At 48.8% G+C, this 57,671-nt stretch carries 51 protein-coding genes, 4 tRNA genes and 1 riboswitch (2 of these 56 only partly in view); of the genes, 25 read left to right on the forward strand and 30 right to left on the reverse strand.

The window, feature by feature from the left end; genetic code table 11:
- The 5 genes from trpB to ACESOH_RS05370 form a co-directional block, all read left to right on the forward strand.
- Positions 1-299: the 3' end of a tryptophan synthase subunit beta gene (gene trpB, locus ACESOH_RS05350; protein ID WP_373100195.1), read on the forward strand. It extends 898 nt beyond the left edge of the window; 299 of the gene's 1,197 nt are visible here — the last part of the coding sequence; the start codon falls outside the window, past its left edge; the stop codon is at positions 297-299.
- Complete coding sequence (trpA, locus tag ACESOH_RS05355; RefSeq protein ID WP_373100197.1) at positions 299-1,105, forward strand: tryptophan synthase subunit alpha; 807 nt, start codon at positions 299-301, stop codon at positions 1,103-1,105. The genes trpB and trpA overlap by 1 nt, the downstream gene beginning before the upstream one ends.
- Positions 1,106-1,209: 104 nt before the next feature.
- Positions 1,210-1,917, forward strand: a complete 708-nt coding sequence (can, locus tag ACESOH_RS05360; RefSeq protein WP_032092824.1) for a carbonate dehydratase — start codon at positions 1,210-1,212, stop codon at positions 1,915-1,917.
- A gap of 33 nt (positions 1,918-1,950) precedes the next feature.
- Positions 1,951-3,039, forward strand: coding sequence for a 5-(carboxyamino)imidazole ribonucleotide synthase (gene purK, locus ACESOH_RS05365; RefSeq protein ID WP_373100199.1), 1,089 nt, complete (start codon positions 1,951-1,953; stop codon positions 3,037-3,039).
- Positions 3,040-3,177: 138 nt separating this feature from the next.
- Entirely contained in the window at positions 3,178-4,368 is a 1,191-nt protein-coding gene (locus ACESOH_RS05370) for an amino acid aminotransferase (RefSeq protein ID WP_373100201.1), read from the forward strand.
- A gap of 79 nt (positions 4,369-4,447) precedes the next feature.
- On the opposite strand, the gene minC is transcribed toward ACESOH_RS05370, so the two are convergent.
- A complete protein-coding gene (gene minC / locus ACESOH_RS05375; protein ID WP_373100202.1) occupies positions 4,448-5,119 on the reverse strand; it encodes a septum site-determining protein MinC in 672 nt (223 codons plus the stop codon).
- Positions 5,120-5,224: 105 nt separating this feature from the next.
- On the opposite strand from minC, the gene ACESOH_RS05380 reads away from it, so the two are divergent.
- Positions 5,225-5,506 (forward strand): YcgL domain-containing protein, encoded by a 282-nt coding sequence (locus ACESOH_RS05380; protein WP_373100204.1) that lies wholly within the window; start codon positions 5,225-5,227, stop codon positions 5,504-5,506.
- Positions 5,507-5,557: 51 nt separating this feature from the next.
- Here ACESOH_RS05380 and torA read toward each other — a convergent pair whose 3' ends face one another.
- Both torA and ACESOH_RS05390 read right to left on the reverse strand, forming a co-directional pair.
- On the reverse strand, positions 5,558-8,029 hold the full coding sequence (gene torA / locus ACESOH_RS05385; protein ID WP_373100206.1) for a trimethylamine-N-oxide reductase TorA: 2,472 nt from the start codon (positions 8,027-8,029) through the stop codon (positions 5,558-5,560).
- 112 nt (positions 8,030-8,141) lie between these two features.
- Positions 8,142-8,273: riboswitch (molybdenum cofactor riboswitch) on the reverse strand.
- 63 nt (positions 8,274-8,336) lie between these two features.
- Positions 8,337-9,458, reverse strand: coding sequence for a NapC/NirT family cytochrome c (locus tag ACESOH_RS05390; RefSeq protein WP_373100208.1), 1,122 nt, complete (start codon positions 9,456-9,458; stop codon positions 8,337-8,339).
- A 256-nt stretch (positions 9,459-9,714) separates the two neighbouring features.
- Between ACESOH_RS05390 and xthA the strand changes: the two genes are divergently transcribed.
- The 5 genes from xthA (at position 9,715) to ACESOH_RS05415 (ending at position 17,295) form a co-directional block, all read left to right on the forward strand.
- On the forward strand, positions 9,715-10,518 hold the full coding sequence (xthA, locus tag ACESOH_RS05395) for an exodeoxyribonuclease III (protein WP_032092834.1): 804 nt from the start codon (positions 9,715-9,717) through the stop codon (positions 10,516-10,518).
- An 11-nt stretch (positions 10,519-10,529) separates the two neighbouring features.
- Positions 10,530-11,309 carry a TIGR01619 family protein gene (locus ACESOH_RS05400; protein ID WP_032092835.1) on the forward strand — a complete coding sequence of 260 codons (780 nt, stop codon included), beginning with the start codon at positions 10,530-10,532 and terminating at the stop codon, positions 11,307-11,309.
- Between the two features lie 323 nt (positions 11,310-11,632).
- A complete protein-coding gene (gene purR, locus ACESOH_RS05405) occupies positions 11,633-12,649 on the forward strand; it encodes an HTH-type transcriptional repressor PurR (RefSeq protein ID WP_373100210.1) in 1,017 nt (338 codons plus the stop codon).
- A 358-nt stretch (positions 12,650-13,007) separates the two neighbouring features.
- Positions 13,008-15,647 carry a phosphoenolpyruvate carboxylase gene (gene ppc / locus ACESOH_RS05410; protein WP_032092837.1) on the forward strand — a complete coding sequence of 880 codons (2,640 nt, stop codon included), beginning with the start codon at positions 13,008-13,010 and terminating at the stop codon, positions 15,645-15,647.
- Between the two features lie 274 nt (positions 15,648-15,921).
- Positions 15,922-17,295, forward strand: coding sequence for a Do family serine endopeptidase (locus ACESOH_RS05415; protein WP_373100212.1), 1,374 nt, complete (start codon positions 15,922-15,924; stop codon positions 17,293-17,295).
- A 59-nt stretch (positions 17,296-17,354) separates the two neighbouring features.
- Here the strand turns inward: ACESOH_RS05415 and uvrB are convergent, their stop codons facing one another.
- Positions 17,355-19,397: an excinuclease ABC subunit UvrB gene (gene uvrB, locus ACESOH_RS05420; RefSeq protein ID WP_373100214.1), complete on the reverse strand. Its 2,043-nt coding sequence runs from the start codon at positions 19,395-19,397 to the stop codon at positions 17,355-17,357.
- Positions 19,398-19,788: 391 nt separating this feature from the next.
- Here uvrB and ACESOH_RS05425 point away from each other — a divergent pair.
- Positions 19,789-19,864: transfer RNA gene (locus ACESOH_RS05425), tRNA-Asn, on the forward strand.
- 161 nt (positions 19,865-20,025) lie between these two features.
- The gene (locus tag ACESOH_RS05430; protein WP_373100215.1) at positions 20,026-21,000 is read left to right on the forward strand and encodes a calcium/sodium antiporter; all 975 of its coding nucleotides are present in this window, start codon (positions 20,026-20,028) and stop codon (positions 20,998-21,000) included.
- Between the two features lie 10 nt (positions 21,001-21,010).
- Here ACESOH_RS05430 and zevB read toward each other — a convergent pair whose 3' ends face one another.
- Complete coding sequence (zevB, locus tag ACESOH_RS05435; protein ID WP_373100217.1) at positions 21,011-22,027, reverse strand: zinc transporter permease subunit ZevB; 1,017 nt, start codon at positions 22,025-22,027, stop codon at positions 21,011-21,013.
- The gene (gene zevA / locus ACESOH_RS05440; RefSeq protein WP_373100219.1) at positions 22,018-22,665 is read right to left on the reverse strand and encodes a zinc transporter binding subunit ZevA; all 648 of its coding nucleotides are present in this window, start codon (positions 22,663-22,665) and stop codon (positions 22,018-22,020) included. The genes zevB and zevA overlap by 10 nt, the downstream gene beginning before the upstream one ends.
- Before the next feature lie 444 nt (positions 22,666-23,109).
- Between zevA and ettA the strand changes: the two genes are divergently transcribed.
- Both ettA and ACESOH_RS05450 read left to right on the forward strand, forming a co-directional pair.
- A complete protein-coding gene (ettA, locus tag ACESOH_RS05445; protein WP_373100220.1) occupies positions 23,110-24,780 on the forward strand; it encodes an energy-dependent translational throttle protein EttA in 1,671 nt (556 codons plus the stop codon).
- Positions 24,781-24,819: 39 nt separating this feature from the next.
- Positions 24,820-26,052, forward strand: coding sequence for a glycosyltransferase (locus tag ACESOH_RS05450; RefSeq protein ID WP_373100221.1), 1,233 nt, complete (start codon positions 24,820-24,822; stop codon positions 26,050-26,052).
- A 9-nt stretch (positions 26,053-26,061) separates the two neighbouring features.
- Here ACESOH_RS05450 and hldE read toward each other — a convergent pair whose 3' ends face one another.
- Positions 26,062-27,492, reverse strand: a complete 1,431-nt coding sequence (gene hldE, locus ACESOH_RS05455; RefSeq protein ID WP_373100223.1) for a bifunctional D-glycero-beta-D-manno-heptose-7-phosphate kinase/D-glycero-beta-D-manno-heptose 1-phosphate adenylyltransferase HldE — start codon at positions 27,490-27,492, stop codon at positions 26,062-26,064.
- A gap of 141 nt (positions 27,493-27,633) precedes the next feature.
- Here hldE and ACESOH_RS05460 point away from each other — a divergent pair, with 141 nt between their 5' ends.
- Positions 27,634-28,569 (forward strand): Kdo(2)-lipid IV(A) acyltransferase, encoded by a 936-nt coding sequence (locus ACESOH_RS05460; RefSeq protein WP_373100224.1) that lies wholly within the window; start codon positions 27,634-27,636, stop codon positions 28,567-28,569.
- Between the two features lie 96 nt (positions 28,570-28,665).
- On the opposite strand, the gene ACESOH_RS05465 is transcribed toward ACESOH_RS05460, so the two are convergent.
- Positions 28,666-29,583, reverse strand: coding sequence for a LysR family transcriptional regulator (locus ACESOH_RS05465; RefSeq protein ID WP_373100226.1), 918 nt, complete (start codon positions 29,581-29,583; stop codon positions 28,666-28,668).
- A 123-nt stretch (positions 29,584-29,706) separates the two neighbouring features.
- Between ACESOH_RS05465 and ACESOH_RS05470 the strand changes: the two genes are divergently transcribed.
- Positions 29,707-30,417: an RraA family protein gene (locus ACESOH_RS05470; RefSeq protein WP_373100228.1), complete on the forward strand. Its 711-nt coding sequence runs from the start codon at positions 29,707-29,709 to the stop codon at positions 30,415-30,417.
- Positions 30,401-31,579, forward strand: coding sequence for a sodium/glutamate symporter (gene gltS / locus ACESOH_RS05475; RefSeq protein ID WP_373100229.1), 1,179 nt, complete (start codon positions 30,401-30,403; stop codon positions 31,577-31,579). Before ACESOH_RS05470 ends, gltS begins: the two co-directional genes overlap by 17 nt.
- Before the next feature lie 58 nt (positions 31,580-31,637).
- Here gltS and ACESOH_RS05480 read toward each other — a convergent pair whose 3' ends face one another.
- The 5 genes from ACESOH_RS05480 to ACESOH_RS05500 form a co-directional block, all read right to left on the reverse strand.
- Complete coding sequence (locus tag ACESOH_RS05480) at positions 31,638-32,819, reverse strand: multidrug effflux MFS transporter (protein ID WP_373100231.1); 1,182 nt, start codon at positions 32,817-32,819, stop codon at positions 31,638-31,640.
- A 197-nt stretch (positions 32,820-33,016) separates the two neighbouring features.
- Complete coding sequence (locus tag ACESOH_RS05485) at positions 33,017-33,859, reverse strand: aldo/keto reductase (protein ID WP_373100233.1); 843 nt, start codon at positions 33,857-33,859, stop codon at positions 33,017-33,019.
- Between the two features lie 10 nt (positions 33,860-33,869).
- Positions 33,870-34,331, reverse strand: coding sequence for a nuclear transport factor 2 family protein (locus tag ACESOH_RS05490; protein ID WP_373100234.1), 462 nt, complete (start codon positions 34,329-34,331; stop codon positions 33,870-33,872).
- A 12-nt stretch (positions 34,332-34,343) separates the two neighbouring features.
- On the reverse strand, positions 34,344-35,177 hold the full coding sequence (locus ACESOH_RS05495) for an SDR family oxidoreductase (protein WP_373100235.1): 834 nt from the start codon (positions 35,175-35,177) through the stop codon (positions 34,344-34,346).
- A gap of 14 nt (positions 35,178-35,191) precedes the next feature.
- Entirely contained in the window at positions 35,192-35,773 is a 582-nt protein-coding gene (locus tag ACESOH_RS05500; RefSeq protein WP_373100237.1) for an NAD(P)H-binding protein, read from the reverse strand.
- A 134-nt stretch (positions 35,774-35,907) separates the two neighbouring features.
- Between ACESOH_RS05500 and ACESOH_RS05505 the strand changes: the two genes are divergently transcribed.
- Positions 35,908-36,801 (forward strand): LysR family transcriptional regulator, encoded by an 894-nt coding sequence (locus ACESOH_RS05505; RefSeq protein ID WP_373100238.1) that lies wholly within the window; start codon positions 35,908-35,910, stop codon positions 36,799-36,801.
- A 246-nt stretch (positions 36,802-37,047) separates the two neighbouring features.
- The gene (locus tag ACESOH_RS05510; RefSeq protein WP_373100240.1) at positions 37,048-37,515 is read left to right on the forward strand and encodes a GNAT family N-acetyltransferase; all 468 of its coding nucleotides are present in this window, start codon (positions 37,048-37,050) and stop codon (positions 37,513-37,515) included.
- 51 nt (positions 37,516-37,566) lie between these two features.
- On the opposite strand, the gene ACESOH_RS05515 is transcribed toward ACESOH_RS05510, so the two are convergent.
- The 6 genes from ACESOH_RS05515 to sstT all read right to left on the reverse strand — a co-directional run bounded on the left by ACESOH_RS05515 (position 37,567) and on the right by sstT (position 43,035).
- Positions 37,567-38,136 (reverse strand): TorD/DmsD family molecular chaperone, encoded by a 570-nt coding sequence (locus tag ACESOH_RS05515; RefSeq protein WP_373100241.1) that lies wholly within the window; start codon positions 38,134-38,136, stop codon positions 37,567-37,569.
- A complete protein-coding gene (locus ACESOH_RS05520; RefSeq protein ID WP_373100243.1) occupies positions 38,126-38,758 on the reverse strand; it encodes an NAD(P)H-dependent oxidoreductase in 633 nt (210 codons plus the stop codon). Before ACESOH_RS05520 ends, ACESOH_RS05515 begins: the two co-directional genes overlap by 11 nt.
- A 1-nt stretch (position 38,759) precedes the next feature.
- Positions 38,760-39,209, reverse strand: coding sequence for an NfeD family protein (locus tag ACESOH_RS05525; protein ID WP_373100245.1), 450 nt, complete (start codon positions 39,207-39,209; stop codon positions 38,760-38,762).
- A 112-nt stretch (positions 39,210-39,321) separates the two neighbouring features.
- The gene (locus ACESOH_RS05530) at positions 39,322-40,242 is read right to left on the reverse strand and encodes an SPFH domain-containing protein (RefSeq protein ID WP_032092855.1); all 921 of its coding nucleotides are present in this window, start codon (positions 40,240-40,242) and stop codon (positions 39,322-39,324) included.
- Between the two features lie 43 nt (positions 40,243-40,285).
- Positions 40,286-41,731, reverse strand: coding sequence for a molybdate ABC transporter ATP-binding protein ModF (modF, locus tag ACESOH_RS05535; protein ID WP_373100248.1), 1,446 nt, complete (start codon positions 41,729-41,731; stop codon positions 40,286-40,288).
- A gap of 62 nt (positions 41,732-41,793) precedes the next feature.
- The gene (sstT, locus tag ACESOH_RS05540; RefSeq protein ID WP_373100249.1) at positions 41,794-43,035 is read right to left on the reverse strand and encodes a serine/threonine transporter SstT; all 1,242 of its coding nucleotides are present in this window, start codon (positions 43,033-43,035) and stop codon (positions 41,794-41,796) included.
- A gap of 292 nt (positions 43,036-43,327) precedes the next feature.
- Here sstT and ACESOH_RS05545 point away from each other — a divergent pair, with 292 nt between their 5' ends.
- Entirely contained in the window at positions 43,328-43,777 is a 450-nt protein-coding gene (locus tag ACESOH_RS05545; RefSeq protein ID WP_373100427.1) for a LexA family protein, read from the forward strand.
- A gap of 70 nt (positions 43,778-43,847) precedes the next feature.
- Here the strand turns inward: ACESOH_RS05545 and ACESOH_RS05550 are convergent, their stop codons facing one another.
- From ACESOH_RS05550 to rsgA, 8 genes are all read right to left on the reverse strand, one after another.
- Positions 43,848-44,357, reverse strand: a complete 510-nt coding sequence (locus tag ACESOH_RS05550; protein ID WP_373100251.1) for an NlpC/P60 family protein — start codon at positions 44,355-44,357, stop codon at positions 43,848-43,850.
- A 181-nt stretch (positions 44,358-44,538) separates the two neighbouring features.
- A complete protein-coding gene (lpdA, locus tag ACESOH_RS05555; protein WP_032092860.1) occupies positions 44,539-45,960 on the reverse strand; it encodes a dihydrolipoyl dehydrogenase in 1,422 nt (473 codons plus the stop codon).
- 82 nt (positions 45,961-46,042) lie between these two features.
- The gene (aceF, locus tag ACESOH_RS05560) at positions 46,043-47,929 is read right to left on the reverse strand and encodes a pyruvate dehydrogenase complex dihydrolipoyllysine-residue acetyltransferase (RefSeq protein ID WP_373100253.1); all 1,887 of its coding nucleotides are present in this window, start codon (positions 47,927-47,929) and stop codon (positions 46,043-46,045) included.
- Between the two features lie 58 nt (positions 47,930-47,987).
- On the reverse strand, positions 47,988-50,651 hold the full coding sequence (gene aceE / locus ACESOH_RS05565) for a pyruvate dehydrogenase (acetyl-transferring), homodimeric type (RefSeq protein WP_373100255.1): 2,664 nt from the start codon (positions 50,649-50,651) through the stop codon (positions 47,988-47,990).
- Between the two features lie 364 nt (positions 50,652-51,015).
- Positions 51,016-51,516 (reverse strand): PTS glucose transporter subunit IIA, encoded by a 501-nt coding sequence (crr, locus tag ACESOH_RS05570; protein WP_032092863.1) that lies wholly within the window; start codon positions 51,514-51,516, stop codon positions 51,016-51,018.
- A gap of 61 nt (positions 51,517-51,577) precedes the next feature.
- The gene (gene ptsI / locus ACESOH_RS05575; RefSeq protein ID WP_373100257.1) at positions 51,578-53,305 is read right to left on the reverse strand and encodes a phosphoenolpyruvate-protein phosphotransferase PtsI; all 1,728 of its coding nucleotides are present in this window, start codon (positions 53,303-53,305) and stop codon (positions 51,578-51,580) included.
- Between the two features lie 111 nt (positions 53,306-53,416).
- Entirely contained in the window at positions 53,417-53,674 is a 258-nt protein-coding gene (ptsH, locus tag ACESOH_RS05580) for a phosphocarrier protein Hpr (protein WP_032092865.1), read from the reverse strand.
- Between the two features lie 237 nt (positions 53,675-53,911).
- Positions 53,912-54,961 carry a small ribosomal subunit biogenesis GTPase RsgA gene (gene rsgA, locus ACESOH_RS05585; RefSeq protein ID WP_373100259.1) on the reverse strand — a complete coding sequence of 350 codons (1,050 nt, stop codon included), beginning with the start codon at positions 54,959-54,961 and terminating at the stop codon, positions 53,912-53,914.
- Between the two features lie 70 nt (positions 54,962-55,031).
- Between rsgA and orn the strand changes: the two genes are divergently transcribed.
- The 4 genes from orn (at position 55,032) to ACESOH_RS05605 (ending at position 55,987) form a co-directional block, all read left to right on the forward strand.
- Positions 55,032-55,586, forward strand: coding sequence for an oligoribonuclease (gene orn, locus ACESOH_RS05590; RefSeq protein WP_373100261.1), 555 nt, complete (start codon positions 55,032-55,034; stop codon positions 55,584-55,586).
- Positions 55,587-55,705: 119 nt separating this feature from the next.
- Positions 55,706-55,781: transfer RNA gene (locus ACESOH_RS05595), tRNA-Gly, on the forward strand.
- Between the two features lie 27 nt (positions 55,782-55,808).
- Positions 55,809-55,884: transfer RNA gene (locus ACESOH_RS05600), tRNA-Gly, on the forward strand.
- Positions 55,885-55,911: 27 nt separating this feature from the next.
- A tRNA-Gly gene (locus tag ACESOH_RS05605) sits at positions 55,912-55,987 on the forward strand.
- Between the two features lie 99 nt (positions 55,988-56,086).
- On the opposite strand, the gene truB is transcribed toward ACESOH_RS05605, so the two are convergent.
- The 3 genes from truB to infB form a co-directional block, all read right to left on the reverse strand.
- On the reverse strand, positions 56,087-57,004 hold the full coding sequence (gene truB, locus ACESOH_RS05610; protein ID WP_373100263.1) for a tRNA pseudouridine(55) synthase TruB: 918 nt from the start codon (positions 57,002-57,004) through the stop codon (positions 56,087-56,089).
- A 2-nt stretch (positions 57,005-57,006) separates the two neighbouring features.
- Entirely contained in the window at positions 57,007-57,387 is a 381-nt protein-coding gene (rbfA, locus tag ACESOH_RS05615; RefSeq protein WP_032092869.1) for a 30S ribosome-binding factor RbfA, read from the reverse strand.
- Between the two features lie 88 nt (positions 57,388-57,475).
- Positions 57,476-57,671, reverse strand: the 3' end of a protein-coding gene (infB, locus tag ACESOH_RS05620; protein WP_373100265.1) for a translation initiation factor IF-2. 2,336 nt of this gene lie beyond the right edge of the window; only the last 196 of its 2,532 coding nucleotides appear in the window; the start codon falls outside the window, past its right edge; it ends in the stop codon at positions 57,476-57,478.

Here is a 57,671-nt window from a genome sequence, read left to right on the forward strand (position 1 = left end):
GCATTTCCGCCGGGCTGGATTTCCCGTCCGTCGGCCCGCAGCATGCCTACCTGCATGCCACCGGCCGCGCAGAATATGAAAGCATTACCGATGATGAAGCGCTGGATGCCTTTCAGGCGCTGGCATTGCATGAGGGCATTATTCCGGCCTTGGAAAGCGCACACGCGCTGGCTTACGCCCTAAAACTGATTAAACAAAATCCGCAGCAGGAACAATTGCTGGTGGTGAACTTATCCGGTCGCGGCGATAAAGATATTTTCACCGTCGATAAAATCTTAACCGCAAGGGGGAAAATCTAATGTCTCGTTTCGATCACTTATTTGCACAATTAAGTGCGAAAAAACAAGGCGCCTTCGTGCCTTTCGTGACCTTGTGCGATCCGGATTTCGACCGCTCTTTCGACATTATCTGCACGCTGGTGGATAACGGTGCCGACGCGCTGGAGCTGGGCTTTCCGTTTTCCGATCCGCTGCTGGACGGGCCGGTGATTCAGGCCGCCAATAACCGTGCGTTACAGGCCGGTTGCAGTACGGCGGAAAGTTTCCGTTTAGTGGAAAAAGTGCGGTCGAAATATCCGCAGATTCCGATCGGTCTGCTGCTGTGCGCCAATCTGATTTACGCGCAAACTCTGGACGGGTTTTATCAACGCTGTGCGCAAGCCGGCGTCGATGCCGTGCTGGTGGCGGATATTCCGCTGCTAGCGGCTCAACCGTATATTCAGGCAGCCCGCAAACACGGCATTCAGCCGGTGTTTATCTGCCCGCCGAACGCCGATGAAAAAACCGTGCAAGGTGTTGCCGCACACAGTGAAGGCTACACTTATCTGGTGTCGCGCGCAGGCGTCACCAGTGCGGAAGATCAAACCCATGCGGCCAATCTGGATAGCCTGATCGAACAACTGAAAACCCATGGCAGCCCGCCGATTCTGCAAGGTTTCGGCATCGCTGCGCCGGCACAGGTTCGCGCGACGCTGCAACTAGGTGCCGCCGGTGCGATTTCAGGTTCGGCAACGGTCAGCATCATTGAGCGTCATCTGCATGATCACGCCCAATGTCTGACTGCGCTGGCCGACTTCGTTAAAGCGATGAAAGCCGCCACCCGATAGACGTATTGAGCGCAGTTGTAAGCCCTAGCCGACGCTAGGGCTTTTTCGTTGTACCGCGCTGCGATTCGGGCTATACTGTGCAGCCGATATACAGGAGTACAATAATGAAAAAAATCGAGCAGCTTTTTGCCAACAATTACAGTTGGGCAACGCGCATGAAAGAAGAAAATTCCAATTATTTTAAACAACTGGCCGAACACCAAACCCCGAGTTATCTGTGGATCGGCTGCTCGGACAGTCGCGTGCCGGCGGAAAAACTGACCAATCTAGGGCCGGGCGAACTGTTTGTACACCGCAACGTGGCCAATCAGGTTATTCATACGGATTTAAACTGCCTTTCGGTGGTGCAATATGCGGTGGACGTACTGAATATCGAGCATATTATTATCTGCGGTCATACCAACTGCGGCGGTATTAAAGCCGCCATGGCGGAACAGGATCTGGGGCTGATTAACAACTGGTTGCTGCATATCCGCGATATTTGGTTTAAGCATAGTCATTTGCTCGGAAAACTGTCGCCGGAAAAACGCGCGGATATGCTGACTAAGCTGAATGTGGCGGAACAGGTGTATAATTTGGGCCGCTCTTCCATCATCCAATCCGCTTGGCGTAACGGCAAAAAACTGTCGCTGCACGGCTGGGTGTATGATGTCAACGACGGCTTTCTCATCGATCAGGGCGTGATGGCGACCAGTCGTGAAAGCCTGGAAATTTCCTATCTGAACGCAATTTCCCGCTTATTAAAACTGGAAGAAGAAGACTTTTTAAAAAAGCCGCATCAGGAAACGGCACAAAAAACTACCGCACTTTAACTCATTAACCCTCCGCTTAAATAAGGATTTATCATGCAAAACAGTACGTTGTATCCGACCGTTTATGTGTTAGGCAACGGTCAGCTCGGACGTATGCTGCGCTATGCCGGAGCGCCGTTAGACATTGACGTCCGCCCGCTGGCCTTTGACGCCGCGCCGTTCGAATTGCCCGCCAACAGTGTTATTACGGCGGAAATCGAACGTTGGGAAGCCACGCCGTTAACCGACATGCTGGCCGGCCACCCGCATTTTGTCAACCGCCCGGTATTCGGTCGTCTGGCGGATCGCCTGACCCAAAAAGCCCTGCTTGATGAGCTGGCGTTACCGACTTCTCCCTGGTGCCTGCTGGAAAGCCCGCAACAATGGCCGCAAGTGTTCGCCCGTATCGGCGAAAAACTGGTGGTAAAACGCCGCACCGGCGGCTACGACGGGCGCGGTCAGTGGATTGTCAGCCGGGAAAATCAAGCGGATATCGGCAACGAACTGTTTAATCAGGTAATCGCCGAACAATTCATTCCTTTCGATTATGAAGTTTCGCTGGTAGGCGCGAGATTTAAAAACGGCGAGACCCGTTTTTACCCGCTGACTCACAATCTGCAACAAAACGGTATTTTACGTTACAGCGTGGCGGATACCTCATCGCCACAGCACAGCCGGCTACAGCAACAAGCGGAGCATATGCTGACCAGCATTATGCATAAACTGGATTATATCGGCGTGATGGCGATGGAGTGTTTCGTTATCGGCGAATGTCTGTTAATCAACGAACTGGCGCCGCGCGTACATAACAGCGGACACTGGACTCAGCTCGGCTGTGCGATCAGCCAGTTCGAATTACACCTGCGCGCGTTGCTGGATTTGCCGACACCGGCGCTGGAAACCGCCATGCCGAGCGTGATGGTGAATCTGATCGGCACGCCGCATAACGCCGCTTGGTTGAATACGCCGTTTTGTCAACTGCATTGGTACGGCAAAGCCGTGCGTCCGGGGCGCAAAGTCGGTCATCTTAATCTGGCGCACCCGGATAAAAAGGTGATCATCGCCCAGCTGGAAAAACTGCGCGGCGAACTGCCGCAGGATTATCAGTCTGGTCTGGATTGGGCCATTGAAAAATTACAATAATCCGCTGCTATGCGGTGCATTTTTAGAACAATCCGTAAAAAGCACCGATTTACCCCAAATAAGGGCTTGCCAATGCGAGCCTTTATCAGTATAAAAGAGTTCTCAAACACATCATTTCACTTATAAGGATCAATCACTATGTTCGAAAATATTCAGGCCGCACCGGCAGACCCGATTTTAGGTTTGGGCGAAGCATTCAAATCCGAAACCCGCACGAATAAAATCAACCTCGGTATCGGCGTTTACAAAGACGCCAAAGGCGTGACCCCGATTATGCAAGCGGTCAAAACGGCGGAACGGCGCCTGCTTGAAACCGAAAGCAGCAAAAATTATTTATCCATCGACGGCGTCGCCGATTTTAATGCGCGCACGCAGGTCTTATTATTCGGCGCAGGATCCGATATTATCGCGCAGCGCCGGGCGAAAACCGTACAGAGTCTGGGCGGCACCGGCGCATTACGCATCGCCGCCGAATTCATTAAACGCCAGACCAAAGCGCAAAACGTCTGGATCAGCAGCCCGACCTGGCCGAATCACAACGCCATTTTCAATGCGGTGGGCGTGACTATCCGTGAATACCGTTATTACGACGCCCAACGCAAAGCGCTGGATTGGGAGAACTTAATCGCTGATCTCAGCAATGCCGGCGAAGGCGATGTGGTTTTACTGCATGGCTGCTGTCACAATCCGACCGGAATCGATCCGACACCGGAACAATGGCGGCAACTGGCGGACATGTCGGTGCAAAACGGCTGGCTGCCGCTGTTTGACTTCGCCTATCAGGGATTGGCGAACGGTCTGGATGAAGACGCGCTCGGTCTGCGTACTTTCGCCGCCAACCACAAAGAACTGCTGATCGCCAGCTCCTATTCGAAAAATTTCGGCTTATACAATGAGCGTGTCGGCGCATTCACCTTGGTTGCGGAAAACGAATCCGTCGCCGCCACCGCGCTCACCCAAGTAAAAAGTATTGTGCGCACCCTGTATTCCAACCCGGCTTCCCACGGCGCGTCAACCGTCGCCTGCGTGCTGGCCGACCCCGAACTGACCCGCGAATGGACCGAAGAACTGGCGCAAATGCGCAACCGCATCAAACAGATGCGTAAACTGTTCGTACAGCTGCTGAAAGAATACGGCGCAGCGCAGGATTTCAGCTTTATTATTCAGCAAAACGGTATGTTCTCTTTCAGCGGCTTAACCCCGGCGCAAGTGGATCGCCTGAAAGACGAATTCGCCATTTACGCCGTACGCTCCGGCCGCATCAACGTGGCGGGCATCACCGAAGACAATATTCGTTATCTGTGCGAAAGCATCGTAAAAGTGCTTTAATTCGTCCCGGCTGACTGATTTTTACATAAAAAAACACCGCACTTTGGTTAACCGAAGTGCGGTGTTTTTACGCCGAGTTTTAATACTCACCTAAAATCCGGAATGCCAGTTTATCTTTTTCGGCGAAAATTCTGACCGCTCTTTGCATAAATTCGGGCGCGATGTTGTCTTTATACAGAAAACGGCTGTTGACCGCGACGAATTCGGCGTCCAGATGCTGTACGTAAATTGACCCGCTGTTGGCGTTAATCCCTGCCATGGCGCGTCCGCGCAGTTTGCCGTAAATATGAATATTGCCGTCCGCCGCCACTTCCGCGCCGGCATCGACGTTACCGTGAATAATCAAATCGCTGTTTTTGGCGTAAATCACCTGTTGCGCGCTAACATCCTGTTCGATCACTTTGGTCGGCAAATAGCGCGGCTCCGGTAAAATGCCGGATACATCGTCGCTTTTGCCCAGCAGCGCAAAACCGGCGGTCAGAATCAGTTCTTTCTGTAAGCTATTCTGCCAGTCGGCGACACCGATAACCTGAATATTAAATTCTGCCAGCAGGCTTTTCAGTGCGCTTAACTCAACCTTTTCCAGCATGGCGTTAAACTGCAAAATCACGTCAATATGCTGAAAAAATGACGGCGATTTTTTGCTTTTTTTGACCAGCGCGCGTTTTATCACGCTTAAGCTCGCACTGTTTAAGGTGAGGAAAATAGAGGAAAACTGTCCGGTTCGGAGTTCGACGATATCTTGCGCCATAAGTGATTCCAAGGTAAAAATAAAGTGGTTCGATCATAAAGAATTGCGTTAAAATCGGCAAACATTTTTTAGCAAAAAACAATTAACACCGACAGGGCAGATTCTATGTTATGCGCCATTTATAAAACCAAGAAAAAAGACGGTATGTATCTTTATGTCGAAAAACGGGATAAGTTTGATAAACTCCCGGACGCGTTGCGTACGGCATTCGGCACGCCGATTTTTGTGATGCTGTTTAATCTGAACGGCGAAAAACCCTTGATCAACGCGGACAAGCGGACGGTATTAACGCAGATTAAAGAACACGGTTTTTATCTGCAATACCCGAAACAGGAAGAAAATTTACTCCGGCAGCATAAAAATGCGCTGAAAAACCACCGCACTTAGTGGCTTTCAGCCGCACAAGGCGAGCGCCGCCCGCCTTGATTCGCGTATGCGTTATACCGCCTGCTTCGGTTGTTTGAACACCGTCACTTCCGGTGCGTCGCCGACAAATTTTTCCACCTCAACAATGCAGGTATTCGGTGAATTGCCCTGCGCCAGTTTTGAAGTGCCTTCATCACGGGTCAATACGTTCGGGCAACCGTTTTTACACAACGGTTTTTCCGTTTGACCGAGATCGGCCGGATCATACCAGGCGCCCTCATGCAGGGCGACGGTGCCTTTTATTATACCGTCGGTAACGACCGCACCGGCCAGCACCTGCCCGCGGCGGTTAAAGATCCGCACGATATCGCCGTCGGCAATGCCGCGCGCGGCGGCATCGTCACGATGGATCAACACCGGTTCACGATCATTGACCGCATATTTTTTGCGCAGCGAGGTATGCGCCAGCTGACTGTGCAAGCGATAATACGGGTGCGGCGTCACTAACGCCAGCGGTGCTTCCGGCGTGGCGTTACCGGCAAATTCCTCCGGCTCCATCCAGCTGGCATGGCCTTTGCAGTCGTCATAGTTCATGTTCGCCACCACATCGGAATAAAGCTCGATTTTCCCGGACGGCGTTCCCAACGGATTAAGCAACGGATCTTGGCGGAATTCTTCGTAACGCACCCATTTGCGGGCTTTTTCGCCGGCGTTAAAGGTGAGCGGTTTATTTTCCTGCCAGAATTTTTCAAACTTCGGCATCAGCACACGGTTTTTACGCGCCGCATCAAAGGCGGTTTGATAAAATTCCTGCAACCACTGCATTTCGTTTTTATTTTCCGTAAACTGCTCCCCTGCCCCGGCGCGTTTCGCCAGCTCGGCGAAAATATCATAATCACTTTTCGCTTCAAACTGCGGTTCCACAACCTGTTTCATCGGGTAAATATTGATCATCGAATAATCACCGGACATGGTTAAGTCGTTACGCTCATAACTGGTGGTCACCGGCAGCACAATATCCGCCATTCGGGCGGTCGGCGTCCAGTTGACCTCGTTGACAATAACGGTCTCCGGCCGGTGAAATGCTTTGACCAAAGTATTGGTATCCTGATGATGCACAAACGGATTGCCGCCCGCCCAGTAAACCAGTTTAATATCGGGATAGGTGATTTGGCCGCCGTTATACTGAATCGTTTTACCCGGATTTAATAATGCGTCCGCCACGCGCGCCACCGGAAACGCTACTTTAGCCGTTTCCGTCAGCCAGCTTTTTTCACCGCTCTGCGCGGCGGAATTGGCGCTGATAGAACCGAGGATCCCGCCGGTTGCGGTCGGCACGCCGCCGTTGGCATAATGATAGCTGAACCCAAAGCCGCCGCCCGGCAAGCCTATTTGACCAAGCATTGAGGCCAGCGTCACCAACATCCAGTGCGCCTGTTCCCCGTGACGTTGACGCTGCATGCCCCAGCCGCCCATGATCATCGTCCGTTTGGCGCTAAAATCGGCGGCCAGTGCTTTAATCACCTCAACCGGTAAGCCACACAGCTTGCTCGCCCATTCTGCATCTTTGGCCTGTCCGTCGGTTTTCCCCAATAAATAGGCTTCGAATTTATCGTAACCGGTGGTGTATTTTTTCAAAAACGCTTTATCGTGCTTGTCTTCGCTCACCAGCGTATGGGCGATCCCCAACATCAGCGGCACGTCGGTTGCGGTATGAATCGGCAGCCATTCCGCCTCTAAAAATTCACAACTTTCACTGCGCACCGGATCGATACAAATTATCCGTTTACCGCTTGCTTTCAGTTTTTTGCAATATTCAATGCCCTGCTGATCCGTCGATGTCCAGGAAATACGCAGCGTGGTCAGCGGATTCGCGCCCCACAGCACCACGATGTCGGCATGTTCCAGCACGCTTTCCCAGCTGGTTTGCTGTTCATACACTTCAATCGTGCCCAACACATGCGGCATAATGACTTGTGCCGCACCGGTGGAATAATCTCCTTTGGAGCCGACAAAACCGCCGGTCACATTCAGATAGCGGTGCAGCAAGGTGCGTGCGGCATGTAAGGCACCGGCGCTGTACCAACCGTAGGATCCGGCATAAATCGCCGTCGGGCCGTAATTATCCCGCACTCGTTTCATCTCGCCGGCGACCAGCTCAAAGGCTTTGTCCCAAGAGACTCTGACCCATTCGTCATGCCCGCGCAGCGTGGTATCTTTGTTGCCCTCCAGATAGCCTTTACGCACCATCGGGTATTTCACACGGGTATCGCTGTACAACTGTTCCGCCACCACGCTTTGCAGTTCGTTTTCCAGCGGTGCGGCAATGGCCGGGCCGGATTTCACCGCTTTTCCGTTTTCCACCACTACGCCCAGCGGCCCCCAGTGAGCGGCGGTTACCACGGTTTTTTGCTCGGCCGCCGTCGCCTGCGGCGATACCAATGTGCCGGCAAGCCCTGCGCCGAAAGAGGTTGCGGCAACGCCAAGGGACGAATTTTTCAGAAAATCACGGCGGCTGACATTAATTTTGTCTTGTTTTTTCATGTTAACCCTCATTGATAAATCGATCACAACGGGTATTTGGCAAAAGAGAAGAGGAAAAATATCGCTTTCCGCGCGTTGTACATCAGCACGTGCCTTTCGCAAATACGTTTGTGAAAGTTAAATAACGACACCTTTCTAAGTGGAGTGGCGTGTTCATTTCTAAGCACACCATGTGCAATCAAGTTGCAGGCATTGCGACCCTATCTTTCGACTTAGGTACACAAGCTCGGAGTCGGATTGTAAACCTCTCTTGGTCAGAGAAGCGCAGACAACGGCGCTCGGGCGCCGTCATCAAATTTTGCCGAAATTAACGGGGATCGGCCGCCATGTCTTTGCCGTTGCGCTGCAAATAAATCGTCAGCGTACGCACTTCTTCGGCGGACATGGAGGTTCGATCTTTCATGGAATTGACCACGCCAATCCACTGATTCGCCGTATAATGATCGGCGCTGATTGCGGCGTGACAACCGCTGCAATAAGTTTCGTTCAGATTCTTGCCGAACTGATTAAGTGCGGTCAGATTTGCCGTCGTTTTTGCCTGCGGCAGTCGAACCTGAAAACGGATTTGCTTCCAGTCGGAAGCGGTCACATCATCATACACCGTGCGGACGACATTCACTTTATTTTGCGTATCATCATCCAGCAGGGCGACCATTATGCGTTTGCCTAAATCGGCGTACACCACGCTTTCCGCACCGCTTTGCTGCCAGCCCGATACCGTTGCCGTCAGTTTCTCGCCGTCGGCTTTCCAGTCGGTCAGTTCGGCATACGGCATCAACCGCACTTCTCCGCCGCCCGCCAGTTCGGCGTCCGACATCATTAACGCATACAGGGTTTTGTCATCCGTGCCGAATTCCGCGCCGTGTTTCGCCAGCTCACCGGCCGCCGCCGCATTGTCGGCCGCCATATCCGGCATAAAATGCACCAGCCCTTTATGGCAATCAATACAAGTCTGATCGGTTTGTGCCGCCAGTTTGTGCATTTTTTGTGCCGCTTCCGTTTGTTCCGACAAAATCATCGCATCGACCGTATGACAGCTTTTACAGGTGGCGGAGTCGGTTGCTTGCATTTGCGTCCACACCGTTTGCGCCATCGCGGCGCGGTGTTGTTCAAAATCCTCCTGCGTGCGGATTTTGCCCGTCCATTCATACCACACATCTTTCACCGCCAGCAGTTTGGCTTTAACATAATGCCAGCCTTGCGACGGTACATGACAATCGGCACATTGCGCCCGAATGCCCTTTCGATTGGAAAAATGCACGCTGCCTTCCCATTCTTGCTGCGAATAACTCATCGAATGGCAGCTGACGCAAAATTCCGTCGCGCTGGTCGCCTTCATCACATATTGCGTACCGCCCAGTACCGCCGCGCCGAGCAACATGAATGCCAGCCCGCCGAAGATAATTTTTTTATTCCGTTTTTTTGCCATAGCCCCCACTCCGCAAAAATTCTCATTCATCCTTTAATGCAGGCGTCTATCATAAAGGCTTTCATTCGAGACCATGTTGATATAAATCAAAGGGTTCGGGAAAAAATCCCTGTCTGCCCGCGCCGAAAACAGCATAAACAGACCGCAATTCAACAGGTTAAAATGGATCCCGACATTTGGTGCATTTTATGAAAACCGGATAATCAAGTATAATAGGACGTCAAGAGTTACCACGCATTTTAACGAGTTTACTAATATGAAAATAATGTCTTTTAATATCAATGGATTAAGAGCAAGACCTCATCAGCTTGAGGCGATTATCGAACAATACCGGCCCGATGTGCTGGGGTTGCAGGAAATTAAAGTCGCTGACGAAGATTTCCCGCATAATCTGGTCGAACATCTGGGCTATCATGTTTATTATCACGGTCAGAAAGGCCATTACGGCGTCGCACTGCTGCTGAAACAGGCGCCGCAAGCGGTGCGCAAAGGCTTTCCGACCGACGATCAGGATGCCCAAAGACGCATTATTATGACCGATCTGGATACTCCTTTTGGCCTGCTCACCGTGATTAACGGCTATTTTCCGCAAGGAGAAAGCCGCAGCCATGCCGTTAAATTTCCGGCGAAAGCAAAATTTTACGCCGATCTGCAGCATTATCTGGAAGACCATCACGACAAAAACAATCCGGTCATCATTATGGGCGATATGAATATCAGCCCGACGGATTTGGACATCGGTATCGGCGAAGAAAACCGCAAACGCTGGCTGCGCACCGGGAAATGCTCTTTTCTGCCGGAAGAACGGGAATGGATTCACCGCTTGTATGACTACGGGCTGGTAGATACTTTCCGTTATTTGAATCCGACGGTCAGCGATAAATTCTCGTGGTTTGATTATCGCTCCAAAGGATTTAATGATAACCGCGGGCTGCGTATCGATCACATTCTTGCCGACAACGCTCTGGCGCGTCATTGTGTGGACAGCGGGATCGCGCTGGATATCCGCGCCATGGATAAACCGTCCGATCATGCGCCGATCTGGGCGGAATTCAAATAAGAGGTCAGGACATGGAAATCACCCAGAACTGGCAAAATTACCGTTCGATGGTCAATGATAAGCTCGCTGTTTTTTCGGTCAATCTGGGCTTGGTTGAGCAATATACCGCCGTGGAAGGAAAATACACGAAAATCCTACAGTTTTCCTTGCCCTACCAAGGTGATGAAAACGGCTTGCCGCGGCCGGAAGAATACCAGTCTGTGCTCAGTGAAATCGTTAAAGTATCCGCGCTGCTGTGTACCCTGCCCGAGGTACTTTACGCCGGCTATATCATTTCGGCGCAACGGGCGACATTACATTTTTATTGTCATCAGACCGCGCCGTTATGCGCGGTATTACAGCAATTTCCGGCGATAACGGACATCAATGAACAACATGATCCGTTGTGGGATATTTACTTTGATTTTCTGCTGCCCTCGCCGCTGGAAATGAAAATCAACGCCACGGAAGAAGTGCTGGACATGCTGGTGCACAGCGGCCGCAATCTGGAAGACAACTATCTGATCGAACACAGCTTCCATTTTCCGCGCGAAGAGGATATGTACCGTTTTTTAGACTATATCACCAGCAATGACATCGCCTTTACCACGCTGAAGCATACCAACATGCCAATCACGCTGGATGAAGAGGAAAACGTCTATCTGGTAAAACTGGAGCAGGAACTGACGCTCAACAACGGCGACATTTTTGCTTACGTGGAAAAATTCGAACATCTCGCCCTGCAATTTGCCGGCGAGTATATCGGCTGGGAAAGTCAGGATGTGGCGCTGGACAAAAACCGGCTGAATTAATGGATTAACCCCGCCCGAAACAAAAAACCTCTTTCGTCGCAAAGAGGTTTTTTATGTTTTTACTCTTAAAAAATAGATGATGCCAAGGTAATAATCACCGCCAAAGCTAACACTACCGTCAGCATGGCATACCCGAACGTGCCCATAATCACTCTCCTGAAATTTGACTAAAGTGGTCGGGATTATACCAACAGGCCTGATAAAAAGAAATAACTTTCCCTTTTTAGTTAAAATCTGTGATATTACGCAAATTTTTACGGTTACGCTATTAACCTGTTCCGCCTCAGTCTTTATAATAGCCGGCAAATTTTACGGAGGCTATTATGGCAACAATTAAAGATGTGGCGAAAACCGCCGGCGTCTCAACCACAACCGTTTCCCATGTAATCAATAAAACGCGCTTTGTGGCGCCGGAAACCGAGAAACTGGTGTTACAGGCAATTCAGGAGTTAAATTACTCCCCAAGTGCGGTCGCCCGCAGCTTAAAAGTGAATACCACAAAATCCATCGGGATGATCGTCACCACCAGCGAAGCCCCTTATTTCGCCGAAATTATTCATGCCGTGGAGGAACATTGTTACCGTCAGGGTTATTCGCTGTTTTTATGCAATACCCAGAATAATCCGGAAAAAATTAAAAACCACCTTGAAATGCTGGCCAAAAAACGGGTGGACGGTTTATTGGTGATGTGTTCGGAATATGCGCAGGATTCGCTGGATCTGCTCAGCAACCTGACCGATCTGCCGATGGTGGTGATGGATTGGGGCCCGAGTAATCCGCATACGGATATTATTCAGGATAACAGTTTCGACGGCGGTTATATCGCCACCAAATATCTGATCGATAACGGACACCGGAAAATCGGCATTATCGCCGGCGAACTGGTTAAAACCACCGCTAGAACCCGCTATGAAGGGTTTGTCAAAGCCATGCGGGAAGCCGGTCTTGCAATTAATCCCGATTGGGTGATGGAAGGCTTTTTCGAACCGGAAGACGGTTACGAATGTATGAATAAAATCCTCGCCCAAGAGCGCTTACCGACCGCGGTGTTCTGCTGTAATGATGTGATGGCGCTGGGTGCAATTTCCGCAATCGGCGAAAAAGGGCTGCGCGTTCCGGATGATATTTCGATTATCGGCTATGACAATATTCACGCCTCGCGTTTCTATGCACCGCCGCTGACCACAATCCATCAATCGAAATCCCGCCTCGGCGCGCAGGCGGTCAATCTGCTGTTCCGCCGGATTAGCGATAAATCCGAACGGCACGATATTATCGAATTATATCCGGAACTGGTGATCCGCAAATCGGTAAAGAAAATCGCCTCAACCCCGGAATAACGGTGTTCGCCGACCTATTCCGTTGAACCTTCTCATCGGCTGTTCCGACTACCGGCATTATGCGTCGCCCAATCTGCGGGCGGCGGTGACGACCGCAGCATAATGCCAAAAAAACCGCTAAAAAAACCACCGCACTTTTGCCCGTCCGGCGCACGGAAAGATAAATCCTATTTTTTAACAAATACTTAACTTTAATAAAAATAATCTAATTAAATTATGGTTTGATTAATTAAAACATACAAAAATAACTTTTTATTTATTTTTTAATATTTTAAATTAATTCTATTTGACCTTTCCTGTGTTTTTCGTTATACCTATGGACAATACCTAAAACTTACTAGTGACCAAAGAGGCTATTATGATCCAACAATACTCTACGATGCGTAACAATATCAATATGCTGGGGCATTTTCTGGGCGAAACGATCAGCGATGCTCAAGGCAGCGATATTCTGGATTTGATCGAAAATATCCGCGTGCTGTCGCGCAATTCCCGCAGCGGTGATGAAAAAGCCCGCCGCCAATTACTGGATACGCTGGCAACCATTTCCAACGACAATATTATCCCTGTTGCGCGCGCATTCAATCATTTCCTCAACCTCACCAATATTGCCGAACAATATCAAACCATATCCCGCCGGCATATTGATCAGGAATCCTCCGATCGCTCTTTGGAAGCCTTATTCAAACGCTTGAAACAGCAAAATGTGGCCAAAGAAAAGGTACTTGCCACCGTGGAAAAACTGCTGATCGAACTGGTGCTGACCGCACACCCGACGGAAGTGACCCGCCGTTCGCTGGGGCATAAACACATTGAAATCAACCGCTGTTTAAGCCGTCTGGAACATGATGATTTAACCGAGGCGGAAAGCACCAAACTGAAACGCCGCCTCATGCAGCTGATTGCGCTGGCATGGCACACCAATGAAATCCGTACTCAGCGCCCGACCCCGGTGGATGAAGCCAAAGGCGGCATGGCGGTGATCGAAAACAGTCTGTGGAAAGCGGTGCCGGAATTTTGCCGTCAGCTCAATTTTCATTTAGAAAAAAATTTCGGCGTGCAGCATCCGGTCGGGCTTGCGCCGGTGCGTTTCTCATCTTGGATGGGCGGCGACCGTGACGGCAACCCGTTTGTAACCGCCCAAACCACCCGTCGCGTACTGGCCATGAACCGCTGGAAAGCGGCGGAACTGTTTCTGGAAGATATTAAAGCGCTTGCCGACGAACTTTCCGTGGTGCAATGCACAGCGGAATTTCGCGCCAAATACGGCGATCACCGGGAACCTTATCGCGTCGTAGTCAAAGATCTGCGGGCAAAATTAATTAAAACCGTGGCCTACTACGGCTACATTCTGGAAGACAAACCGCTGACTATCGATAAAAGCGAAATTCTGACCGACGATAATCAATTATGGGAGCCGCTGTACGATTGTTACCAATCCTTACACCAGTGCGGCATGCGGATTATCGCAAACGGCGCGCTGCTTGACTGTCTGCGCCGCATTCGCTGTTTCGGGCTGGCGTTATCCCGTCTGGATATCCGTCAGGAAAGCACCCGCCATGCCGACGCCATTGCCGAGATCACCCGTTATATCGGGTTGGGCGATTACGCCCAATGGACGGAAGACGACAAACAAGCCTTTTTAATTCGGGAATTAAGCTCCCGCCGTCCGTTGGTACCGCGTAATTGGCAGCCTTCGGCAGAAACGCAGGAAGTGCTGGATACCTGCAAGGTCATCGCCGAGCAGCCGGAAGGCGTGATTTCCTGCTATATCATCTCCATGGCACGCACGGCCTCCGATGTTTTGGCGGTGCATTTATTGTTAAAAGAGGCCGGCGTACCTTATCATCTGCCGGTGGTGCCGTTATTCGAAACCCTAGACGACCTTGACGCCAGCGAAGAGGTGATGACCCAGCTATTCAACGTAGGTTGGTATCGCGGCGTGATCAATAATAAACAAATGGTGATGATCGGCTATTCCGACAGCGCCAAAGACGCCGGCATGATGGCGGCCTCCTGGGCGCAATACCGCGCGCAGGAACAACTGGTCAATCTGTGCGAAAAACTGGGTATTGAGCTGACCTTGTTCCATGGTCGCGGCGGGACTATCGGTCGCGGCGGTGCGCCGGCTCATGCGGCGTTGTTATCGCAGCCGCCGCGTTCACTGAAAAACGGCTTGCGCGTCACAGAACAAGGCGAAATGATCCGTTTTAAACTCGGTTTGCCGGCCGTCGCCGTCGCCAGTCTGGATCTGTATGCCAGCGCAATTCTGGAAGCCAATCTATTGCCGCCGCCGGAACCGAAAGACAGCTGGCGTGCCGTGATGGAAGAACTGTCCGCTTCGTCCTGCGACATTTATCGTGCGGTGGTACGCGGCGATAAGGATTTCGTGCCGTATTTCCGTTCCGCCACGCCGGAACAGGAACTGTCCAAACTGCCGTTAGGTTCGCGCCCGGCAAAACGCAATCCGAACGGCGGGGTGGAAAGTCTGCGCGCGATCCCTTGGATCTTCGCCTGGATGCAAAACCGCTTAATGCTGCCGGCCTGGCTGGGCGCGGGCGCTTCCGTACGGTTAGCCATTGAAAACGGCAAACGCGACGTTATTGAAGAAATGTGTAAACAATGGCCGTTCTTCTCCACCCGTATCGGCATGCTGGAAATGGTATTCAGCAAAACCGACAGCTGGCTGTCCGAACATTACGATCAGCATCTGGTGAAAAAAGAACTCTGGTATCTGGGACAATCGTTACGCGAACAGTTAAAACAGGATATCAAAACAATCTTATCCTTATCGCATGAAGATCAACTGATGTCCGATCTGCCTTGGGTCGCCGAATCCATCGCATTGCGTAACGTTTATACCGATCCGCTGAATCTGCTGCAAGTGGAATTACTGCGCCGGTTACGGGAAAATCCGCAAAACCCGAATCCGGATGTGGAACAGGCGCTGATGATCACCATCACCGGCATTGCCGCCGGCATGCGCAATACCGGCTAGAGCCGGTGCCGACCGTGCTGAAAAGTGCGGTCGATTTCAGCGATGTTTTCAACATCACCGCTTCAGTGCAAGAACCGGCGTCCATATCGACCCGGTTCTTTTTATTGCGTTATCGGCGCTTGATGATGCCGTAACGGCGCTTTCCATTTGCCGCGAACCGGCGGTTTTGCCGGGTTGGATAAAATCTGACTATTTCGCTCGAACATTCCCTTGTTTTTCTTGTCTTAGAGCATACATTGTATAAACAATGATGATAATTTAATGGAGAAACAACGTGAAAAAGAAACATTTTCTATTAACCGGCATTGCGCTCGGATTGAGCGTATTAACCACCTCCGTGGCCACTCAGGCCGCTTTTCCGGCGTTTGTTGAAGGGCAACAGAGCGCAAGCCTTGCACCGATGCTGGAAAAAGTCCTGCCTTCCGTCATATCCATTGCGGTGGAAGGAAAACAGAAATCCGCTTTGCAAAATGACGACATTCCCGAAGAATTCAAATTTTTCTTCGGCCCGGATGTCTTCGGCGGCAATTCGCCGCGGAATTTCAAAGGGCTGGGTTCCGGCGTGATTATCAATGCCGAAAAAGGTTATGCGTTAACCAATAATCATGTGATCGATCAGGCCGATAAAATTACCGTTAAACTGGAAGACGGACGCGAATTCAAAGCCAAAGTGGTCGGCAAAGACGAAATGTCGGATATTGCCCTGATCCAGCTGGAAAATCCGAAAAATCTTACCGAAATTAAAATCGCCGATTCGGATAAACTGCGGGTCGGTGACTTTACCGTGGCAATCGGTAATCCGTTCGGGTTAGGTCAAACGGTGACCTCCGGCATTATTTCCGCGCTGGGACGTTCCACCGGTTCCGACAGCGGGACTTACGAAAACTATATTCAGACCGATGCGGCGGTCAACCGCGGCAACTCCGGCGGCCCGTTAATTAATCTGAACGGCGAGCTTATCGGGATCAACACCGCCATTATTTCCCCGAGCGGCGGTAATGCCGGCATTGCCTTTGCCATTCCGAGCAATATGGCCGACAGTCTGGTCAAACAGATTCTGGAATTCGGCGAAGTGCGGCGCGGGCTGCTGGGAATTCGCGGCGGCGAGCTGAATACGGATCTGGCCAAAGCCTTTAATGTTGACGCTCAGCAAGGCGCCTTCGTCAGCGAAGTGTTACCGAATTCCGCCGCGGAAAAAGCAGGGATCAAAGCCGGTGATGTGATTACCGCCATCAACGGTCAAAAACTGGCCAGTTTTGCCGAGTTAAGAGCCAAAATCGCCACCAGCGGTGCCGGCAAAGCCATCGAGCTGACTTATTTACGCGACGGTAAATCGCACAATACCAAAGTCACCCTGCAATCCGATGACCAAAGTCAGGCTAACGCAAGCGGTATTTTACCGGCATTGGACGGCGCGGATTTGGCCAATTACAACGAAAAAGGGCTGCAAGGCGTATCCATCACCGGGGTGAAACCGAGATCTCTGGCGGAACAGCGCGGTCTGAAAGCCGGCGATATTATTATCGGCGTCAACCGCCAGCCGGTGGAAAATCTGGGACAGCTGCGTAAAATTCTGGACAGCAAACCGTCTGCGGTGGCGCTGAATATTCTGCGCGGCGATTCGAATTTCTATCTGCTGGTGCAATAAATCCTGCGAGTAATAAAAATCAAGGGGCGAAAACAATGTTCGCCCCTTTTTACATCGGATTAATTCGCCCCATTCAGCATAAAGCGTTCCCGCAGTTCATGCAGTTGATCGCGCAGTGCGGCGGCTTTTTCAAATTCCAGATCCTGTGCGTATTTATACATTTGCTGCTCCAGTTTTTTAATTTGTTGCTGATAGTCTTTCGGATTTTTCGGCGCCGGATAAAGTGCGGTCGGTTCTGCGGCTTTTTGTAAGCGCTGTTTATGTTTGGCTTTATTGGCGGCACCCTGCCCGATATCCAGCAATTCGCCCACTTTTTTATTCAATCCCTGCGGGATAATGCCATGTTCCTCATTGTACTTCATCTGTTTTTCACGCCGGCGATGAGTTTCGGTAATGGCTTTTTCCATGGATTTCGTCATGCTGTCCGCATATAGAATCGCTTTGCCTTTCAGGTTTCGCGCCGCCCGCCCGATAGTCTGAATAAGCGATCGCTCCGAACGCAGAAAACCTTCCTTATCGGCATCCAGAATCGCCACTAAAGACACTTCCGGAATATCCAGCCCTTCGCGCAGCAAATTGATGCCCACCAACACGTCAAACTCGCCCAAACGTAAATCGCGGATAATTTCCACCCGTTCTACGGTATCGATATCCGAATGCAGGTAACGCACCCGCACGTCATGTTCTTCCAGATAATCGGTCAGATCTTCCGCCATGCGTTTGGTTAAGGTGGTGACTAACACCCGCTCGTTGCGATCCGCCCGCAGACGGGCTTCCGATAACAGATCATCCACCTGAATGGAAACCGGTCGGATTTCAATCTCAGGATCAAGCAAACCGGTCGGGCGCACCACCTGATCGATAATCTCCGCGCCGGATTTTTCCAGCTCGTAAGGCCCCGGTGTCGCCGAAACATAAATGGTCTGCGGCGCCAGTCGTTCGAATTCATCAAACCGCAGCGGGCGGTTATCCAACGCGGACGGCAGGCGAAAACCATATTCCACCAAGGTTTCTTTGCGGGAGCGATCGCCGCGGTACATTCCGCCGATCTGCGGCACCGTCACATGGGATTCGTCGATAATCAGCAAACCGTCCGACGGCACATAATCAAACAGCGTCGGCGGCGGTTCGCCCTCATTGCGACCGGATAAATAGCGGGAATAATTTTCAATGCCCGAGCAATAACCGAGTTCGTTCATCATTTCGATATCAAACTGAGTACGCTGGGTCAACCGCTGTTCTTCCAGCAGCTTATTGTTCGCCAGCAATACTTCACGCCGTTGCGCCAGTTCCTGCTTAATCTTTTCAATGGCGTCCAGAATGCGTTCGCGCGGCGTCACATAGTGAGTTTTCGGATATACCGTAAAACGCGGAACGGCGCCGAAGCCCGTGCCGGTCAGCGGATCAAACAGACTCAGCCGCTCAATCTCATTATCAAATAACTCGATGCGCACCGCCCGATCATCCGATTCGGCCGGAAAAATATCGATAATTTCGCCGCGTACCCGAAAGGTGCCGCGCTGAAACGCCTGATCATTACGGGTATATTGCAGCTCCGCCAGCCGTGCCAGAATCTGACGCTGGTCAATGATCGCACCGGTTTGCAAATGCAGCATCATCTTCAGATAGCTGTCGGGATCCCCCAAGCCGTAAATTGCCGACACCGACGCCACCACAATGGTATCGCGGCGTTCCAGAAAAGATTTGGTGGCGGATAAGCGCATCTGTTCGATTTGATCATTGATCGACGCATCTTTCTCGATAAACGTATCGCTGCTCGGCACATAGGCTTCCGGCTGATAATAATCATAATAGGACACAAAATATTCCACCGCATTTTCCGGGAAAAAGGCTTTCATTTCCGCATACAGCTGCGCGGCGAGGGTTTTATTCGGCGCCAGTAACATCGCCGGACGGTTTAAGCGGGCGATCACATTGGCGATGGTAAAGGTTTTGCCCGAACCGGTCACCCCCAGCAGGGTTTGATGCGCCAGCCCGTCATTAAGATTTTCGATTAATTTTTCGATTGCCTGAGGCTGATCGCCGGAGGGCGAAAAATCCGAATGCAGAATAAAAGGTTTGGTATTGATTTTGTTATTCATCACGGGTCATTCCAAAATAAAGTGCGGTCAATTTTAACACATTTTTTCACCCCGGTCGGCAAGTAAAAATTCAAGTTTTACACAGACTTATATTTGTCAAGTTTCAAACCTCGCAAAATCTGAAAATTTTTTTAAAATTTTGCTGGAATTTTCATAACATATTGAAAAATATAAAAAAGCTATTTTGCAACCAATTTCAATCCGACAGCGCAACATGCTAGTTTTTATCAGGGATCGGCGCATTTTTAAAATAATAATTAACAGAGTTATCCACAGGCACTGTGGATATAAAAAAACGCCGTAATAATGCAACTTTTTTTAAGTTTAGCGGTTGACAAGGTGGCGTGAGATCATTATCATGCAGCACTTATTCCTTGTGATACAGAATTATTCCTCCTTAGTTCAGTCGGTAGAACGGCGGACTGTTAATCCGTATGTCGCTGGTTCAAGTCCAGCAGGAGGAGCCATTTTTCTTTTGGTCGGTTTTTATTTGTCTCCTTTTATAAAAACTTATTTCCCCAAAAGACTTTAAGCCCATATCCTCCTTATGGGCTTTTATTTTTTTATTGTAAAAATTTTCCCGCTTCCCTTATACTTTCCCCCTCTTACCAAATGAATAAGGTTTATTATGTTTTTTCCCGTTTTCGCGCTACTGGCCGGGTTAGTCATCCTCGTTTGGAGTGCCGAGCGTTTTATTGAAGGTGCGGCCTCGTTCGCCGGCCATTTGGGCATGCCGCCGCTGTTAATCGGCATCGTGGTGATCGGCTTCGGCACTTCCGCGCCGGAAATGATTGTCTCGGCCCTATCCGCCCTCAACCACAGCCCCGGTATTGCGTTGGGTAACGCGTACGGCTCCAATATTACCAATATTGCCTTGATTCTCGGTTTAACCGCCCTGATAAAACCGATTATGGTGAATCCCTCGGTGCTGAAAAAAGAGCTGCCGATACTGGCGCTGGTCACATTGCTTTCCGCATTGTTGATTAATGATGCCACCATATCCCGTCTTGATGCGCTCATACTATTGCTGGTTTTTATCGCTTATATGCTGTGGACGATCCGACGGGAAATGCGCTCGAAAAAGCGTGCGCATAGCCTCAGCGAAGTGCCACCGCAATCCCGCCCGAAACCGGATATGTCACTGCGTTCCGCCGCATTGCGCATGCTGGGCGGCTTGGTATTATTAGTCGCCAGTTCCCAGCTTTTAGTCTGGGGTGCGGTACAAATTGCCACTTATCTTGGCGTCAGCGATCTGATTATCGGCCTGACTATCGTCGCCGTCGGCACCTCGCTGCCCGAGCTGGCCGCCTCAATTGTCGCCGCCAGAAAAGGACAGGCGGATTTGGCGCTCGGTAATATTATCGGTTCCAATCTGTTCAATACCTTAGCGGTTGTCGGGATTGCCGGTGCCATTATGCCGATTCGGGTGGAAAGCGAAATCTTCAGCCGGGATTTTCTGGTGATGGCGGTATTAACCCTGTCGCTGTTTTTATTCAGTTACGGATGGCGTAAAAAAACCGGTATGATTAACCGGTTTGAAGGAGCTTGTTTACTGCTCAGTTATATCGCCTATACGGCTTATCTGCTGAACACGACACTGTAATCGGCATAACTTAAACGCCGAATAACACCGCCCCGCCCTGCACCGGCTGGGTGGAGGCATACAACAGACTGAGCGCGAAAATAATGACGACGGCGCCGATTGCCAGTTTAAACAGGCTTTCGGCATTGTTTTGCAACCCCGGCGATAAATACCATTTGCCCAGTTTTACCGCGCCGGAACGCGCATACTGCACCATTAACGCAAAGGCCGATAAGGTCAGCCCGGTGCCTAACGCCATCACCAATGCCGCCGCCACGCCCCACGGATATAAATCCAGCATATAAGAAAAAAACAGAATGAAAATCGCCCCGGAACACGGACGCATACCAATGCTCAGCACAATCAGACACTGCGATTTAAAATCCGTCGCCTGCGCCAGCTGTCGTTGATCCGGCAAATGCTGATGCCCGCAGCCGCACGGCTGATCGTGCGACGAAAATTCTGGCTGAATTTGCACCGCACTTTTTTTCGTTTCGGCAGCGGACAGCGGCTTGATGCGATACACGGTTGAAAATCCGTTCTGCGCCGCCGGCGCTTTACGCTGCCGCCACAGTTTGCTGCCGCTTTGATAAACCCATTGTACGCCGAGCAACAGAATCAGACCGAAAGCAAGGCGTTCCAGCCATAGCTGGCTGAATTTAAAATAGGCGGAAGACAGCGCCAGTATCACCACAATAATCGAGGTTGCCGTCACCGCCACAACGCCCTGCATCAGCGAGGACAACAAACTCAGGCGCATACTGGCTTTTAACTGCGACTGATGAGTTGAAAGATAACTGGCGAGAATAAATTTGCCGTGTCCCGGCCCCAGTGCGTGAAACACGCCGTATAAAAAACTGAGCAAAATCAGCCAACCGCCCGCATACAGCGGCGCCTGTTTAATCTGATGCAGATAGGCGGACATCAGCTGGTTGAATTCCCGCTGCCACAGCACGATGCGGGCAAAAAGCGAAGGAAAGTAATACAGCGCGGCGCAAACTAACAGCACCGCCAACAACGAACAGATATATTTTGTCTTTACTTGCATGAAATAATCACCTTCTGCGCAAAAACCTCGCCTAAAGACGCATCTTCATCGCGCTGATTGCGATCCAGCGAAGCGGCATATTGTTTCATTTTTTCATCCACCTGCGGCGCAACCACACGACCTGTGCAATTCGGCGGTAATGCGGAAAAATCCACCGCACTTTTTATCGGTTCGTCGTAATACATCGATACATAATAGGTCGGATCATAGGTGGTCAGCTCAAAATCATCATCGGCCAGCAGCGGCGGTTTGGACAGCATAAAATCAAAATAATACAGCACCTGCGTGCCGCTTGATTTCATGCCGTAATTGCGCGGCGTTGAAGTATATTTGATTTTGTCGCCCTTTTTATCGAATAAATAACTGAAATAATGCTCCTGTACGATATTTTTTATCACATCATCAATCAGCTTCTGTAATGCCGGCCGATCGCCCTGTGCCAGCGCCAGATCGTACAAAATGGCGGAAGAACTGGGTTCATCAAGGATCCATTGCATGGAAAAACCGGTTAAGCGGTTATTTTCCACCAGCACTTTATTTTTCATATCAATAAAGGCATGCGGATGCGCTTCTCCCTGAACAGGGGAAAATAACAGCATAATCAATGAGATAAACACAGCGTAATAATTAGTCAACATGTACGCTCAATCCGTAAAACCGAACAAGTGCGATATTCTAGCATTAAAGCGTTAATGAAACAAAATATGCTAAAAACCACACGGTTTTAGCTAAAAAATAGCATAAACCGCACAAATTATGTGACATATATCAAAAAAATATAAAATAAATATTACGTTACCGACAAAATTTCTGTAAGATACCGCGCATCAAGTGATAGCTTGGTATTCATAAAGTTCCTAAATAAAATAATCATAAATAGCTAAACTACTTTCCTACCTCCCGTTTCGGGAGGTTTTTTTTATTTAAATCAATGCAATGACAGCCTTACGAGTTATTACGCAGTGCTAAATAAGTAAATCCCGCCCGTGGCTCTGAAATGAGTTTTTTGTCGCCCTGAACTTACAAATATTCATAATTTCAAGTAAAATGACCGCACTTTTTTCATCAGAATGAGAATTATTATGTCATCACAATTTGTTTATACGATGCACCGCGTCGGTAAGGTCGTACCACCGAAGCGACATATTTTGAAAGATATTTCACTCAGTTTTTTCCCGGGGGCGAAAATCGGCGTGCTCGGTCTGAACGGCGCCGGTAAATCCACCTTGCTGCGCATTATGGCCGGCATTGATAAAGACATTGAGGGCGAAGCGCGTCCGCAGCCGGGAATTAAAATCGGCTATTTGCCGCAGGAGCCGAAACTGCAACCGCAGCAAACCGTGCGCGAAGCCATTGAAGAAGCCGTTGCCGATGTGAAACGCGCGCTGACCCGTTTGGATGAAGTTTATGCCTTATATGCCGACCCTGATGCGGATTTTGATAAACTGGCGGCGGAACAGGCCGAGTTGGAAGCGGTAATACAGGCGCACGACGGTCATAATCTAGCCAACCAACTGGAACGGGCGGCGGATGCGCTGCGTTTACCGGACTGGGAGGCAAAAATCGAACATTTATCCGGCGGTGAGCGCCGCCGTGTGGCGTTATGCCGTTTGCTGCTGGAAAAACCGGATATGCTGCTGCTCGACGAACCGACCAACCATTTGGATGCGGAATCTGTTGCTTGGCTGGAACGGTTCCTGCATGACTATGAAGGCACCGTGGTGGCGATTACCCACGACCGTTATTTTCTGGATAACGTCGCCGGCTGGATTCTGGAGCTTGACCGCGGCGAAGGTATTCCTTGGGAAGGCAATTATTCTTCCTGGCTGGAACAAAAGGAAAAACGTCTGGCACAGGAAGCCGCCAGCGAATCGGCTCGCCAGAAATCCATTGAAAAGGAACTGGAATGGGTGCGCCAGAATCCGAAAGGTCGTCAGGCGAAAAGTAAGGCGCGTATGGCACGCTTTGAAGAACTCAACAGCGGCGAATACCAAAAACGGAATGAAACCAACGAACTGTTTATTCCGCCCGGCCCGCGTTTAGGCGATAAGGTCATTGAAGTGGCGCATTTAAGCAAGAGTTACGGCGAGCGCAAACTGATCGATGATCTGTCTTTCACTATTCCGAAAGGGGCGATTGTCGGTATCATCGGCCCGAACGGCGCCGGTAAATCCACGCTGTTTCGCATGTTATCTGGACAAGAACAGCCGGACAGCGGCAGCATCACGCTGGGAGACACCGTACAGCTTGCCTCTGTGGATCAATTCCGTGACGCGATGGACGACAAAAAAACCGTTTGGGAGGAAGTGTCCAACGGTCAGGACATATTACGCATCGGTAATTTTGAGATCCCAAGCCGCGCCTATGTCGGCCGCTTTAACTTCAAAGGCGTGGATCAGCAAAAACGCGTCGGCGAACTCTCCGGCGGCGAACGCGGTCGTCTGCATTTAGCCAAACTGCTGCAAGCCGGCGGTAACGTTTTGCTGCTGGACGAACCGACCAACGATCTTGATGTGGAAACCCTGCGCGCACTGGAAAATGCGATTCTGGAATTTCCGGGCTGTGCCATGGTTATCTCTCACGACCGCTGGTTTTTAGACCGTATCGCCACACACATTCTGGACTACGGTGATGAAGGCAAAGTGACGTTCTATGAAGGTAACTTCTCCGATTATGAAGAATGGAAAAAGAAAACCTTCGGCGCAGAAGCACTTCAGCCTCACCGGATTAAATATAAGCGTATTGCGAAATAAGCAAAATCCCCGTTTGGGGATTTTTTTCAGGAAAATGTTATGCCACAAATACTGATTTACATTGATAATCTCAGAATCGGCGGTGTCACCACCGTATTAAAAAATTATCTGAACATACTGGCCGCCGAGGCGAATTATCAGGTTGATCTGCTTGTGGTCAATCAACCGCGCGACGCTGTTTTCGACCAATTGCCGGCTAATATAAACAAACATTATCTTTGTTCTCACATTGAAGATGAATTCAATATTTACGGCTTCTGGCGGTTACGGGAAGAGAATATCACCGAGGAAAACAAAGCGTATTTCCGCTTTTGGCGCAATGCCGTGCGCGAAGAAAGCAAAAAACGCCTGCTGCAATATCTTAATGCCAGAGCGCCCTATGATTTCATTATTAATTTCAACGGCGATCTGGAAACCTTTCTGGAATCTTACGATCTGCACCGCAATACCAAGGTTATCCGCTGGATCCATATTCAAAACGATATTCAAACCTACAGCGCCGATCCGGATTACTATCGGATCGTATTGGATAAACAAGCGGTATTCGTGCTGCTGGTGGAAGACATGAAAACGGCCTTTCTGCGCATGGCGGCGCATATCGGCTTAAAGCTGGACAATAAACAAGTCGTGGTGCTTTATAATCCGATAGAGACGGATGCTATTCTGGCAAAAGCGAATGAGGCGGACATCGCCGATAAGGCGTTGCTGGCGGAGGATTATATCCTGTCTGTCGCCGGTCTGTACGATTATAAAAACCATAGCGAAATGCTGGATATCTACGCCCGCTTAAAACAAAAAGGGATTAGGCAAAAACTGTATATTATCGGCGAAGGCTATGAAAGAGCGGCATTAACGGAAAAAATCAACAGATTAGGTTTACAGCAGGATTGCCTGCTGCTCGGAATCAGATCCAACCCCTTTCCGTTTATGAAAAAGGCGAAATTATTTATTCACACCTCCACTAACGAAGGACTTCCAACAGTTTTTATTGAAAGCATGGTTTGCGGCTGCCCCGTGGTCGCCATGGATTGCCCGGTCGGGCCGAAAGAAGTCTTGGCGGATAATCGATACGGCAGATTGGTACCGCTGCATGATACGGACGGTTTTGTACAAAGCGCTTATGAATTACTCACCAATGAAACACTGCGGCAGGATTATATCGCCGGACTGCCGCAGGCCGTCGCACGCTTTCAGGCTGATCGCATCGGCGAACAGCTCTTTCATGTATTGACGCACATAAAAAATCAGGCAACTACCGCGCCGCCTGAATAAATCGGCAACTTATTTTGCCAGTTCCTGAATTTTCTTAATCACATTGCTGGTGGAGCAACCGTTTTCAAAATTCAGCACTTTAACTTCACCGCCGTTCGCCCAAACTTCCTTGCTGCCGGCGATCTCATCCGGTTTATAATCCCCGCCTTTCACCAGCAAATCAGGCAGAATCTCACCGATTAAACGCTGCGGCGTATCTTCATCAAACGCCACCAGCCAGTCCACCGAAGACAGCCCCGCCAGCACCGCCATTCTGGCAGCCAGATCGTTAATCGGGCGATTTTCGCCTTTCAGGCGTTTAACGGACGCATCGCTGTTAACCGCCACAATCAACCGATCGCCCAGCTTACGGGCATTTTCCAGATAGGACACATGTCCGGGATGCAGAATATCAAAGCAACCGTTGGTCATTACGATTTTTTCGCCGCGTTCTTGCGCCAATTTGACCGCACTTTTCAGCTCTGCTTCACTCATAATCCCGAAACCGGAACTGCTGCGGCCATGAATGGCATTTTCCAGCTCGACCGTAGAGACGGTGGAGGTTCCCAGTTTGCCCACCACAATACCGGCGGCCACGTTGGCCAGATAGCAGGCTTCTTCAAAAGGACGGCCGTCCGCTAAAGCAATCGCCAACACACTGATCACCGTATCGCCGGCACCGGTGACATCAAACACTTCTTTAGCCACGGTCGGCAAGTGGAACGGCGGCTTTTGCGGACGCAATAAAGTCATGCCTTTTTCCGATCGGGTAACCAGCAACGCGCTTAAATCGATATCCCGAATCAGCTGTAAGCCTTTCTCAACAATATCCTGTTCCGACGCACAGGGCCCGACCACCGCTTCAAACTCCGACATATTCGGCGTCAGCAAGGTCGCACCGCGATAACGTTCAAAATCCGTTCCTTTCGGATCAATCAATACCGGCACATCGGCCTGACGGGCAATGTTGATCATCTGCCGAACCTGATTTAACGTACCTTTTCCATAGTCCGATAAAATCAACGCGCCATAATTTTGCACCGCACTTTGCAGTTTTTGCAGCAATCCGTCGCTGGTGACATTATTGAAATCTTCTTCAAAATCCAGCCGCAGCAACTGCTGATGGCGGGATAAAATGCGCAGTTTGGTAATGGTCGGATGAGTCTCCAGCCGCACAAAATTACAACCGATTTTCTGTTTTTCCAGCAGCGCGGTCAGGGCAGAACCGGTTTCATCCTGTCCGACCAGCCCCAACAGCTCAACCGGCACGTTTAAAGAGGCGATATTCATCGCCACGTTCGCCGCCCCGCCGGCACGTTCTTCATGCTCCTGCACGCGCACCACCGGCACCGGCGCCTCGGGAGAAATACGATTGGTGGCGCCGAACCAATAGCGATCCAACATCACATCACCTAAAACTAATACCCTTGCATTGCGAAATTGTGCTGAATATTGACCCATTTTATTTTCTATTCCTTGTATCGATTGGAAAAATTTTGCTGATTTTACCACAGGATAAATGCTATTTACCAAGAATTCCGCTAAACTAGGCGCTCGGGTCTGTTAAACTGTGCGCTTTGAATTTAACGTTGTATTTTTATTATGGCAAAAGCATCTCTTCCAACATTTCAGAAATCATTTTTAAAGCCTAAATACTGGGGATTTTGGCTGGGGCTGGCAATCTGGCGATTGATTTTATTACTGCCCTACCCGGTTCTGTTAAAAATCGGCAGCGGGCTGGGATTGCTGTTTTCCAGACTAAAAGTCGGCCGCCGCCGGGTCAACATCGCCCGACGCAATTTACAGCTTTGTTTTCCCGACTATCCGCCGCAAAAAATCGAAGAAATTTTACGGGCGAATCTGAAATCCACCGGCATGGCGATAATCGAAACCGGCATGGCATGGTTCTGGTCGGACAAACGGATCAAAAAATGGTCGACTATCAGCGGGGTGGAATACCTGAAACAAAACCGGCAAGACGGCATTATTTTCGTCGGCGTCCATTTTCTCACCCTTGAACTCGGCGCCCGCATCGTCGGCATTCACCAGCCGGGCATCGGCGTGTACCGCCCGAACGACAATCCGCTGATGGACTGGCTGCAAACCCGCGGCCGACTGCGTTCCAACAAAGATATGCTGGATCGCAAAGATCTGCGCGGCATGATCCGAGCGCTTAAACGCGGGGAGATTATCTGGTATGCGCCCGATCACGACTACGGTCCGAAGAACTCGGTTTTCGTGCCGTTTTTTGCGGTTAAACACGCCGCCACCACCACCGGCAGCTATTATTTGCTGAAAGCCTCTCCGCACAGCAAAGTGATACCTTTCGCCCCGCTACGCAACCGCGACGGCTCCGGCTACACCGTCACCATCTCCCCACCGGTGGCCTTCAGCGACTTAAACGACGAAACCGACATCGCCGCACGCATGAATAACATCGTGGAACAAGAAATCCTGCGCGGCATCGAACAATATATGTGGCTCCACCGCCGCTTCAAAACCCGCCCCAACGAACAGGCGCCAAGTTTATATGATTAAGGCCGAAAAGCATCGTAATGGTGCTTTTATTTTTTAATCCATAAATCATAAATAATGCAAATTCTCGCCGAAAACCAACCGCACTTTTTTATATTTTTACTTTTCCAACATCCAGCTTTCAAAACGGCAAATATTGGCGTTGGAACTGACAAAGTCCGTCACTTCCTGTTCGAATATTTTTATCGTTTCCATCAGGCTCGGTTTGGCGTATCGGTGTGTTAATAAATAACAGATTCTCGGTGGCGGCGGTTCCTGAATCTGGTAGCAGGCAATATGATAAAATTCTTTGATATGGGAAACCAGCGACATCGGTGCAATCGCCCAATAACCGGGTTTATCCAAATAACGTGCGATTAAAGATCCCGTATTAACCGTTATTACCGGGTGTCTGTGCGGATCCCAGTGCGCATGATGCCATTGCTCGAAATCTGGTCCCCAACGCAGATAAATTTCATTCTCGATATCCAAATCAGTCGGATGAATATTATCGTAATAATCGCTTTCCTGATGACAAATTAAATACATTTTTTCCCGATAAACCGGCTTGGAAATAATATTCTGATATTTAACCTGACTGAAAACAAAACCGATATCAATAATTCGATTTTCAATTAATGAATGAATTTCCGGCGAATGAAAGGTATTAACACATAATTTGGTATTCGGGTATTGGCTCAAATAACGTTGATAAAGCGGGAAGAAAGTAAAATTATTAATTAAATCCACACTACCGATATTTAAAGTCTGTATTTTTCCCTGTTCGGTGATTCGTTTCGTATCCTGCCATAAACTGAGCCACTGCTGGGCAATAGGAATAAATGCCTTACCGTGAGACGTCAGTTCAATATTGCGCACACCCTTATTTCGGATTAATAACTGAACGGCCAGCTCCTCCTCCAATAATTTTATACGGCTACTGATCGTAGATTGAGAGGCGAATAATACGTTCGAAGCAGTCGAAATACTGCCGCATTCAATAACAGTCAAAAATGTTCTGATTTGATCAAAGGTCATACTATTCCCCCGTTTAAATATCTATTTACCAGATATAATATATCAAAATTATTCGTTTTATACATATAAATCGATATGTTAGGTTAAAAACATAGCATTTTTAACCAACAAAAATAAGGAGAAATGATGAAAAATATCGGATTCAGAATTATTAAAAATTTTATCCGCCCTTCATTGCATCTATTAGCGCAATTCCGTCATATTCCCATTTCTATTTTGGACGACAGTATGAACAGAACTGCAGCAATATCATCACGTTTTTTTGCCGTTAATGATAAACCGGTATTAGGAACAGCTTATACCGTGCGGGTGCCAAGCGGTGATAATTTATTATTTTATTATGCTATCGCGCAGGCAAAAAAAGGCGATGTTATCGTCGTTGACGGTGGCGGTTTCAGTGAAAGAGCGTTATGCGGCGAAATCATGGCGGAACTGGCTAAAGCACGGGAACTCGCCGGTTTTGTAGTCTACGGCGCAATTCGTGACAAAAGAGAATTAGCCAAAATGAACTTTCCCGTTTTTGCCTGCGCCGCCACACCGAATGGTCCTTACAAAAACGGACCGGGAGAAATTAATGTACCGGTCAATATCGGCGGTCGGGTAATTTACCCCGGCGATATTATCGCAGGTGATGAAAGCGGTGTTATCTCCATTCGTCCGAAAGATGCCGAAACAGTTTTAGCAGCCGCCGCCCAAATCATAAATAAAGAACAGCAAATGCTGACGGAAATCCGGGCTGACAAAAATCTGAATTTAGACTGGGTATATACCAAGCTGACACAGAACGGATGCGAATTTATTGAGGAGGCAGTCAATTATGATAATTACCTTTGATTTATTACAAACTGCGGCAGTAGCAGCAGTGTTGTTTTTAGTAGGACAATTTATTAAAAGCAAGATAACGTTTTTTCAAACCTACTTTATTCCGGCACCGGTTATCGGTGGGCTTTTATTTAGTATTTTGATGTTTATCGGAATTAAAAGCGGTACGTTCGAAATTAAACTAACCAATACGCTGCAGGATTTCTTCATGAATATTTTCTTCACTTGTACCGGATTTACCTGTAGCTTTGCGGTTATTCGCAAAAGCGGAAAATTAGGTGCGATTCTGGCTGTAATCGCGGTCAGTCTATTATTCGTGCAGAATTTGCTCGGTGCAGGGCTTGCTCATCTATTCGGATTACATGAATTGCACGGTATCGCAATGGGATCAATTTCTATGTCCGGCGGAGTTGGCTCGGCAGCAGCATTCGGTCCAACACTGGAAGAATTCAGTGCAGACGGCAGCACCACAATCGGCATCGCGGCAGCGACCTTCGGCTTATTGTTGGGCAGCCTAATCGGAGGACCGGTCGCCAAACGTCTTATCAACAAATATAATTTAAAAGGCGAAAACACTGAAAATATCAATAACCAAAACAATATACATTCTGCCTTAAATGGTAAGAATCTATTACACAGCACTATCATGATTTTAGTAGCCGCGTTAATCGGATCTTACATTTCGAAATTACTCAATTTAACCGGTTTAACTTTTCCGTATTATGTGGGGTGTTTATTCGGCGGCGCAGTGATCCGAAACCTTGCCGACTTGGATTTGTTAAAACTGCGCATGAAAGAAATCAATATTATCGGTGATATTTCCTTAAATCTATTCCTATCCATGGTACTGATGGCACTTAATATTAATAAGCTCTTGGATCTTGCGTTGCCAATGATCATTATTCTGCTCTCACAGGCCGCATTAATGATGCTATGGGCGTATTACATTACTTTCTTCACCATGGGCAGAAACTATGATGCCGCCGTAATGGCAGCCGGTCATTGTGGCGTCGGTTTAGGACAAACGCCGAACGCAATGGCGAACATGTCAGCCATCATTGAAAAAAACGGCCCGGCGCCGACCGCCTGGTTTGTACTACCGGTGATTACCGTTGTATTTATTAACATTTGTAATCCGATTATTATTACATTATTTATTAACTTGTTTAAATAGAACATGTTAATCATACGGATTATCAGTATAAAAGCATCGTAATGGTGCTTTTATCGTATTATTTCCGCCAAGTCATCATGGCGCTTGCCAGTGCGAATAGCGCCATGATCCATGCCATTGTCCATGCGCTGCCGTCTGAAAAAACAGCTAATAACAGCGATGAAATAATACCGCTGCCGTATTGCAACGATCCCATTAACGCCGAGCCTGAACCGGCCATCTCAGGTATGCCGTCTAAGGCGGAGACAGCGGCACAACTGCCGATAATGCCGACGACCACAAAATAGCCGAACACCGAGATAATAATACTGACAATACCGCCGATTCGGGTATAGGCGAAAAAGGCGAGTAATCCCCCTATCAGGCTGATGAATAAGGTGGCGAAACGCAGCAGTTGATCCATTGAAAAACGCTTGACTAACAATCGGTTGGCAAAACTGACCAACATCACACCGGCAATATTCAGTCCGAACAGCCAGCCGAAATGTTGCGGATCAACATGGAAAAAATCAATATACACTTTCGGCGAACCCACAATAAACGCATATTGTCCCACATAATAAAAGGTTAAACACAAGGTATAACGCATAAAGTTGCGATCACGCAATAGTTGCCGATAATTGCGAAACACCAACCCAAAAGCACCGTTTGCCCGTTTTTCCTGCGGACGCGTTTCAGGTAGCCACCAAAGGGAGCAAAACATCAAGACCCCAATCGCCGCCAGCAAATAAAAAATCGTATGCCACGAACCGATTTTCAGCAGCTGCCCGCCGAGCAACGGGCCGCCGATCGGGGCGATCGCCATAATGATCATCAAGGTGGACATCAGTTGCACGGCACGGGTCTTATCAAACATATCACGCACGATCGCCCGCGCCAACATCGGCGCGGTACAAGCCCCAAAGGCTTGAAAAATCCGCCAAAATACCATCTGCTCAATAGTCTCGGACATCGCACAACCGATTGAGCCGATAACAAACAAAACCATACCGATATAAAGCGGTATTTTCCGCCCGATTCGGTCGCTAATCGGCCCCCAGACCAATTGGGCAAAGGCGAAGCCCAACAAAAATCCCGTTACGGTTAATTCCGCCCGTCCGCCTAAATCCAACGCCATTTGCGGCATGGCAGGCAGATAAATATCCGTCGAAAGCGAAGTAAACGCCATTAACGCGCCTAAAATCATCAGCAATAACACACCGTTGACGGATTTAATGTGTTGCTTTTTTGAACATTCCATTTGTTTCTCCTCATAATGAATGAATACATTATAAGAAAAAAAGATTGTGTTAATTAGATAGGGAAAATTACATGACCTTGTGAATAAAATTCAATAAAAGTGCGGTAGAATTTTGAGAAGTTTTTTATAAATCTCACTGCTTATCTTTCAGACGGCCTAAAAAACTTGTTCAAAATCTACCGCACTTTTTGTTGCAATTAACGATAAATCTCACACAGCCATTTCACCATCGCAGGATCACGGTGGCTGAAAAACAGGCTCTGTTTTTGATCCAGCGTAGCGATTTGAGTTAGTTGTTCATCGCTTAACGTGAAATCAAAAATATCGGCGTTTTCCAGTACGCGGCTTGGCGTAACGGATTTCGGAATCACCGCAATGCCGCGCTGATTAAGCCAACGCAAAATCACTTGGGCGACGGATTTGCCGTGCGCTTGGGCGATGTCGGTTAAAATCGGATTGTGGAAAATATCGTTTTTACCTTCGGCGAAACTTGCCCAAGATTGTTGCACAATGCCGTGTGCTTGGTGGAATGCCAATTCTTCTTCACGTTGATAAAACGGGTGCGTTTCAATCTGATTGACCGCAGGCACAATCTCAAAATGCGCCATTAAATCGGCCAGGCGGTCGGGGTAAAAATTGCTGACGCCAATGGCGCGGATTTTGCCGGCGTTGTACAGTTCTTCCATCGCCCGCCATTCACCGTACACATCGCCATAAGGTTGATGAATTAAATATAAATCAAGGTAATCCAAGCCTAATTTAGCAAGCGATTGTTCAAAATCCTGTTTGGTTTGTTCGTAGCCTTGTCCGCGTATCCATTGTTTAGTGGTGACAAAAATGTCTTCGCGTGCAATGCCACTTTCTTTAATCGCTTGACCCACTTGTTCTTCATTAAAGTAGCCTTGGGCGGTGTCAATCAAGCGGTAACCCGAATGCAGGGCATTTAATACCGCTTGTTTGGTTGCTTCGGCAGGGATTTGATACACGCCGAAGCCGACCATCGGCATTTCTACGCCGTTGTTTAATTGGATTGTTTTCATTCTTTTTTCCTTATGCGTTTTGCGATTTGATCTCACGACTTTCGCTAATCATAAAATTGGCAATGCGTTTGGCAATCAACCATTTGCCGTCTTGTTTAACGTAACTGTCTTGATAACGCACGCTGTGGTCGTGCAAAATCTGTTTGCCGTCTTGTTCGCCAACCAATTTCACCGCACAATAATTGATGGCTTCGGCTTCAGTTTCACTACGGAAAGTAACCGTATGCTGACCGTTTAAATGATAAACGCTGTGAAATTGTGCTAAATAGCTGCTGAATACGTGTTCAATTTCTGCTTTACCTTTGGCTTCAGCAAATAATTGACCACCGATATAAGTGTTTACTTGCGCGTTTTCGGTAAATAATGCCATTTGTTCGGCAACGCGTTTTTCATCGGCTAAATTGGAAAAGGTATCCACCAAATCTTTTAAGGCTTGGCGTTCAATCAGTTGAGTTAAAAAGTTATTTTGCATTTTTGTGTTCCTTTATTGTTTTAACGCACCGTATTTATAGGCTGCCGTTACGCCGCCATCCATTAAAATATCGCTACCGCTGATATAACTCGCGTTAAATAAAAATTCTGCCAATGCGCCGATTTCATCCGGTGTGCCGCCACGTTTAGCTGGGGATTTGGCCAGCATATTACGGTAGAATTCGCCTCGTTCTGCGCTGGTTAATTCATCATAAGCCAACGGCGTATAAACAATCCCGGCACTGATACAATTAATGCGCGCACCACGTTCGCCCCATTTAACCGCTTCGGCAATCACGCGCAAGGCATTGCCACGTTTGGCGATTTGATAGGCTTTTAGGCTGTCGTCAATGGGTTGCACAAAATCTAGTTGCAACAACTCTTCAGCCGGCAATGTAGCCAAGGCATCGGCTTGTGCTTGGCTCAACTCGTCCACTGCTAAACGATGGCTGGATTGCGAGCCGATAACAACCGCCGAACCACCTTCGGCAATCACTTGACCAAACTCTTCAAAAACAACTGCCGCACCGTATAAATCGACTTTTAAAATAGCTTGCGCAGAGGCTTGTGAGGGGGATAATCCGGCGGTTAATACCACACCTTTCACCGCACCTAATTCTCCCGCCTGTTTGGCTAACATTGCCACCGAATGACGCTCACTCACATCCACGCTTGCCGTACTGACAGTAAAACCGCTTTGACGCAAAATTTGAGCGGCGGTTTCAGCATTTTCTGATTTGATATCCGCCAATAAAATTGATTTGCCCACACCGATACGGCGCACAATCGCCTGTGCAATCGCCCCACTGCCAATGGCAACAATAATTTCTTGATGAGTATTTTTCATTTCTTTGCTCCTATTTAAACTTTGGCAATACCAATACTTTGGCGAATGCCTAATTGTTCGTTTTGCACCAATTTGAGAATAAAATCGGCAATGCTTTTGCGTGAAACGCTATGTCCTTTAAAAGTTTCGCCTTTGTAAGTCAAGGCGTAATCCACTTCCGAACCGTTGGTAAACCACGCAGGGCGTAACACGGTAAAATCTAAATCCGATTGCTCAATCACTGCGGCTGACTCACGGTACGGCACTAAAATCGCACCGTGATTTTCGCCCGTTTCGCCGTAAATTCCCATTGAACTGATAAAAATCAAACGCTTAACGTTGTTTTCTTGCATTGCTTGTACGATATTGTGCGCCATGGTTTTCAGGTTGCCTGAAAGCCCGGCGTAAACCACATTTTGCCCGCGCATCACCGCCGTTAATTGGGCGATATTTAACACATCGCCCTCGACAATCTGCACCCGTTCGCCGGCAAATTGGCGTACCGAATCGGCATGACGAACAAACAGGGTTAAATGATATTCGGGGTGATGCAATAACACCGGAATAACCTGTTTGGCAAGGCTGCCGCTTGCGCCTAACATTAAGATATTTTTCATGTTGCTTTCCTGTTGTTGATTGATGCGGCCTATTATAGGGAAACGGAATTCATTTGATTAGTAGGTTAATTTTGATTAAAGTCATGAGATAAATTCATTAAACAGGCAAATTTATCACCACAACGGAGCACAAAATGAAAGAAAACCTCAATGATTTGCGCGCCTTTATTTTGGTGGCGAAAACGGGCAGTTTTACCAAAGCGGCGGCGCAAATGGGCGTGTCGCAATCGGCGTTGAGCCACAGTATTCGCGGTATTGAAGAGCGGTTGCAAATCAAGCTGTTCCACCGTACCACGCGCAGCATTTCCACTACCGAAGCCGGCGAGCAGCTTTATCAGCGTTTGTCGCCGCTGTTTGACGATATTGATAAAGAAGTCAATGAGTTAAGTACATTTCGCAATGCGGTCAGCGGCAGTTTGCGGATTAACGGCAACGAACACGTTTTCCGTTATGTGCTGAATGAAAAACTGGCGCAATTTATGCAGGCTTATCCCGAAGTGCATTTGGATTTGGTGGCGGAAGATCGTTTTATTGATATTGTGGCGGAGCGCTTTGATGCGGGTATTCGGCTCGGGCATAACGTTGCTAAAGATATGATTGCGCTGCGCATTTCAGACGATCTGCAAATGTGCACCGCCGCCGGCCCCGCTTATTTAGCCAAACACGGCACGCCCAAAACGCCTTACGATTTAACCGAACATCAATGTTTGCTGCACCGTTTGCCCACCCGCGGCGGCAATATGGTGTGGGAATTTCGGGATCCCAAAAACGTAAAACATATCGTCAAAATCCAACCGCAGGGGCGTTTTACAACCAATCAGGGGTTCTTGCATAAACATTATGCCGTAAACGGTTTGGGCATTTTGTGGACTCCGCAGGATATGATTGAGCAGGAAATCGCCGACGGCAAACTGATCCCGATTTTGACCGATTGGAAGATGAGCTACGAAGGTTATCATCTTTATTACCCTAACCGCCGCCAGAATTCGCCGTTGTTTCGGGCATTAGTGGAAGCGTTGAGAGCGTAAAAGTGCGGTGGAATTTGCCATAGTTTTTGCCCATTCCGCCGCAACAACATCAGCTCACCTTAAATAAATGTATTACCACGGCGCAACATCGCCCACCGCAATCGGCGCTACACGACGCTTGCCGGATAAAACGGAATGGTTCATGAGTAAACAATTCGCTATGACGAAGTTGGAAAAGTTGCTAACTGATGCTGAAATGGTGTTAAATAGGCTTTCTATCCCATGACATACTATTCCGGAGACCCCATGATTAGACCTGCAAAAGCCGATGATATCGCCCGTATCGCCGAGCTGTTATATCAAGTTCACGCCGTTCACGTTGACGCGCGCCCCGATATTTTTCAGGCGGGCAAACGCAAATACGGCGACGAAGAAATTTTAGCCTTGCTGGCAGACGACCAAAAACCGATTTTTGTTTATGAAGACGAAAACGGCACGCTGCAAGGTTATGCGTTCTGTATTTACCAGATTACGCAAGGCGTTCCGGCGCTATTTGATCGTAAAGTGCTGTACATTGACGATCTCTGCGTGGATGCGTCACAACGCGGCAAGAAAATCGGCGAGCAGCTGTACCGGTATGTGGTGGAATTTGCCAAAGCCAACGCATGTGACAGCGTGACGCTCCACGTTTGGAACGACAACCAAGGCGCATTCCGTTTCTACCAACGCTTAGGACTTGAGCCGTTAAAAACCTTGATGGAACAGAAGCTGTAAAAAAGTGCGGTGGAATTTGCCACAGTTTTCGCCCATTCCGCCGCTTAGTATTTATTCCGTGCCGCTTTCTTCCAGCTCGTCCGCCATGGCGGATAATATGTCGGTGGAAAGGCGGGCCAGTGAACGATAAAAAGGCAAGGCGGCCTTGGCCTCCACCAGCGGCAGGAATTTGGTGGCGCACGGCAGCAGAAAATGTTCGAACAAGGCTTTTTGTGCGCTGAGAGAATCCAGATTATCTTCGATCCAAGAGGCGGTGAGAAAAACGAAGGAAAAACGATCCGCACTTTCCGCCGCCGGCATTCCGCGCTGCGCCCGGAAGTCAACAAATTCGGCGACATCCAGCCCGTAGGCGGAGAGAGTCGGGCTGACCTGCGGATGTTCACCGCCGAACAAACGCTGATATTCTTTTTCCAACGCCGATAAATCCAGCGGCATTTGAAGGCTGTCCAGCGCTTGTCGGCTTTGCGCATCGGTTTCCAACGCCCAGACCCGGCTTAAGCCTTTTTGCCGCAACCAGATAAAAACTTCCGCCAGTACGGGATCCTGCGGGGCGCGGGCAAATAAATTACCGAACAGACGGCTGATTAACGAAAAATGATTTAACTGATGTTCAACGTGCATGCTCGCCTTTCCCTTGTGTTGCGCGGCTTGCAAGTGCGGTCAGATTTTGTCGCGTTATTTGCGCGGCGTCCTCAAGCAGCAATTGGCGCGCGTGCCGATCGATAATATGAATATCGCCGAACAGCTTATGCTGAATATCGGTAATGCCGCAATAATTAAACAATCCGTTAACCAGACAATCGCATAAGGATTGCGCAAAACCCAGTTTCTGATATTTTTCCACATTATTGCCGATGGTTATAAAATGCTGCATTTTTTTCCCCTGCAGCAGACCGACTGAGGTGCCGTTTTCCGTTTTATAGGCGAAACCGTGGCTTAACACTCTGTCCAGATACCCTTTCAAAATGGCCGGGAAACCCATCCACCATAAAGGATAAACCAGCGTAATCAGATCGGCGGCGCTAATCAGCTGTTGTTCGGCGCGGATTTCCGCCGGTGTGATCCCCCGGTTGGCGGCCTGCAATTCCGTCCAGCTCAAAACGGGATTAAACGCCAGCCGATAGAGATCGCGCGTGACGGTGTCAATCCCCGCCTCGCAACTGGCGTTCACTACCGTGTCGAAAATCGCTTTATTAAAACTTTGCTCACCGTTCGGGTGAGCCAAAATAACCAAATGATTCATTTTATTTTTCCACTTTGCGTACAAATAAGGTGATGCCTTCCACCCGCTGAACTTCAACGATGTCGCCGCGCTGCAAGCCGCGTCCCTGAATGCGCCAGGTAGTATCGCCGAACGCACCGCGTCCGATACCGTTTTCGCCGATGTCACGTACCGCGCCGCGCATGCCAAGCATGGCGTGATCGCGCTGATTTAAAGAGGTTTTCGCCTGATCGGCACGGTCTTTGCCGTGCTGATATTTCCACCAGAGTAAACTGAGCATGATCGCCAGTACCGCATAACAAATAACGGCAACCGTCGGGGATAAAGGTATCAGCGCCACAACGCCCGCCAATACCAGCGCCGCTAATCCCCACCACAGCAAAAACACGCCCGGCAGCAGCAGTTCCGCAATCAGCAAACCGAAGCCCAGCACCAGCCAGTGCCATACCGTCCAACTCATCAACCATTGCATCCTATCGCACCTTTTACATTGATAAACCGATTTAATCCGATAAGCGCGCCGCAAAGACAGGCATTCTGTCGTTTTCAGCGTGCTTTATCGGATCCCTCTACCTGTCGGATAATTACTTTTTATCGCCTTTCAGTAATTCGGCAATCCCCGCCACCGAGCCGATAAGATTGCCGGCTTCCAGCGGCATCAGCACCACTTTACTGTTATTGGACGCGCCGATGTCTTTCAGCGCTTCGGTGTATTTCTGGGCGATAAAATAGTTAATCGCTTTAGTATCGCCGTCGGCAATGGCTTGCGAAACCATTTGCGTGGCTTTGGCTTCCGCCTGCGCCGCACGTTCGCGCGCTTCGGCCTGTAAAAAGGCTTCCTGACGCTCCCCTTCCGCTTTCAGGATGCGGGATTGTTTTTCCCCTTCGGCGCGCAGAATCTCGGCCTGACGCACACCTTCCGCTTCCAGAATATCCGCCCGTTTATTCCGTTCCGCTTTCATTTGCGCATTCATCGCCGCAATCAGTTCATGCGGCGGCCGCACATCGCGGATTTCGATACGGGTCACTTTAATGCCCCACGGGTTCGTCGCTTCATCCACAATCGCCAGCAAACGGCCGTTGATGTTATCGCGCTGCGACAGCATTTCGTCCAGCTCCATCGAGCCTAAAACGGTACGGATGTTAGTCATGGTCAGATTAATGATCGCCTGCTCCAGATGATTCACCTCATAAGCGGCGCGGCGCGCGTCGATCACCTGCACGAAACACACCGCATCAATGGAAACATTAGCGTTATCTTTGGAAATCACTTCCTGCGAAGGAATATCCAAAACCTGTTCCATCATGTTGATCTTGCGCCCGACCCGATCAATAAAAGGCACGACGAAATTTAATCCCGGCGTTAAGGTGCGGGTATAACGTCCGAAACGTTCAATCGTCCAGTGATAGCCTTGCGGCACGGTTTTTAAGGTTGAATACAGTACAAAAACGACCAGTAAGACAAAAATAATCGTCGCTACGGGCATACCGTCCAGATATTCCATGTTGTTCTCCTTTTTCAGCTAAAATTAACAAAAGTCTAACAAATCAGACCGCACTTTGTATATACTGATAACCGTCATTTTTAGCAATAAATTCAAATAAATGCGTAATACAATCCGGTGCGTCCTGATCCTGATGGGAAACAAACAGCAACTGGGTTTCACTGTTGTTCACCAATTGTTCGATAAAGTGCTTAACCAGTTTACGGTTCACGCCGTCCAGCCCTTGCAGGGGTTCGTCTAAAATCAGCAGCGGCGGATGTTTCACCATGGCGCGGGTAATCAATAGTAAACGCTGCTGACCCCAAGACAGCGAACGGAACGGGCGGTTGGCAAGCGCGCCAAGATTTAAACGCGTCAACCATTGCATCGCCTTAATCCGCAATGCATCGGGCACTGCCTGATACACGCCGATACTGTCGAAAAAACCGGAAATGATCACATCGGCGACGGAACAATTCACCCGATAATCCATGTGCAGCTGGCTGCTGACATAACCGATGCGGCGTTTAATCTCCCAGATGGTTTCGCCGCTGCCGCGCTGCCGGCCGAATAGCACCACATGATTGGCATAGGCTTGCGGGTGATCGCCGGTAATAATGGATAGCAAAGTGGATTTTCCCGCCCCGTTCGGGCCTTTAATCCACCAGTTTTGCTTCGGTTTTACCGTCCAGTTTAAATGATCCAGAATGATTTTATCGCCGTATCGAATACACACCTCTTTCAATTCGACGCGCGCAGCCTCCGGATCCAACGGAACCAACGGTGTCGCCGGTGCAGGCAAGGGCGCATCAACGGCGCTTTGCGCATAGCATAATTGCTGATAAATGCTCTGCGCTTCCAACTGACGACGTTCTCCCTGCAAGATCAGCTCGCCGTTATCCAAAATCGCCAGATGATCCGCCTCGGGCGGAATATCGCTGAAACGGTTGATAATCAATACCAGCGCCATTTGCCCGCGCAACGTGGCCAGCAATTCGCACCAGTCCGCCACTGACTGCACATCCAGCCCGGCGAACGGTTCGTCCAGAATCAGCAAATCCGGCGCTTGCACCAATGCCTGACATAACAGAACCTTGCGGCTTTCGCCGGTGGAAAGCTGAATAAACGGGCGCGCCAAAAGTGCGGTAATTTTCAACTGATTTGCGTAATATTGACAACGTTCGTCCTGATCCGACCCGTTTAAAATCACCTGTTTGGCGCTTTTACCGAAATCATCGGGGCTGACGCAATCATTGTTGCGATCCTTAAAGGTTTGCTCAATGATACGCTGCTGTTTCTCAAAAGACAGGCAGGCAACGGAGCGAAAAGTATTCCGATATTCTCCGCGCCGTAAAGGAAAAGCGCCCTGCAAAGCCAGAGACAGCGCAGTTTTGCCGCTGCCGTTATTGCCGACTACCGCCCAAAAGCTATGGGCTTGGATCGTCAGTTCGTTAATGGTTAAACCGTGATGCGAACTTAACTGAAATACTCCGTCGTGAATGTTGATCATCCTGTTTTCTCCGATAAAAAAAGCGGATATCAACCCGCTTTTATCCCAGACTACAGCATCGCTTATACGCTGCGCTTTTCTTCCGCCATGCAGACCGCTGCGGTAAACACCACGTCGGTGGAGGAATTTAACGCGGTTTCCGCCGAATCCTGTAATACGCCGATAATAAAACCGACACCGATAACCTGCGCAGCAATATCGTTCGGAATACCGAACAGGCTACACGCCAGCGGAATAAGCAATAACGAACCGCCGGCCACCCCGGAAGCGCCGCAGCCGCACAAACTTGCGACGACACTTAATAAAATCGCCGTCGGTACGGAAACATTAATGCCCAACGTATTTACCGCCGCCAGCGTCAGCACCGTAACGGTAATGGCGGCACCCGCCATATTAATGGTCGCCCCTAACGGAATGGAAACCGAATAGGTTTCTTCATCTAAATTCAAACGCTTCGCCAGTTCCATATTGACCGGAATATTGGCGGCCGAACTGCGGGTTAAAAACGCAGTCAGACCGCTTTCGCGCACACAGGTCCAGACTAACGGATACGGATTGGAACGGGTTTTCCAGAAAACCAGAACCGGATTGACCACAAATGCGGTAAACAGCATGGAACCGATTAACACCACCAACAGTTGCGCATAATCCAGCAATGCCGACAAACCTTTATCCGCCAATGTGGACGCCACCAGACCGAACACCCCGAACGGCGCCAAGGTAATAATAAAATGTACGATTTTTGAAATGCCTTCGGAAAAGTCATTCATCACCGTTTTGGTCGTATCCGACGCGTGGCGCAACACGATGCCGAGCGCAATAGCCCATGCCAGAATACCAATAAAGTTAGCATTAAATAATGCCGCCAGCGGGTTGTCCACCGCATTTAAAAATAATGTACTCAACACCTCGGCGATATTTCCCGGCGGGGATAATTCGCCCTCGTGAGTGACCAGCGAAATCGTAGTCGGCAGCATAAAACTGGCGACAACCGCCGTTAACGCCGCTAAAAAGGTGCCCAGCAGATACAGCACCACAATTGATTTCATATTGCTTTTGGTGCCGATGCGCTTATTGGCGATGGCGGCGATCACCAAAACGAAAACCAAGATCGGTGCGATAGCACGCAGCGAGCGCACAAAAATGGTGCCTAAAAAGGCCACATTGTCGGCAAGGCTGAAACCAAGCGAAGGTTCTAACGCCGGCGAAACCAAGGCAACGATTAAACCTAACACCAGACCGATCGAAATACGTTTAATAAGACTTCCATGAAAAAATAATGAGTAGAGACGAGATGTATTCATAATAATTAATAACTATATTGATATTCCGGCTGACTTGCCGTTAAACTTCGGACCACCGCACAGTGATCCCCCGAGCGAAATAAAGATAGCGCAAATCCAATATAAAGCAAATATGAAATAGCAGATTTATCTTAAATTTTCTTCTATTTATTAAACGTAACGATAAATTTCAGGATTAAATTTAGAAATTATTTATACCGCAAAAAATTATTCATCACCCTATTGACTTACTGTATATAACAACAGTAATATTAACTGTACAAATTCACAGTAATTTATAACGAGGTATATGATGAGTTATGTCAATAACACGATGGCGCAACGCGATAACACTTATTCCTATCGTCCTATGCCGTTTTATGATGATTCCGCTCGCCGCCCGCTGACATTCAATAAAAAGCTGGATTTAAACCTTTATTGTATCAAACGTCCGCAGCAAACCTGTTTCATTCAAGTGACCAATCCGAATATGCTGGCATGGGGAATTGAAGCCGGCGACATGCTTGTGGTGGAAAAAAGCGATAACTTGTCTGTCGGCGATCTGGTGGTGCTGGAGCTGGAGCACACATTCCAGATTTATGAATTTGTCGCCCATAATAATGATAAATATATTTTCTTTCCGTTAGACGCCAAAATGAAAACAATAAAAACCCGGCACTGGAACGCGTTACCTATCGTCGGCGTAGTTACTAACAGCATACATCAAATGAAACCGAGAAATACCCTGCAATTTGTGGCCTGAGGCGCAACAAAAAAGTGCGGTAAAAAAACACTGAGTTTTTTAACCGCACTTCCGACTGTGAATAATATTTTTATAAAACCCGCCGCGATTGGGTATAGGTTCGGCTCCAATAACTTTCGTCCAGTGAGCTTATCATCACGCCGTTTTTGGTACTTGCGTGCATAAACCGGTTGTTGCCGATATAAATACCCACATGGCGGTTAGAACGGAAGAAAACCAAATCGCCTAACTGTAATTCGCTTTTCTGCACCTTTCTGCCCACATGACGCTGTTCCGCCGTCGAACGCGGCAAGTCAATGCCATAAGCCTTGGCGAAAGCAGTTTGAGTAAATCCGGAACAGTCAATACCAAGTTTACTTAAACCGCCTAAACGATAACGCGTCCCGACCCATTCCCGATATACCTCGGACAGCTGCTTATCCATCACGGCGGAATATTGATGAGGTCGATTGGTTTTTAAATTTCCGATCAGTGTAGTGAGTTGAGCATCGTCACGTTCGTCAACGGAAACGTTCCTTTGCGTATTTGAACAGGCGGTCAGCAATCCCAGCCCGGCAATCATGACTATTTTTTTCAGCATAAGTTTACAATCTAAATAACTTTAAAAAAACACTGCCCGGATAGTACAGAAATTTTAGTTAAATAGCCAGCTTTTCTTTGTTTTTTTGCCGTTTTTGCGATCCTGATCGCTTTTTTTATGAAAAAATCTATAAAAAAGCCTTTCTATTAATAGAAAGGCTTGATGACGGCAAGCGCAAAAATTATTTTTTCTTCGCTTTCGGATTCGGTAAATCGGTAATCGAACCTTCAAACACTTCCGCCGCTAAGCCGACGGATTCGTGCAATGTCGGGTGCGCATGAATGGTTAACGCCAGATCTTCCGCATCACAACCCATTTCGATCGCCAGCCCGATTTCGCCTAATAATTCACCACCGTTGGTACCGACAATCGCACCGCCGATAATACGGTGACTGTCTTTATCAAAGATAAGTTTGGTCAGACCGTCGGCACAATCGGAAGCGATTGCCCGGCCAGATGCCGCCCAAGGGAATTTGGCCACTTCATAATTAAGCCCTTCCGCCTTACATTCTTTCTCGGTTTTACCCACCCAAGCCACTTCCGGTTCGGTATAGGCAATTGACGGAATCACCTTCGGATCAAAGTAATGTTTTTTGCCTGCGATCACTTCAGCGGCAACATGACCTTCATGAACGCCTTTGTGCGCCAGCATCGGCTGGCCGACAATATCACCGATGGCAAAAATGTGCGGTACATTGGTGCGCATTTGTTTATCGGTACGGATAAAGCCGCGGTCATCCACTTCCACACCGGCAACCGGCGCATCAATCAGTTTACCGTTCGGCGTACGACCGATTGCCACCAACACCGCATCATAACGACGGGTTTCGTTCGCCGCTTTTCCTTCCATCGAAACGTAAATACCGTCTTGTTTAGCTTCAACCGCCGTCACTTTGGTTTCCAGCAACAAATTGAATTTTTTCTCAATGCGTTTGGTATAAATCTGAACGATGTCTTTATCCGCCGCCGGGATAACCTGATCAAACATTTCCACCACATCAATGTTTGAACCCAGCGCATGATATACCGTTCCCATTTCCAGACCGATAATACCGCCGCCCATGATCAACAGGTTTTGCGGCACTTCTTTCAGTTTCAGGGCATCGGTAGAATCCCAAATGCGCGGATCTTCGTGCGGAATAAACGGTAATTGAATCGGACGGGAACCCGCCGCAATAATTGCGTTATCAAACGTAATGGTGGTTTCGCCTTCCTCGCCGGCAACAATAATGGTATTCGGGCCGGAAAATTTACCGTAGCCGTTGACAACCTGCACTTTACGCATTTTCGCCATACCGGCCAAGCCGCCGGTCAGCTGGTTAATCACTTTTTCTTTCCAACCGCGGATTTTTTCCACGTCGGTACTCGGTTCGCCGAACACGATACCGTGTGCCGCCAAGGCTTTCGCTTCTTCGATCACTTTGGCCACATGCAGCAACGCTTTGGACGGAATACAGCCCACGTTTAAGCAAACACCGCCTAAAGTGGAATAACGCTCGACGATAACGGTGTCCAATCCAAGGTCAGCACAACGGAACGCGGCAGAATAACCGGCCGGTCCCGCACCAAGTACAACAACTTGTGTTTTAATTTCTTTATTCATCTCTTACCTCGTTAAAACTCTGCGATTTTCCACCGCACTTTTATGGCGGCGTTCCCTTAAGAGCAACGCCGCGCCACATTGATTACATGACTAAACGACGCAGATCGCTTAGCACGCCATTAATAAAGGTAATAAATCTCGCGCCGTCCGCACCGTCGATCACGCGGTGATCATAAGACAGGGACAACGGCAACATTAAGCGCGGAGTGAAATCTTTACCATTCCAAACCGGTGTCATTTCGGAGCGGGAAACCCCTAAAATCGCAACTTCAGGCGCATTGACGATCGGCGTGAAATGCGTTCCACCGATACCGCCCAGACTGGAAATGGTAAAACAGCCGCCCTGCATATCGGACGCGGTGAGCTTACCGGCGCGCGCTTTTTTGGAAATTTCCGCCAGCTCACGCGACAGTTCGATAATCCCTTTCTTGTTCACATCCTTGAACACCGGCACCACTAAACCGTTCGGCGTATCCACCGCCACCCCGATATTCACATATTTTTTCAGGGTTAACCGCTGACCGTCTTCGGAAATCGAACTGTTGAAACGCGGATACGCTTCCAGCGCTTTGGCGGCCGCTTTCATAATAAACACTAACGGAGTGATTTTCACATCCAGTTTTTGTTTTTCCGCCAGCTGGTTTTGTTCCTTACGGAATTTTTCCAATTCGGTGATATCCGCTTTATCCCACTGCGTTACATGCGGGATCATGACCCAGTTGCGGTGCAGGTTGGCACCGGAAATCTTCTGGATACGACCTAATTCCACTTCTTCGGTTTCGCCGAATTTGCTGAAATCCACTTTCGGCCACGGTAATAAACCCAATCCAGCGCCATTTGCGCCGCCCGCTGCCGGTGCGGAAGCCACCGCCCCGCTTTCCACCGCTTTAATTGCGGCTTTCACATAAGCCTGTACGTCTTCTTTCAGAATACGGCCTTTACGTCCGGTGCCTTTCACTTTATCCAGATTGACACCGAATTCGCGCGCTAAACGACGCACCACCGGTGTCGCATGAGCATAAGTTGCGCCGGTACCGACTTCATCCTGGCTTGCCGCCGGCTGTGCCGCGGCAGGTTGCGTTGCGGCAGCAGGTGCGGTGGTTTTTTCTTCTGTTTTCGCCGCCGCTGCCGGTGCGGCGCCCTGCACTTCAAAGCGCATAATTAATGAACCGGTTGACACTTTATCGCCGGATTTCACCAGAATTTCTTTCACTACGCCGGCAAACGGCGCCGGTACTTCCATCGACGCCTTATCGCCTTCCACCGTAATCAAAGATTGTTCTTCCGTTACGCTGTCGCCGACCGTCACCATAATTTCAGTCACGTTAACTTCATCACCGCCGATATCCGGTACTTCCACATCTTTCACCGCACTTGCGCCCGTCGGCTGTGCGACGGCGGCAGGTTCCGTCGCAGCAGAATCCTGCGCTGCCGCTTCGCCTTCCGCTTCAAATTTCATAATCAATGTGCCGGTAGAGACTTTATCACCGACCTTGATAAGAATCTCTTTTACCACGCCGGCAATCGGTGCCGGTACTTCCATTGAGGCTTTGTCGCCTTCGACATTGATAATGGACTGCTCCGCGGCGACACGATCCCCGACTTGCACCAGAATCTCGGTCACATTAACTTCATCGCCGCCGATATCCGGTACATTAACGTCAACCACCGCACCGCCTTTGCCCGCAGCTGGCGCCGCTGCTTTCGGTTGTTCGGCCGCCGTTTGTTGCGCCGCTTCTCCCGCTTCCAATATAAACATCGGCGTGCCGGTTGACACTTTATCACCCACTTTCACCAATACTTCTTTGATGACGCCGGCTTCCGGGGAAGGCACTTCCATTGAGGCTTTATCCCCTTCCACATTGATCACGCTTTGATCTACCGCAACGCTATCGCCCGCTTTAACCATCACTTCCGTTACGGTGACTTCATCACTACCGATATCCGGGATTTGAATTTCTTTTGACATATTGCTTTTTTCCTCTGAGCGCGCCCTTTTCGCCTGAGACGCAAAGAGCGCCGTTTAATTACGCGTAAAGCGGATTGATTTTCTCTGCATCAATACCGTATTTTTCAATTGCCTGTGCAACTACTTGGCTATCCAGCGTACCCTGTTTTACCAGCTCGGCTAACGCCGCCACGACAACATAATGGGCATTGACTTCAAAATGTTCGCGCAGGTTTTCACGGCTGTCGGAACGACCGAAACCGTCCGTACCCAACACGCGGTAAGTTTGTGCCGGAATATAAGCGCGCACTTGTTCAGCAAACAGTTTCATATAGTCGGTTGCCGCCACCGCCGGCGCATCATTCATCACCTGTGCGATATAAGGCACTTTGGCTTGCTGTGCCGGATGCAGCAGATTCCAGCGTTCAACATCCGCACCGTCACGCGCCAGTTCGGTGAACGACGGTACGCTATACACATCAGAGGTTACGCCGTATTCATCGGCCAGTAATTTCGCTGCTTCACGCACATGACGCAAAATCGCTCCCGAGCCTAACAGCTGAATGTGTCCTTTGCCCTGACCGGTCACGGTTTCGAATTTATAGATACCTTTACGGATACCCTCTTCCGCCCCTTTCGGCATAGCCGGCTGATCATAGGTTTCGTTGAGAGTGGTGATGTAGTAATACACATCTTCCTGTTCCGGACCGTACATACGACGCACACCGTCCTGTACAATTACGGCCACTTCAAAGGCAAACGCCGGATCATAAGACACACAGCTTGGAATCACTAAAGACTGAATATGGCTGTGACCGTCTTCATGCTGTAATCCTTCGCCGTTCAGCGTCGTACGACCGGAGGTTCCGCCGATCATAAAGCCGCGCGCACGCTGGTCGCCCGCCGCCCACATTAAATCGCCCACGCGCTGGAAACCGAACATGGAATAATACACGAAGAACGGGATCATCGGCACATCGTTAGTCGAATATGAGGTGGCGGCCGCTAACCAGGATGCCGTTGCGCCCAGCTCATTAATTCCTTCCTGCAATACCTGACCGTCGATAGATTCACGATAATATGCCACCTGTTCGCGGTCCTGCGGGATATAGTTTTGGCCGAACGGGTTGTAGATACCGATTTGGCGGAACAGACCTTCCATCCCGAAAGTGCGGGCTTCATCGGCAATAATCGGTACGATATGTTTGCCGACCGATTTGTTTTTCAATAATACATTCAGGGAACGGACAAAGGCCATCGTGGTGGAAATCGGACGGGATTGCTGTTCAAACAACTGTGCGAAATCCTCCAACGGCGGCACTTCAAGCGCCTGACTGAAACGTTTTGCACGGGTCGGCAGATAACCGTTCAGTGCCTGACGGCGTTCATGCAGATATTTGTACTCTTCCGAATCTTTCGCAAAGGTAATATACGGCAATTTTTCGATATCTTCATCGGCAACGGCGATATTGAAACGATCACGAACATGTCTCACGCCGGACATATCCATTTTCTTCACTTGGTGTGCGATGTTTTTGCCTTCCGCCGCTTCACCCATGCCGTAACCTTTGATGGTTTTCAGCAAAATAACCACCGGTTTGTCTTTAACCTGTTTCGCTTTATTAAACGCCGCAAATACTTTTAACGGATCATGGCCGCCGCGATTTAACGCCCAGATTTCATCATCGGTCATTTCCGCCACCAGCGCTTCAGTTTCAGGATAGCGGCCGAAGAAATGTTTACGCACATAGGCGCCGTCTTTGGATTTCAGGGTCTGGTAATCACCGTCCACCACTTCCATCATCAGCTGCAATAATTTACCCGACGTATCACGTTGTAATAGACGATCCCAACGACGTCCCCAAATCACTTTGATCACTTCCCAGCCGGCGCCGTTGAACTGGCCTTCCAGCTCCTGAATAATTTTACCGTTACCGGTTACCGGGCCGTCCAGACGTTGCAGGTTACAGTTAATCACAAAGATCAGATTATCCAGTTTTTCGCGTGCTGCAAAGGCAATCGCACCGCGGGATTCCACTTCGTCCATTTCACCGTCGCCCAAAAATGCGTACACGGTTTGATCAGCGGTATCTTTTAAGCCGCGATGATGTAAATATTTTAAGAAACGCGCCTGATAAATAGCGTTGAGAGGCCCAAGCCCCATGGATACGGTCGGAAACTGCCAGAATTCCGGCATTAATTTCGGATGAGGATAAGAAGGAAGCCCTTTACCGTGAGTTTCCTGACGGAAGTTATCCAGCTGTTCTTCGGTCAGACGGCCTTCAACAAACGCACGGGCATAAATTCCCGGCGAAATATGCCCTTGGAAAAAGACTAAATCACCGCCGTTTTTCTCATTGCGTGCTTTAAAGAAATGGTTGAAACAGACTTCATAAATCGTGGCGGAAGATTGGAAAGACGACATATGACCGCCCAATTCCAAATCCTTTTTCGATGCTCTTAATACCATCATAATCGCATTCCAGCGGATTGCACCGCGGATACGACGTTCTAAATCTAAATTGCCCGGGTAATTCGGTTCTTCCGAAGCCGGAATCGTATTAATATAATCAGTCGTCACGCCGCTCGGCAAAGAAACCGCGTTAGCGCGCGCGTGTTGCATTAATTGCTCGATAATAAACTGCGCTCTTTCCACGCCTTCTTCACGAATTACTGAATCGATCGCAAGTAACCAATCGCTGGTTTCGATCGGATCTACGTCATTTCTTAAAATCTCTGACATAGCCTTTTCCTTATTTGTTAATTTAAAGTTATGTTTAATTTTCAATCCAAAATTAAACGCCGGGTAGATAACAAAATGCTTTGAATTTGATGTGCCGGTATTTTACAGCCATCGGCATACATTTACAAATCTTTAACAAATTTAGTAAATGTTATTAAATTTTTTGAAAGAAAGATAGTGCTTTTTTGCGACAAAAGACTAAAAACCGATCTTTGAACGCGGAAGATAGTTTTATTTTGATAAATGATTAAATTTTTGACCGCACTTTTGTTCCGCCGCACAATGACTGCGAAGGGGTTTTATCATTGTGCGCGGTAATAAAAAAGCCCATCCGTTCGAATGAGCTTTTTTTATCTTCGTCGTCCTATTTTTTCAGGACTAATACGACGGATTCTCCGGCAACCACTTCGCCGGTTTTTTTATCCATACTGCTGATTTCGTCCATATTGGAGATCACCACCGGAGTCAATACGGATTTCGCTTTCGTTTCCAGTAATGCCAAATCGAATTCAATTACGGTATCACCCCGTTTTACCGATTGACCTTCCTGCGCCACACGGGTAAAACCTTCACCTTTCAGTTCGACAGTATCAATACCGAAATGAACGAACAATTCGACGCCTTCTTTTGACTCCATTGAAAACGCATGATTGGTTTCAAAAATTTTACCAATCACACCGTCCACCGGCGCAACGATTTTATTACCGGTAGGGCGAATTGCGACACCGTCACCGACAATTTTTTCTGAAAATACGACATCAGGCACATCTTCAATGTTAACGATCTCGCCGGAAAGCGGCGCATAAATCGTCACATCGACAGCTTTATTGTCTTTTGAACCGAATAGTTTATCGAAAAAGCCCATTTTTAGTCTCCTACTAGTGAATGTTTGAGCTATTCTAGCGCAAAAATTTCACAATTGGTATCTAGTTTAACGCTTTTTCAGCTAAAAAATCGGCAACCAGCTGTTCAATATCCGCGGTCGTCGGCTGTTGCAGCGCTTTATCAGCCAATTCTTTTGCGTCCTGATAATTGACGTTACGGATTAATTTCTTAATCCGCGGTACGGAAATCGCACTCATACTGAATTCATCCAGCCCCATACCGAGCAACAGTAACGTCGCTCTTTCATCGCCGGCCAGCTCACCGCACATACCGGTCCATTTGCCTTCCGCATGTGAGGCGTCAATTACCTGTTTGATTAAATTCAGTACCGACGGCGCCATCGGATTGTACAAATGGGAAATCAATTCATTGCCGCGGTCAACCGCTAAGGTATATTGCGTTAAATCGTTGGTACCGATACTGAAAAAGTCCACTTCTTTCGCCAGGAATTTCGCATTCACCGCCGCCGACGGTGTTTCCACCATCACGCCGATCTGAATGTCTTCGTTAAAGGCTTTCCCTTCATCGCGCAATTGCTGTTTCAGCTGTTCGATGACCGATTTTAATTCGCGGATTTCTTCGACGGAAATGATCATCGGGAACATGACCGCCAGATTACCGAAGGCGGAAGCGCGTAACACCGCGCGCAGCTGGGCATGTAAAATCTCGCGACGATCCATCGCAATACGGATCGCACGCCAGCCGAGAAACGGATTCATCTCTTTCGGAAGGTTCAGATACGGTAATTCTTTATCGCCGCCGATATCCATAGTACGCAGCACCACAATCCGCCCGTTCATGGATTCGACCACTTCTTTATAAGCGATAAACTGTTCTTCTTCGCTCGGTAACTGGTCGCGATCCATAAATAAAAATTCGGTACGATATAAACCGACCCCTTCCGCACCGTTGCGATCGGCGCCTTCCACATCACGGATAGTGCCGATATTGGCCACCACATCCACGCGCCGGCCGTCTAATGTCAACGCCGGTAAATCTTTTAATTTCGCCAGTTCCGCTTTTTCTTCAGCCAACTGCGCCTGCAAGGCTTTAAAGCGATCGATTTGTTCCTGCGTCGGATTGACATAAACCTGATTATTTACCGCATCCAGAATCAAATAATCGCCGGTATTAACCAGCTGCGTCACATTATTGGTTCCGACAATCGCCGGCAATTCCAGTGAACGGGCCATAATCGACGTATGCGATGTTCTGCCGCCGATATCGGTAATAAAACCCAATACCTTATCCAGATTCAGCTGCGCGGTTTCAGAAGGCGTCAGATCATAGGCGACCAGAATAGCTTCTTCACTGATATCGCCCAAATCGACAATATTCATACCAAGAATATTTCTGATTAAACGATTACCGATATCACGAATATCGCCGGCACGTTCTTTCAAATATTCATCGTCGATTTCCGACAGCATCTCAACCTGCTGATCGATAACCTTACTCGCCGCCACGCCGGCATTAACTTTATTCGTACGCAGATAATCGATAATTTCTTCTTCTAATTCTTCATCTTCAAGAATCATCAGGTGGCCTTCAAAAATCGCCGCCTTTTCCTCACCTAATGAGGCGTAAGCTCTGTCTTTAATGGCGGTTAACTGCTCAATGGCCGCGGTTCTGCCCTGATAAAAACGCGCAATTTCCGCCTCGATCTGATCCTCTTTAATTTTCTGCGTATCGAGAACGATCTTTTCTTCTTTTAACACCAACGCTTTACCAAAAACAACGCCCGGCGATGCTGGAATACCTGAAATCATATGTAACCTTCCGAAATGATAAATTAAACCTTACCCTAAATAGAACAATAGCCATAAAACCCGGTTTTTATCCGCAATGATAAAAACGACCGTTTTATGGCTAACTCCGAATTATTCTAACGTAGGAATCAATGCAACCAAATGGTCAACCGCTTTCTGCTCGTCTTCACCGGTTGCGGAAATAGTAATTACGGTACCCTGCGTTAAACCTAATGTCTGCAGTTTAAATAAACTCTTAGCACTTGCACTTTTACCTGCGGATGTCACTGTAACGTCGGAAGCGAATGCTTTCGCTTCTTTTACAAACTGAGCGGCAGGGCGTGTATGTAAACCATTTGGCGCGGTAATTTCAACATCTTTTGAGTACATAATCGTATCCTCTAAAATTTAGTAAATTCTAAGTATTAAAAGTTAATAACAGATTTAAACCACAAACCTATTAAATTCGGTTTAGTATTTATTTTATATTTAAAAATAAATCGTCGCGTAGTATCAGGCTAAGTAAGAGAATAATCAAGGTTAATAGCAATAAAATTTGAACTAAATCACAAAAAAACAGCAAAACTGTTTATTTTTCACCCCGATTTTAACTTTTATTTAACCGTTTCAGCTTGCGGAAAAATGTCGCTGTGATTTGGTTTCCGATAAACCGGCGAGCAGCCGATGATAATTCTCGAATCTGAGCGGATGAATTTTGCCCTGACGCACCGCTTCCCGCAGCGCGCAGCCCGGATCATCCAGATGTTTACAGTCTCTGAATTTGCAAGTGCCTAAAAAATATTGAAATTCACGGTATCCTTTGGTGATCTGTTCTCTGTCCAGATGCCACAAACCGAATTCACGGATGCCGGGCGAGTCGATCAACTCCCCACCCTGCGGCAAATGGTATAAGCGCGATGTCGTCGTGGTATGCTGCCCCAGACCGGAAATTTCGCTTACCGCGCCGGTCGGAATATCGATATCGGGTAAAATACCGTTGATCAAACTGGATTTACCCACGCCGGACTGCCCGACCAGCACGGATGTGCCGCTGGCGAAAAGTGCGGTCAGATTTTGCATATTTTCGCCGCTTTTTGCCGACACCATCATGGTTTGGTAGCCGATATCCCGATAAATGTTAAGCTGTTCCTGTACGGCGTTGCGCTGTGAATCGGACAGCAGATCCGCTTTATTTAACACAATAACGGCGGGAATGCCGGCGGTTTCGCAAATCACCAAATAACGGTCGATAATATTTAAGGATAACGCCGGCAGCACCGCCGAAACGATAATGATACGGTCGATATTCGCCGCAATCACCTTTAAACCATCGTAATAATCCGGCCGCGTAATTGCATTTTTGCGCGGGTGCACCGCCTCAATCACCCCGCTTATACCTTGCAGCTGCTGCGTGCCTTTGCGCCACACGACCTTATCGCCCACCACCAGACTCGACAACGTACGACGCAGATTGCAGCGGAAAACCGCGCCGTTTTCCGCCTCCACATCGGCATGTGCGGAATAACGCGTCACCACAATCCCCGCCTGCGATTCTCCCAGCATCTCATCCTGCCATTCAATCTCATGCGACGTTTTTTTCTGATGACGGCGCAGGGTTTTAGTATTATTCGATTGAATACGTCGCTGCTGGTTGCGGGTTAATTTACGTTTGCTCAAAGATAAATCCTTAAAGTGCGGTCGGTTTTCAGTTAGAATAGGAAAAATTTTGTATAGGATATCTTATATTATGCAATTAGATAAACAAAATCTTATTTGGATCGACTTGGAAATGACCGGGCTGGATCCCGCAAAAGAACGTATTATTGAAATCGCCACCATCGTCACGGACAAAAATCTTAACATTCTGGCGGAAGGCCCGGTGCTGGCCATTCATCAATCCGATGAACTGCTTGCCAACATGAGCGATTGGTGTACTAAAACGCATACGGCCAACGGATTGGTGGAACGGGTGAAAGCCAGCAAACTGAATGAACGCGGCGCAGAACTACGAACCCTTGATTTTCTGAAAAAATGGGTGCCGAAAGGAGTCTCGCCGATTTGCGGCAACAGCGTTGCACAGGATAAACGCTTTTTATTCAATTATATGCCCGAACTGGCAGACTATTTTCATTACCGCTATCTGGACGTCAGCACACTGAAAGAGCTGGCTTCCCGCTGGCAGCCGGACATATTGAAAGGGTTTGAAAAGAAAAATACCCACCTTGCTTTGGACGATATTCGCGAATCCATCGCCGAACTGGCTTATTATCGCAGTCACTTTATTCGCCCGGCCGATAAATAATTATGCAATCTGGCGAATAATCAGGCGGGCGTAATACTTTTTTTCCGATTACGCTTGCCAGAGGCAAATTTTTTCGTATAATACGCCCTACATTCAGCATGAATGACCAACATATCAATGCGGGAATAGCTCAGTTGGTAGAGCACGACCTTGCCAAGGTCGGGGTCGCGAGTTCGAGCCTCGTTTCCCGCTCCAATTTCACACAGGATAACAATCCGTTACGCGGGAATAGCTCAGTTGGTAGAGCACAACCTTGCCAAGGTTGGGGTCGCGAGTTCGAGCCTCGTTTCCCGCTCCAATTTCACACAGCATAGCAATTCGTTATGCGGGAATAGCTCAGTTGGTAGAGCACAACCTTCCCAAGGTTGGGGTCGCGAGTTCGAACCTCGTTTCCCGCTCCAATTTCATCACTTTGCGATAATTTTGATACCAATAACAACACCGTTTTGATACATCGTGCCGTAAAGATAAAATAAAGCGGACCGTTTGTCCGCTGTCAATTAAAGACTGACCATCCGCTGCGGACGGATAACATTGTGCGCATCCACCAGCGCAACGCCTAAAAAACGATTCTCATCGGAAAACAACCGCACTTGACCATAAAGCGCCGGCAGATTATCAAATTTTACCCGCTGCCCGAACCCGACCGCCCGGCTTTGTTCGGCGGTTAAACTCAATTTCGGCAAACGCCCGACCGCACTGTCCGGCGGCAGCAATAAGGCGTCCATGTCCGCCAGCGAGCCGGTTTGCGCGATCTGTTGCAGTTGCGCCAAGGTCAGCATAGCCTGTGGCGGATAATCCGCCACCGCTAAACGCCGCAGCATGGTGACATGCGCGCCGCAGCCCAGCGCCTGTCCCAGATCATCGATCAGAGTACGGATATAGGTGCCTTTGGAACAATGCACCTCCAGAGTGAGATAAGGCGCCTGATAGTCAATAAACCGCAGCTCGAAAATCGTAATCGGGCGAGCATCCCGCGCAACGGTAATGCCGGCGCGGGCATATTCATACAAGGGTTTGCCCTGATGCTTTAACGCGGAAAACATGGTCGGTACCTGCATAATTTCACCGCGAAACGGCGCAAGTGCGGTCAGAATTTGCGCGGTTTTTACCTCCACCGCCCGACGCTGAATAATCTGCCCGTCGGCATCGGAAGTATCGGTTCGTTCGCCCAGTTTTGCGGTGACGCGATAACGCTTATCCGAATCCAGCAAATATTGCGAAAACTTCGTTGCCTCGCCCAGACAAATCGGCAGCATGCCCGTCGCCAGCGGATCCAGCGCTCCGGTGTGCCCTGCTTTATTGGCCTGAAAAAGCTGCTTCACTTTCTGCATGATATGGTTGGAACTCATTCCCTGCGCTTTATCTAGCAAAAAGATACCGTGCACATCACGCCCTTGTTTACGCGGTTTACTCATCGTCACTCTTCTTTATGTTTTTTCTCATCGTCACGCACCACGTTGGTCACCAGATTCGACATGCGCATCCCTTCCACCAGCGAACGGTCATAAACAAAACGCAGTTCGGGCACAATGCGCAGGCGCATGGCTTTCGCCAGCAACGTGCGAATATACGGCGCGGCTTTATGCAGCCCCTGCATACCGTTTTCGATCGCACTTTCATCATGATCGAATAAGAAGGTCACGAATATTTTTGCATACGCCAAATCGCTGGATACCTCCACATCGGAGACCGTCACCATGCCGATACGCGGGTCTTTCACTTCGCGTTGTAAAATCAGCGCCACTTCTTTCTGTAATTCCTGTGCCACACGGTCACTGCGCTTAAATTCTCTGGCCATTTATACCCTCCTGAATAAGGCAGAGGCGAACAACTGTCCGCCTGAATAAAATTGATTGATGGGGGCGCAGCACACGCCCGGCATCACATTAAATAGAACGTTTCACTTCGACCACTTCAAACACTTCGATTTGGTCGCCGACTTTAACGTCATTATAGTTTTTCACCCCGATACCGCATTCCATACCGCTGCGCACTTCCGCGACATCGTCCTTAAAGCGGCGCAGAGATTCCAGTTCGCCTTCGAAAATCACCACGTTATCGCGTAATACACGAATCGGATTG

This window comes from Necropsobacter rosorum (assembly GCF_964241405.1).
GTDB classification, from domain to species: Bacteria; Pseudomonadota; Gammaproteobacteria; order Enterobacterales; family Pasteurellaceae; genus Necropsobacter; species Necropsobacter rosorum.

Excerpts from the sequence above, each read along its gene's own strand:
- torA (WP_373100206.1), bottom strand. The coding sequence starts at position 8,029 with ATGAAAAAACAAGACAAAATTAATGTCAGCCGCCGTGATTTTCTGAAA.
- rbfA (WP_032092869.1), bottom strand. The coding sequence starts at position 57,387 with ATGGCCAGAGAATTTAAGCGCAGTGACCGTGTGGCACAGGAATTACAG.
- ACESOH_RS05490 (WP_373100234.1), bottom strand. The coding sequence starts at position 34,331 with ATGCAAAATAACTTTTTAACTCAACTGATTGAACGCCAAGCCTTAAAA.
- purR (WP_373100210.1), top strand. The coding sequence starts at position 11,633 with ATGGCAACAATTAAAGATGTGGCGAAAACCGCCGGCGTCTCAACCACA.
- ACESOH_RS05525 (WP_373100245.1), bottom strand. The coding sequence starts at position 39,209 with ATGCAATGGTTGATGAGTTGGACGGTATGGCACTGGCTGGTGCTGGGC.
- uvrB (WP_373100214.1), bottom strand. The coding sequence starts at position 19,397 with ATGAATAACAAAATCAATACCAAACCTTTTATTCTGCATTCGGATTTT.
- zevB (WP_373100217.1), bottom strand. The coding sequence starts at position 22,027 with ATGCAAGTAAAGACAAAATATATCTGTTCGTTGTTGGCGGTGCTGTTA.
- ACESOH_RS05470 (WP_373100228.1), top strand. The coding sequence starts at position 29,707 with ATGATGAAAAATATCGGATTCAGAATTATTAAAAATTTTATCCGCCCT.
- aceF (WP_373100253.1), bottom strand. The coding sequence starts at position 47,929 with ATGTCAAAAGAAATTCAAATCCCGGATATCGGTAGTGATGAAGTCACC.
- ACESOH_RS05400 (WP_032092835.1), top strand. The coding sequence starts at position 10,530 with ATGGAAATCACCCAGAACTGGCAAAATTACCGTTCGATGGTCAATGAT.
- ACESOH_RS05520 (WP_373100243.1), bottom strand. The coding sequence starts at position 38,758 with ATGAATCATTTGGTTATTTTGGCTCACCCGAACGGTGAGCAAAGTTTT.
- ptsH (WP_032092865.1), bottom strand. The coding sequence starts at position 53,674 with ATGTACTCAAAAGATGTTGAAATTACCGCGCCAAATGGTTTACATACA.
- truB (WP_373100263.1), bottom strand. The coding sequence starts at position 57,004 with ATGAGTAAACCGCGTAAACAAGGGCGTGATGTGCACGGTATCTTTTTG.
- ACESOH_RS05550 (WP_373100251.1), bottom strand. The coding sequence starts at position 44,357 with ATGCTGAAAAAAATAGTCATGATTGCCGGGCTGGGATTGCTGACCGCC.
- trpA (WP_373100197.1), top strand. The coding sequence starts at position 299 with ATGTCTCGTTTCGATCACTTATTTGCACAATTAAGTGCGAAAAAACAA.
- ACESOH_RS05370 (WP_373100201.1), top strand. The coding sequence starts at position 3,178 with ATGTTCGAAAATATTCAGGCCGCACCGGCAGACCCGATTTTAGGTTTG.
- purK (WP_373100199.1), top strand. The coding sequence starts at position 1,951 with ATGCAAAACAGTACGTTGTATCCGACCGTTTATGTGTTAGGCAACGGT.
- hldE (WP_373100223.1), bottom strand. The coding sequence starts at position 27,492 with ATGGGTCAATATTCAGCACAATTTCGCAATGCAAGGGTATTAGTTTTA.
- xthA (WP_032092834.1), top strand. The coding sequence starts at position 9,715 with ATGAAAATAATGTCTTTTAATATCAATGGATTAAGAGCAAGACCTCAT.
- ACESOH_RS05480 (WP_373100231.1), bottom strand. The coding sequence starts at position 32,819 with ATGGAATGTTCAAAAAAGCAACACATTAAATCCGTCAACGGTGTGTTA.
- ACESOH_RS05510 (WP_373100240.1), top strand. The coding sequence starts at position 37,048 with ATGATTAGACCTGCAAAAGCCGATGATATCGCCCGTATCGCCGAGCTG.
- ACESOH_RS05485 (WP_373100233.1), bottom strand. The coding sequence starts at position 33,859 with ATGAAAACAATCCAATTAAACAACGGCGTAGAAATGCCGATGGTCGGC.
- ACESOH_RS05545 (WP_373100427.1), top strand. The coding sequence starts at position 43,328 with ATGAGTTATGTCAATAACACGATGGCGCAACGCGATAACACTTATTCC.
- ACESOH_RS05495 (WP_373100235.1), bottom strand. The coding sequence starts at position 35,177 with ATGAAAAATACTCATCAAGAAATTATTGTTGCCATTGGCAGTGGGGCG.
- ACESOH_RS05515 (WP_373100241.1), bottom strand. The coding sequence starts at position 38,136 with ATGCACGTTGAACATCAGTTAAATCATTTTTCGTTAATCAGCCGTCTG.
- modF (WP_373100248.1), bottom strand. The coding sequence starts at position 41,731 with ATGATCAACATTCACGACGGAGTATTTCAGTTAAGTTCGCATCACGGT.
- ettA (WP_373100220.1), top strand. The coding sequence starts at position 23,110 with ATGTCATCACAATTTGTTTATACGATGCACCGCGTCGGTAAGGTCGTA.
- ptsI (WP_373100257.1), bottom strand. The coding sequence starts at position 53,305 with ATGATTTCAGGTATTCCAGCATCGCCGGGCGTTGTTTTTGGTAAAGCG.
- aceE (WP_373100255.1), bottom strand. The coding sequence starts at position 50,651 with ATGTCAGAGATTTTAAGAAATGACGTAGATCCGATCGAAACCAGCGAT.
- orn (WP_373100261.1), top strand. The coding sequence starts at position 55,032 with ATGCAATTAGATAAACAAAATCTTATTTGGATCGACTTGGAAATGACC.
- ACESOH_RS05530 (WP_032092855.1), bottom strand. The coding sequence starts at position 40,242 with ATGGAATATCTGGACGGTATGCCCGTAGCGACGATTATTTTTGTCTTA.
- ACESOH_RS05505 (WP_373100238.1), top strand. The coding sequence starts at position 35,908 with ATGAAAGAAAACCTCAATGATTTGCGCGCCTTTATTTTGGTGGCGAAA.
- ACESOH_RS05390 (WP_373100208.1), bottom strand. The coding sequence starts at position 9,458 with ATGGCAAAAAAACGGAATAAAAAAATTATCTTCGGCGGGCTGGCATTC.
- minC (WP_373100202.1), bottom strand. The coding sequence starts at position 5,119 with ATGGCGCAAGATATCGTCGAACTCCGAACCGGACAGTTTTCCTCTATT.
- zevA (WP_373100219.1), bottom strand. The coding sequence starts at position 22,665 with ATGTTGACTAATTATTACGCTGTGTTTATCTCATTGATTATGCTGTTA.
- ACESOH_RS05450 (WP_373100221.1), top strand. The coding sequence starts at position 24,820 with ATGCCACAAATACTGATTTACATTGATAATCTCAGAATCGGCGGTGTC.
- sstT (WP_373100249.1), bottom strand. The coding sequence starts at position 43,035 with ATGAATACATCTCGTCTCTACTCATTATTTTTTCATGGAAGTCTTATT.
- can (WP_032092824.1), top strand. The coding sequence starts at position 1,210 with ATGAAAAAAATCGAGCAGCTTTTTGCCAACAATTACAGTTGGGCAACG.
- ACESOH_RS05500 (WP_373100237.1), bottom strand. The coding sequence starts at position 35,773 with ATGAAAAATATCTTAATGTTAGGCGCAAGCGGCAGCCTTGCCAAACAG.
- ACESOH_RS05460 (WP_373100224.1), top strand. The coding sequence starts at position 27,634 with ATGGCAAAAGCATCTCTTCCAACATTTCAGAAATCATTTTTAAAGCCT.
- lpdA (WP_032092860.1), bottom strand. The coding sequence starts at position 45,960 with ATGAATAAAGAAATTAAAACACAAGTTGTTGTACTTGGTGCGGGACCG.
- crr (WP_032092863.1), bottom strand. The coding sequence starts at position 51,516 with ATGGGCTTTTTCGATAAACTATTCGGTTCAAAAGACAATAAAGCTGTC.
- ppc (WP_032092837.1), top strand. The coding sequence starts at position 13,008 with ATGATCCAACAATACTCTACGATGCGTAACAATATCAATATGCTGGGG.
- ACESOH_RS05430 (WP_373100215.1), top strand. The coding sequence starts at position 20,026 with ATGTTTTTTCCCGTTTTCGCGCTACTGGCCGGGTTAGTCATCCTCGTT.
- ACESOH_RS05380 (WP_373100204.1), top strand. The coding sequence starts at position 5,225 with ATGTTATGCGCCATTTATAAAACCAAGAAAAAAGACGGTATGTATCTT.
- ACESOH_RS05465 (WP_373100226.1), bottom strand. The coding sequence starts at position 29,583 with ATGACCTTTGATCAAATCAGAACATTTTTGACTGTTATTGAATGCGGC.
- gltS (WP_373100229.1), top strand. The coding sequence starts at position 30,401 with ATGATAATTACCTTTGATTTATTACAAACTGCGGCAGTAGCAGCAGTG.